Origin of the sequence: Burkholderia sp. Bp9012, from assembly GCF_003853825.1 — a bacterium.
Taxonomy (GTDB): Bacteria; Pseudomonadota; Gammaproteobacteria; order Burkholderiales; family Burkholderiaceae; genus Burkholderia; species Burkholderia diffusa.
This window is the reverse complement of record NZ_QTQA01000030.1, coordinates 1-57671: the sequence shown is the minus strand read 5'-3', so window position 1 is coordinate 57671 and position 57671 is coordinate 1. Positions and strand designations below refer to the sequence as shown.

Below are 57671 nucleotides of genomic sequence, written 5' to 3'. Positions count from 1 at the left end.
GTGGGAGGCTTGACGTTTGACGCGCTCTCGCGTGAAAGCGGCATCAGCAAGGGGGGGTTGCTACATCAGTTCCGCACCAAGCAGGGCGTGCTCCAGGCGTTGCTCGAATTCCAGCAGCAGCAATTCGAGCAGTTCGGCCGCGACTACCTCGTGAAGGAAGGGGTGTCGAAGGTCGAGCCGACGCTCGCGGCCCAGATCGCGATTTTCCGGGAAGCCACCAATCAACCGAACTCGGTCGCACGCGCGGTACTGGCGGCAATCATCGAAAGCCCGGAACTGCTGGAGGGCCGGGACAACGCCGATGCCGACAAGTTGAAAACCATGGACAAGGAGTCCGGCGATTTCGAACTCTCGCTGCTGCGTTACTTCGCGGCGAGCGGCATTGCGTTCAACGTGCTGCTTGGCTTGACACCACTGACCGGCGCCATGCGAAATCGACTGTTCGCCCGCTTGCTGGATGAGGAAAGCTGGCAAGCTAGGACGGCCAAGCCGAAATCGAAATGAGCGGTTGATCTGTCGCCGCTAACGGGTCTGTTTACATTAAATGATTCGGACGACGGCGTACGATATACATGCGCTTCTCCAGATGGCGTCGCAAGGGAGCATGGGAGTGCGTAATGGCCCAACTGACGCACCAACAGAATGACCCTAGCCTCAGAGACCGACAAAAAATTGAAGCGAAGACGGTCTCAAAGAGGGGGCCATGCATGCAACAGGATTCGATTGGTTGATCGATCGCGCTCGCGATTTCCTTTGCATTGCGATTCTACTTTTCCGAATTCATCATTGCCGCTTCTTCTCGAGCTTCGTCAGAAGCATTATCGGAATTAAAGGACAGCGCAAACGCGTTAGCAAAATAAACGATCATCCGAACATGCAGACGTTGTTGAAACACAACGCCTCGAAAAGTGTTCGAAACCGCCTCTGTGGCTTATTGGATGAGACCAGAGGGAATTATTACATTATCGTGATGCATGGGCTCAATTAGCAGTTTTGAAGGACTTCGACACCTGCTCGTGCTGCGGCGGGTCAAGTGCTTCTTATTAACGCCGTAGTCCGATTCGTGCCGCTCTCAAAAAATGAGATAAATTGCGATTTAGCACACAATCGACAAGCGCCTCACTGGAGACGCTCGTTGCGCGGTCAGAACCGGTGAATGATCCCCACACCGAACCCGAACTGGTTCCCGGTCGACGACGGCGCTGAGTTAAACCCATCGCCCAGCGTCGCGGTTGCGTCGACGATGCTGCCCGCACCGCTCGTACCGAGCGTCTTGCCCTTCGCGTGCTGATACGCTTCGAGCAGATACAGCCCCGTGCGCTTCGACAGCGAGTAATACTGCGACAGGTTGAACTGGTGATACTGCGCGCCGTCGGTGATGCCGTTCGCGTCGGTCGCGCGCGTGTACGCATATCCTGCGCCGAAATCCCACACTGCCGACGGTTTCCAGTGCAGCACCGCGCCGACCGTGTTGAAGATCGCGGTGTTGACGAACTTCGACGCCGCGCCCGGGATGTATTCGGTATTGGTGTACGTGGCCGTCGCATCCCACGCGTCGCTGAACCGGTAGCCCAGGCCCACCGCGAACCGCTGCTGCGCCTTCGCAGTCTGGTAGCCGTTCGTGAGCGCCGACACGCCCACCTGCGAGCCGCCGTTCGACGTCGTCGAATTCGCGCCCCACGTGCCGCCGGCCGTATTCGAATTGTTCACGCGCTCGAAAGCAATGCCGACGCCGAGCGGGCCGGCCGCGTACTGGATGCCGGTCGCCCACGTCGAGCCGGCATTGGTGCTGCCGGCCACGCCGCCGAACGAATACGAGCCGCTCAGCGTCAGCCCGTACCATTTCGGCGACGTGTATTCGAGCGTGTTGTTCGCGCGATAGATCGTGTCGAGCCCGTCGACGTCGCCCGGGTGCGCGCCGTAGTAGCCGGTGATCCACGTCGTCGGGCTGAACGCGGACATCGTCTGGTAATACGACGCGTATTGCCGCCCCGCGGTCAGTGTGCCGTAGGTCGCATTGGTCAACCCGACCCACGCCTGCCGCCCGAACATCGCATCGGTGTACTGCGTCGCGCCGGTGCCCGAGTTGAAGCCCGATTCGAGCGTGAAGACCGCCTTCGTGCCGCCGCCGAGATCCTCGGCCCCCTTCAAGCCAAAACGGCTGCCGGCCCACACGCCCTGGTTCATCCTGACCACCGATTTGCCGCCGATCGTCGAGCCTAGCGTCGTCGCGTTGCTCTGGTAGCCGATCCCGTTGTCGACGATCCCGTACAGCGTGACGCTGCTCTGCGCGAACGCCGGTGCGGCCGCCGCCATCGCGATGGCGGTCAGCGCGACCTGTGATGCCTGCTTCTTCATCGATCTGTCTCCTTCCTTGCCTTGTTGAATGCGTGAGTTGTTGTGGTCGTGGCACGCCGTCCTCAGGTCACGGACGATACGCATGCCAGCCGTTACCGCCCTTGCAGACGAGTTGCGAACCCTCGACCTGGCATTGCGCCTCGTAACCCGGCGAGTACAGCCATTCGCCGGCCCAGTGCAGGTCGACGAACGGGTCAGCCCTCGGCGCATCGGCGACGAAGTTCGCCGCATCGTCGGTGCTGCCGCTGCCCGTGTAGCGCGCGGTGGCCGGATACGGGAACACCGGACGCGTGCGGGTCGTGTTGCCGTTCGCGTCAACGATCGATGCGACGATCCTGCCCGGCGTCGCGCCCGTCTCGGTCCATGCCATCAGCGGCGACAGGATGTCGAACACGTTCGGCCCCTGCCCGCCGCCGCAGTGCGCGACGCCTGGGAACAGGTAGAAGCGCGCGAAGCGGTCGACTCGCGCGTCGCCCATGTAGCGCTTCATCGCTTCGTAGTACTCGATGCTCGAACGCGGCGAGATATGCTGGTCTTCCAGCCCGTGCCACAGCAGCAGCTTGCCGCCGTGCCCGGCAAAGCGGCTCAGGTCAGGATCGGTCGCGGCAAGGTAGTTCGATACCGGCACCGTCTTCGCGAAGCCGTCGAGCGTGAACTTCAGGTCGCCGATCGCCGCGGACGGATACGACGCGTTGTAGTAGTCGAGATAGCGCAGGAACGGCAGCACGAAGCCGATCGTGCCGCTCTGTGCGGTCGCGGTCGCCGGGACGAACAGGGTCCAGTTCAGTTCCGAGCCCCATTCGCGCGAGACGAGCGGCTCGAGCCGCGTGCCGTCCGGGGTCGTCGCACCGTCGTGAATCCGGCGGACGACGTCGGCTTCCTGCGGCATCAGGCAGGTCGCAGTGGATTGGCCTTGCGCGCAGACGATCGTCGCGGGATCGAAGTGACACGCGCGCGGGTTGTCGATCACGCCGTCCAGCCCGTCGCACGCCTTCAGCACGGCCGCGTGCAGCATCGGCAGCTTGCCTGCGAGCAGGATCGCGTTGCCCGTCTTCGGGTCGGTGTTCACCGCGTTCGGCCATGCATGGTGGAACGTGTTCTGCACGATCAGATCGTTTGCGGGCGCACCGGCGGCGATGCCGTCGAAGTCGTCGGGGAAGCGCTGCGCCTCCATCAGCGCTTCGCGTCCGCCGTCCGAGCAGCCGTCGAAGTACGCGTAGCGCGCGGGCCGTGCATAGAACTTGCCAATGATCGCCTTCGCGACCTGAGCCGTTGCGTGTTCGGCGCGATACGCGAAATCGAGCTTCGCCTTCGGGTCGAGCGCCCACGAACCGTCGTTTCCACCTTCGTGGCCCATGTCGGTCGCGGCCATCGCGATCGTGCCGTTCGTCACCGGCACGCACGTCGATGCCATCGGCGCATTGACGGACAGGTTGCCGCACAGGCCGCCACAGCCCGTTTGCAGGTAACGCTGCGTCCAGCCCTGCGTAGGCAGCTGCAGTTCGAACAGCGACGCGCCCGGACCGATCGTGCCCTTCACGTCACACACGGGCGCCGGCAGCGTGTTGTTACCGACCACCGTGCCGGCCGGCAGCAGCACCGCCGACGTGATCGTGACGGTACCGTCGGTCACGCCGCTCAGGTCGAGCGCCGCGACCGACGGGCACGACATCGCGGGCATCACCGCGGGAAGATTCGCGAGTCCGGCGGTGCTCGCCGCGTTCGCCGCATTGGGCCAGCCCGTCAGCGCCGCACACAGCCACACGATGCCGATTGCCAGCACCCTGGTCAGCGCATCGCGCCTCACGCGTGCCGCGCGATACCATGCGCGCACCGTCCACCCTGCCCCGCAGTTCATCTGCATGCCTGTCTCCTGTCTTTCTTCTGGATATGCCGCTCGCCCGAAACGGACGAAGCGGCGACGTTGTATCGATTCTTCGATGAATCGCGCAATCCGGATCGCCGCTCACCACTTCATCAGTATGACTAATCTCATCTCGGGAACCCGTTGCGAAGAACGGTGAATCCCATCCGATTCGTTTATCGATCCGGTCGCATCAGCTCTATGCGGGCTCCATCCCGTGTTCGCGCTTGATGTGCGCGACTTGCGGCGACGCAAGATACGCGAGGAACCGCGCCGCGGCCACGCGATCGTGCGCGACGGCAGAGACCGCGGCGGCGAACACCGTCACGGCCTGCACGGCGTCGGGCAACGCGCCGACGATTGCGACGCCCGGCACGTCCATCAGCTCGCTCAACTGCTGAAAGCCCAGCTCTACGTCGCCGGATGCGATCAACGCGCCGACCGGCACGCCGGGCGGGGTCTGTACGATACGCGCCGCGATCGCGTCGGCGATGCCCCAGCGGGCGAACAGGCGAGTCAGGTGCGTGCCGCTCGGCCCCGTCGAATAGCCGATCCGGCCGGCGCCCAGGATCGCATCGCGCAACGCCGTCTCGGTACCGATCTCCGGCCGCCGCGCGCCAGTCGCCACCGCGACCGCGATGCCAGAGCGCGCGACATCCACGCGGCTGCCCGGCTCGACGTGACCGTCCGCCGCGAGCCGCTCGATCGCATCGGACGCGAGCACGACGACATCAAATGGCTCGCCGTCGCGCACGCGCCGCGCAGCGTCGACGCCGCCGACCGACGTGATCGCGACGCGCGTGCCCGTGTCGCGCTCGTAAGCGGCGGCAAGCCGCGCGAGCAATGGCCGCGTCGCCATCGACGAAATGCCCGTGACCGTCACCGCTGCTTCCGGCGTCTGCATCATCGCGTCCACCTGCATCAGTCGATATAGCGCAAGCCGGCCTGACGCAGCGGCTCGCGCATGTCGTACATGTCGAGGCCAAGCACGCCGGACGCGAGCTTCGCGCGCTTCGCCGCTTCGTTCGCTTCTCGCGCCGCCGCCGTCTCGAGCACTTGCGCCGCGCGCGCGGCCGGCACCACGGCCACGCCGTCGTCGTCCGCGACGATCACGTCGCCGGGATGGACGAGCGCGCCTGCACACACGACCGGCACGTTGACCGAACCGAGCGTTGCCTTGATCGTGCCTTTCGCCGAAATCGCCTTGCTCCAGACCGGGAACTGCATCGCCTCGAGCACCGCGACATCGCGCACGCCGGCATCGATGATCAACGCATTCGCGCCGCGCGCCCTGAAGCTGGTCGCGAGCAGGTCGCCGAAATAGCCGTCGGTACAATCCGCGGTGATCGCCGCAACGACCACATCGCCCGGCCGGATCTGTTCGGCCGCCACATGCATCATCCAGTTGTCGCCCGGATGCAGCAGCACCGTGACGGCGGTGCCGGACGCCTGCGCACGCGGGTAGATCGGCCGCATGTACGGCTTCAGCAGCCCCGTGCGGCCCATTGCCTCGTGCACCGTCGCCGAGCCGAGCGCGCCGAGCCGCGCCGCCACATCCTTGTCCGCACGCTGGATCGTGCGGTACACCACACCGAGTTCAGTCATGATCAAAGCCCCTTCGCTTTCAGTTGCGCATCGAGGCGCGGATACACGCGCCGCGCATTGCCCTCGTAGATCTTATGACGCGCTTGCGCATCGAGCGACGATGCGTCGATGTAGCGCTTCGTGTCGTCGTAGTAGTGACCGGTTTCCGGGTCGATGCCGCGCACCGCGCCGATCATCTCGCTAGCGAACAGGATGTTGTCGACCGGAATCACGCCGGTCAGCAGATCGATGCCGGGCTGGTGATACACGCACGTATCGAAGAACACGTTGTTCAGCAGATGGTCCTTCAACAGCGGTTTCTTCAGCTCCTGCGCGAGCCCGCGGAACCGCCCCCAGTGATACGGCACCGCGCCGCCGCCGTGCGGGATCACGAAACGCAGCGTCGGGAAATCGCGGAAGAGGTCAGAGGTCAGGCACTGCATGAACGCGGTGGTGTCGGCGTTCAGGTAGTGCGCGCCCGTCGTGTGGAAGCACGCGTTGCAGCTCGTGCTCACGTGGATCATCGCGGGAACGTCGTACTCGACCATCTTCTCGTAGATCGGGTACCAGTAGCGGTCCGACAGCGGCGGGCTCGTCCAGTGGCCGCCAGACGGATCCGGATTCAGGTTGATCGCGACGTTGCCGTATTCCTCGACGCAGCGCACGAACTCCGGAATGCAGGTCGCGACATCGACGCCCGGGCTTTGCGGCAGCATCGCGGCAGGCACGAAGTGATCGGGAAACAGTCGATGGATGCGATGGCACAGCTCGTTGCACACGGCCGCCCACGTGCTCGACACCGCGAAGTCGCCGATGTGATGCGCCATGAAGCTCGCGCGCGGGCTGAAGATCGTCAGGTCGAGGCCGCGCTCGCGCATCAGCCGCAACTGGTTGTGTTCGATCGATTCGCGAAGTTCGTCGTCGCGGATGTTCAGCTCGGCCGCCTTCGGTTGCTCCGACGGACTGCCGAGCGCTGCGATCTGGCGATTGCGCCACGCTTCCAGCGCCTTCGGCGCGGTGGTGTAGTGGCCGTGAATATCGATGATCATTGATGCTCCTGCATTTGATGAGGTGTCCGGCACCATGCACCGGCCGCGCCGGACGGCGGTGTGCGACGTGCGTCAGTGCGCCGGATTTTCGAGTTCATGCGGTCCGGACACGGCCGCACGCTGCGTCGTCATGATCGCGATGGCCGCCAGCGTGGCCGGCACCGCGAGCATCGACAGGATCGCGTCGAACTTCCAGCCGAAGCCGAGCAGCGCACCGCCGATCGCCGAGCCGAAGATGCTGCCGAAGCGGCCCATCCCGAGCATCCAGCTCACGCCGGTTGCGCGTGCCACGGTCGGATAGCGGCCCGGCGCATACGCATTCAGCCCGGTCTGCGCGCCGCTCATGCAGAAGCCGGCCGCGAACACCAGCAGCGCGAGCGACGACGACAACGCACCAGCCCAGGCGAGCACGGCCACGCACAGCCCGCCGCCGAGATACGCGGCGCCGATCACCGGCGCCGGGCGCACGCGATCCATCAGCCAGCCCACGCCGATCGCGCCGATCGTGCCGCCGATCTGGAACATCGCGGTCACGTTCGCGGCCGTGCTGACGGACAACCCGGCATCCTTGATCAGCGTCGGCAGCCAGCCGGTCAGCAGGTAGATCACCAGCAGCCCCATGAAGTACGTGATCCACAGCGACAGCGTCACGCGGCCATAGCCTTGCGAGAACAGAACGCCGATCGGCTTGCGCGTCGGCAGCGGCGGCTCGTTCGACACGAACGTCTCGTTGCCGGTGAACCGGGCACCGCACACGCGGTTCAGCAGCGCGCCGACGCGTTGCGACGGCGCACCGCGCACGGCCAGGAGCCGCGCCGACTCGGGCAACAGCCACAGCTGCAGCGGAATCAGCAGCAGCGGCAGCGCGCCGCCGAACAGCAGCACCGCTCGCCAGCCGTGCAGCGGAATCAGCCAGCCGGCGACGAAGCCGATCAGCGCCGAGCCGAGGTTGAAGCCTGTAAACATCACGGTGATCATCAGCGCCCGCATCCGCTGCGGCGCGTACTCGGACAGCAGCGTCGTCGTGTTCGGCATCGCCGCGCCCAGGCCGATGCCCGTGAGCAGCCGCAGCACCGCCATCTCGAACGGCGAGTGCGCGTGCGCGGTCACGATGGTGAACACGCCGAACAGGAACACCGACGCGATCAGCACACGCTTGCGCCCGAACCGGTCGGCGCTCGGGCCGGCCAGCAGCGCGCCGATCACGAGCCCGATCGGCGCCGCGCTCATCACGAGCCCGAATTCGGGACGCGAGATCGCCCAGTCGCGAATCACCGACGGTGCGACGAACCCCATGATCGCGACGTCCATCCCATCGGCGATCACGACAAGGCAGCACAGCACGACCAGCAGCCACTGGTAGCGCGACACCGGCTGCTTGTCGATGAACGACTTGATGTCGATTGTCTTTCCACTTGTCATCATGACTCTCCTGTCTCCTTTGCGACGATCGACTTATCGATTCGTCATCCTATTTATATGAACTGTTTCACTTCCAGCGCTCCAGTCGAGCAGGTGCCGCGATCCCGCGTGCGCCTTCGTCTTCGTTACGTGTTGCCCGGCTGGTCCGCGCCGTCCCAGCCGAGCGGCCCGGCGCTCTTTCCGGCTACCGAGTACAGCGCGCCCGGCGCGTTGCGCGTGCGCTGGAAGTCCTCCAGCGATTCGCCTCGCATCGCCGCATAGATATGCAGGTTCGATACGCCCGTCACCGCGCCGAGCTTTTCCAGCAGGAAGAAGATCACGCCGTAGCGCAGCAGGCCGAGCCAGTCGCGCCGGCGGATCAGGTCGCGCTCCTCCGTGCTGAGGTCCGCGGCCGCGAAGCTCGCTTCGGGATCGCTCAGGAACTGCGCGCGATGGGCGGGCTCGATCATCCGGTGCAGATAGTCGTTGATCCGGTACGCGCGGACGGCCCGCTCGATCGTGAACGGATAGGTGCCCGGCAGTTGCTCGACGCCGGCGAGTTCGGCCGCGATCCGTTGCCGGTGACGCTCTGCCGCCGCCTCGTCGACTTCAGTGTCCGCCGGCTCGTAGACGGCCGTCGCGATCCCCGTCATCGACGGCAGGTAGTAACTACGGTGGCGGCACACGACGCCCGCCGGCAACGCGCCGCGCATCGTGAGCCACATCACGACCTCGGCGCCTTCGAAGCCGCCGAGCGTCGCATATTCGCCGAGCGGCATGCCGGCCAGGCGCTCCGGGTCGCGCTCGAGCAGATCGAGAAAACGTGCGTCCCATTCGGGATTGTTGAAGCCCGAACGTTCGCCATGCACCTGATGCGACAGTCCGCCGGTCGCGACGATCGCGACGCGCAGGTCCTCCGGATAGCTTTCGATCGCGCGGCGCAGCGCCTGGCCAAGCCGGTAGAAGCGGCGCGCGGACGGCACCGGCAGCTGCAGCACGCCCATCTGCAGCGGCACCAGTTGCACCGGCCAGTCGGGCCGGTGCGGACACAGCACCGACAGCGGCGAGAAGCAGCCATGGTCGAGCGGCTTGTTCTGGAAGAACGACATGTCGAACTCGTCGGCCATCAGCGACTGGCCGATATGCGCGGCGAGCGCCGGGTGGCCGGCGACCGGCGGCAGGTCGCGCGCGCCGCCGCCTTCGTCCGCTGGATGCCACTGCGGCCCGACGCCGAGCGAGAACGCCGAATAGTGATCGAAGAAGAACGACGTCACATGGTCGTTGTAGATGAACAGCAGCACGTCGGGACGCTTGTCGGCGAGCCACGCGGCCAGCGGCGCGAAGTTTTCGAAGATCGGCGCCCAGACGGGATCGTCGTGCTTGTTCTTGTCGAACGCGAACCCGATCGTGGGCGTGTGGGAGGCCGCAATGCCTCCGATAATCCGTGCCATGCCAATGCTCCTTCGTATGCTCCGACGCGGTCAGGCCGCGCCGTTCGTTACTGATTGAATGCGTGCGCGTTCGCTCGCTGCGCGCCGGTCCGGCTACGGCGCAAGGCTGCGCTTCACGACCAGCGCGAGCGGAACGGCGAACACGAAATGCGACATGAACCCGCCGATGATCACGTTCGGGTCGAAATAGTTCGGATGATTGCTCGACGCGATCATGATCAGCGCGTGCATCACGATCCACGCGACGATCGCGAAGAACAGCGCGACGAACGTCGCCTCGAAGCCGCGCCGGCGAAACCACGGCCAGATCGCCGCGAACACGATGCCCCACGACAGCGCGAAGGCGAAATGGATCGCGGTGCCAATGAAGTACGCGCCAATGCCGAGCGCGTCCTGTGCGGCCTTGCCGAACACGAGCCCCGTCGCGTTGCGCGGGATACCGGCGAGCGGCATCAGATGCTGCGCGCCGACCCACACGAGCGCCTCGTAGACCCAGATCAGCACCGCGCCCGCGAAGCCGCCGCGAATGCCCGCGCGTACCGTATCGGAAAGCGGCGTGCTGCCCGCCGATGCGTCCGTCGATCCGCCTGCTCCGATGATGTGCTGTCGTCCCATTGCGCTGCCTCGCTCGTGGTTGCAGGTGCCGCGCCGCGCGCAAGCCCCTTTCGTGATCGGATCGGGCGAACAAAGAATCAGATGGCGGCCCGATGCGCCGGCAACCGTGTGCTTGCGGTCCCCGGGATCGAAATTACTCAGTCGCCGGCCAGGCAAGACAGTCAGGGTAAACCCTGATTTTTTGGCGAATCTGCATATCTGGCAGGCTTTCAACCGGGATGCGAAGCACCTCGCCGACGGCCTGGAAGCCCGCCGGATATGGCGCTAGCGCGTCGGCGTTCGGCGGCCCGCGAGCCACAACCTGTCACTAGGCGATTCATGGCCGATAAATAAAACAGATGGGTCGATAAGCACGACGCAAGCTCTGCCGCCACCGTTCCGGTAAAGTCGTTCAACCAGCTGCGCCGCCGGCGCAGGCCGCCCGGATACAAGCATGTCGTGCGCGCGGCTGCCGCCGCGACGCACACCGCCCGAACGCCCATGGACAACACCGAACTTCCGAACCTCGCTTGCTTGTACGCGGTGCAGCGCGTTGCCGAAACGGGCAGCGTAAGCCGGGCCGCCGCGACGCTGTTTCGCGCGCAGTCGGCCGTCACGCGCGCGGTGCAGGAACTCGAAACAGTGGTCGGCGAAGCGCTGTTCGATCGCAAGCCGTCCGGAATGCTCACGACTCCGGTCGGGCGTGCGGTGCTCAAGCGCGGCGAGCGCGTGATCGCCGAACTCGGTGCGCTCGCGAACTGGTGTGCGCTGCGCCAGTCGCGCCGCCGCGCGTCGGCCGACGGCGGCCTGCCCGCGTACCTGCTCAACACGCGGCGGCTCCAGCTGTTCTCGACGCTCGCGCGGCACCGGCACATGCCGAGCGCTGCGCGTGCGCTCGGCGTCACGCAACCGGCCGTCAGCAGCGCGATCCGGATTCTCGAGAGCGGCGCGGGCTTCGCGCTGTTCCATCGACATCCGCGCGGCCTGCTGCTGACGGCCGACGGCGAGACGTTCCTGCTGCACGTGCGGCGCGCGCTGAACGAACTGCGGCACATCGCCGACGACGTCGCCGCGCTGCACGGCAGCATCCAGGGTGCCGTGACCGTCGGTGCGCTGCCGCTCGGCCGCACCCTGATGCTGCCCGAAGCGGTCGCGCGCGTCGTCACGCGATTTCCGAAGGTGCGTGTGATCACCGACGAAAGCGCATACGAGGCGCTCGTCGCCGGCGTGCGCGCGGGCGACATCGACTTCATCCTCGGCGCGCTGCGCGCGAGCGATCCGGCGAGCGACCTCGACAGCGAACGGCTGATGTCCGAGAACCTTGTCGTCCTTGCGCGCCACGATCACCCGCTCGCCGGCGTGCGCAACCTCGCGCTTGCGAGCCTCGCCGGTGCGCAATGGATCCTGCCGCGCAGCCATTCGCCCGCGCGCGGCCTGTTCGAATCGCTGTTCCGGCGCATGAAGCTCAAGCCGCCGATGGCGACGGTCGAGAGCGCCGACCTCGCGGTGATTCGCGGCCTGCTGCGACACACCGACATGCTCGCGGTGCTGTCCGCGCAGCAGCTGCACTATGAATGCGAAGCGGGACTACTTGCCGTGCTCGACGTGCCGATGCACGGAACCACCCGCGACATCGGCCTGATGACGCGCGCCGGCAGCCCGCCGACACCGGCTGCGCGTGCAGTGATTGACGCGCTTCGAGTGGTGGCGACCGAGGTTGCACGCACGCCGCACGCGACGGCCGCTGAGCGATAACGAAAGCGCATGGCTGTCGCGTCGGATTCGAATCGCGCCCGGCGCGAGCGTTGCCGCGCAATCCGGTCGATATACGGTGCGGCTGCTGGCCGAAGCGCGACGCGCACTGGAAAGTGTCAACTTCCCTGCGGCGCCATCGCCGGGCCGGCAGTCGCGCTCACGCGTTGCGCGGAACCCGAGTTTCAACAGGCAATCACGCTGTGACGACAAGGCTCCCTAGCTTGCTGGCGCGCTCGTCCCGACGACAGGATCGGCACGCGACAGCGAATTGCGGTTGGGGCGAAGCGAACGACGCTGAACGACTGCGGCACGCAACCTGGCTATCGCCGTCGAGCATTACAACGAGAAGCCTCCCCATAGCGCGTTGAAATATCGTTCGCCACGAGCGTTCCGACGTGCGATGGATTCAGCAACCTTGGTGTGATGCTGTGTCCGGGATTACAGGGTCAGCTCCAAGACCGATGCAACGGGCTATTCTCGGATCGTCAGCATTCGCCATGGACTGACCAACCCACTGCAGATGAAAGCGGCATCGCCCCCGGGGCCATTCAAACGCACCAAAGAGAATCGCCGATTTGCTCGTTCCGATCAGATATCTCGCGCTCACGAGAATCAAACTCCTCTGCAGATCAAGCGCCGTGCGTCCAGGCCTTCGCCGCCACTGACCGCTCTTCTGGCCCAACTCATTGCAACAGGGTGCGACGCGCGGTCTGGAGCCAAGTCTGTCGCATTTCTTTCCGCAAACGACCAAAATGATCGATTCGATCATATAAGGGTTTTCATTGACTGAATCGATCACGTTATCCGCTAGAATGCACACATCAAGCAAATTTTTGATCGAACCGCGCAAGTCCATCGAAGAACATGACGGACAACGCGTTCCCTCATACGAATTGCATCGGATGGCGTGCTCAGCGACGCGGTCTCTGCCGCCGGCGCTCGGCCCCACTGATTCCGGCATAACCCCGGAGACGGCGATTCCACCGGCCGTCCCGTCCTCGATGGAGCAAGCATGTCAATGTCGTTCAAGGGGATCGTTCCCGCGCTGATCACGCCGATGACGGCAGACGAGAACGTCGATGAAGAGGGCCTGCGCGCGCTGGTCGAACGACTGATCGAGTCGGGCGTGCACGGGCTCTTCGTCCTCGGTACCAACGGCGAATTCATCGCACTGAGCGAAGCAGAGAAGCTGCGCATCGCGAGCATCACGGTCAGCCAGGCCCGTTCGCGCGTGCCCGTCATCGCCGGCACCGGCGCCTACGCGACGCGTGACGTGATCGACCTGAACCGGAAGATGACCGAGGTCGGCGTGGATGCCGTATCGGTGATCACGCCGTATTTCAACGGCGCGACGCAGCCCGAGCTCTACGCGCACTACAAGAAGATCGCAGAAGCAACGCAGCTGCCGGTCATGCTCTACACGATCCCCGCGAAAGCGGGCATCACGCTGACGGTCGATACCGTGCGCCGCCTGTCGGAGATTTCGAACATCCGCGGCATCAAGGACAGCGGCGGCGACTTCGATCGCTTGCTGCAGCTGATCAACCTGCGGCGCGACGACTTCGCGGTCTTCACCGGCACCGACTCGATGATTCTCTGGACGCTGATCGCGGGTGGCGACGGTGCGGTCGCCGCGACGACCAATGCCGTCCCGCACGTGGTCATGTCGATCTGGAACAAGTTCCAGGCCGGCGACATCGCCGGCGCGCGCGCCGCCCAGGAATCGCTGCGCGCGCTACGCGACGCGTTCGCGCTGGGCACGATGCCCGTCGTGCTTAAAACCGCCGCGCAGATGCTCGGGATGCCCGCGGGGCCCGCGCGGTCTCCCGCGCAACCGCTTGACGACAGTGCGCGCGAGCGACTGGCGCAAGCGCTCTCCATTTACCACGACGCCGCACGCGGCCACTGAAACAGGTCATCAGCATGACGACTTATCACTTCCAGACTGTCAAGCACATCGTCCACGGCGCCGGCAGCCTCGCCACGCTCCCAGACAAGCTGTCGTTGCTCGATACGCCGGTCGAGCGCATCGCGCTGATCACGCAGCCCGCAATGGAAGCGCTGGGTGTCGCCGATCGCGTGATCGAATCGCTCAAAGCGAAAGACGTCGACGTGCGCATCATTCGCGGCGTCGAGCCGGAGCCGACCATCGGCAACGTCGAGACAGTGTACAAGGAGCAGATCGAGCCTTTTGCGCCGCAGGCGATTCTCTCGATCGGCGGCGGCAGCGTGCTCGATGCGGCGAAGCTGTTCGCGGTCCGCCTGACCAACGACGAACCGCTGCACAACTGGCTCGGCATCGACCTCGTCAAGCACCCCGGCGTGCCGATGATCCTGGTGCCGACGACCGCCGGCACCGGCTCCGAAGTCACGCCCAACGCAATCGTTACGCTGCCGGACGAATCGTTGAAGGTGGGGATCGTCAGTCGTCACCTGCTGCCGAAAATCGTGATTCTCGATGCGGAACTGACGCTCGGCCTGCCGAAGCCGATCACGGCCGCGACCGGCATGGACGCGTTCGTGCATGCGCTCGAATCGTACATCTCGACGAAGGCGAACCCGATCAGCGACATGTACGCGATGGAGTCGATGCGCCTGATCGGCGCGAACATCGTCGAGGCGTACGAAAACGGTCAATCGCTGAAGGCACGCGAAGCGATGATGCTCGGGTCGATGTACGGCGGCCTCGCACTCACCGCCGCCGGCACGGCCGCCGTGCATGCGCTGGCCTACCCGCTCGGCGGGATGTTCAACGTCACGCACGGCGTCGCGAACGCGATGCTGCTGCCGCACGTGATGGCCTTCAACCTCGATGCGATCGAAGGCCGGCTGTCGAACGTTGCGCGCGCACTCGACCTGGCGCCGACAACGGATTCGGACCCGGTCGCAGCACGCAAGCTGATCGACAAGATGGTGGAATGGACGGCGGCCGTCGACATTCCGCAGGACCTGCGCAAATTCGGCGTATCGGAAGAACATCTCGACGCGCTGGCGGTTGCGGCATCGAAGGTCAAGCGCCTGCTCGGCAACAATCCGAAGGCGCTGACGCTCGACGACATGAAGTCGATCTACCGTCGCCTGCTGCCATGAACACGGTCACACAGGACGCACCGCGGCTGCTGATCGTCGCCGACGACCTGTCGGGCGCGGCCGATTGCGCGGTGGCCGGCTTGCGTCACGGATTGACGGCGATGGTCGTGCTCGACACGCAGCATGCGCCGGCGCCGATGAGCGGCATCGACATCCTGTCGGTCGACGTGGACTCGCGCCGCGCATCGAAGGACGTGGCCGGCCGACGCAACGTCGCCGCCGTCGAGTCGCTGTCGCGTGCAGGCACGCGCGTCTACAAGAAGGTGGATTCCACGCTGCGAGGCAATGTCGCAGCCGAAGTCGCCGCACTGGCGTCAGTCCTCGGCATGGCGATCGTCTGCCCCGCCTACCCGGCATCCGGACGCACGACGCGAGACGGCCGCCAATGGGTTCGCGGCGTGCCGGTCGAAGCGAGCGAATACTGGCGCAACGAAAACATCCCTGGCAAGGCCGACCTGGTTGCGCTGCTTTCAACCGAGGATCTGCGCGTCGCATACGCGACAATCGGCGCGGTGCGCGACGAACCGGACACGCTCGCGGCATACCTGCGCCAGTGGCAAACCGACGGCGCGCAAGCCGTCGTGTGCGATGCGGAGTCCGACGATGATCTGCAACGCATCGCCCGCGCATCGGCCATGCTCGACGACGTATTCTGGGTGGGCTCGGCAGGTCTGGCGCCCGCCGTCATCGAGGCGCTGGCGCCAATCCGAAGCACGACCGGCCCGGCGGCCGATCGCGAGGATCCGCAAGGCCCCGTGCTCACGGTCGTCGGCAGCATGTCGAGCATCTCGCATGCGCAGCTGGAGTGCCTCAAGGTCAACGCCGGCGCCAGCCTCGTAGCGCTCGAGGTCGCTGTCGCAGCGCTGGATGACCCGCGCAACGACGTGACGACTGTCGTATGCGACGCCCTGCGTCGCGGCCAGCATGTGGTGGTCTCGTTGAGCCAGACGCAGCGCGGTGATGTGCAGGACGGCCTGCTGTTCTGCAACCGTCTTGCCGCGTTGCTGGCGCCCGCCGTGCGCCACGCAGGCGGGATCATCGCGACGGGCGGCGAAACAGCGCGCGCGCTGCTCACCGCAGCCGGCGCGAGCGCCTTGCGGGTCGTCGACGAAATCGAGGACGGCATGCCGCTCCTCGAATGCCGACTGCAAGGAAAGACACTCCCCGTCGTGACCAAGGCGGGCGGCTTCGGCCAGCCCGCGTCGATCCATCACGCGTGGCACCGGCTTGCGAATGAAGGCAAGACGACCAATACAGCTCAAACCAATTTGTGAAGGAAACTGCCATGGACAACCGTCCCATCATCGGTATCACCATGGGCGACGCAGCCGGCGTCGGACCGGAAATCATCATGAAGAGCCTTGCGCACGCCTCCGTGTATGAGCAATGCCGCCCCGTGGTCATCGGCGACGCCGCACGCCTGCGGGACGCCGGCCGCCGGACGGGCGTCGACCTCGAGGTGTGTGCCGTCAGCCGTCCGTCCGAAGGCGCGTTCCGCGTGGGCGTGGTCGATTGTATCGACATGGCGCTGATTCCGGCCGACCTGCCCTATGGCAAGCTTTCTGCGATCGCCGGAGACGCCGCGTATCAATACATCGCGCGCACCGTGGAGCTGACGTCGAACGGCGAGCTCGATGCGATCTGCACGGCACCGCTCAACAAGGAAGCATTGCATGCGGGCGGCCATATTTTCCCGGGTCACACCGAAATGCTGGCGCACCTGACGGGCATCGACGAAGTGTCGATGATGCTGGTCGCGCCCAATCTCCGCGTGATTCACGTGACGACGCACATCGGCCTGCTCGACGCGATTCGCAAGATCGAGCCGGGCCTCGTGCAACGCACGATCGAGCGTGCACACGACACGCTGGTTCGTGCCGGTATCGCGAATCCCCGCATCGGCGTATGCGGCATCAATCCTCACGCCGGCGAGAACGGCCTGTTCGGTTATGGCGAGGAGGAAGAGAAGATCGTGCCCGCGGTTCAGGTCCTGCAGGCACGCGGCTGGGACGTAGAAGGCCCACTGCCGGCGGATACGCTGTTCTTCCGCGCGGGCCGCGGTGATTTCGACGTGGTCGTCGCGATGTATCACGACCAGGGTCACGGGCCGGTGAAGGTGATGGGCCTCGAAGCCGGCGTGAACGTGACGGTCGGCCTGCCGGTCATCCGCACGTCGGTCGACCACGGCACCGCCTTCGACATCGCCGGCAAGGGCATCGCCGACGAACGCAGCCTGCTGGAAGCCTTCCGCCAGGCCGTGGACCTCGCGACGCGACGCAACGAGCCGTCGCCCGTCGCAAGCGCCGCGTAAGCAGCGCCCGCAACGACGCGCATCGGCCAACGGGCGATACCGGCAGGAACATGCCGGATCGCCCGACACACCCGAACACACATCAACCGAAGGTAACGTGGAGACAAGAGATGGCCACCTTCAGTTATTGGGACACAGCCACCATCATCGGCATGGTGGTCGTCTACATCGTGATTACGAGCGTGATCAGCATTCGCCTGCGCAGCCGTAATTCCGAACAGTTCATGGTGGCCGGGCGCTCGATGCCCGCGCTGGTGGTCGCCATCCTGCTGATGTCGGAATTCATCGGCGCCAAATCGACCGTCGGGACTTCGCAGGAAGCCTTCTCGGCCGGCTTCGCCGCCTCGTGGTCGGTCCTGGCGGCAGCCATCGGCTTTCTGTTCTTCGGCCTGTTCATGGCCAAGCGCCTGTATGCGTCCGGCGAGTTCACCATTTCCGGATTCATCGCCCAGCGGTACGGCCATGGCGCGAAGCTAGCCGTCTCCGCGATCATGATCTATGCGCTATTCGTGGTGAACGTGGGCAACTACGTGAGCGGGGCGGCGGCGATCTCGACAGTCATGCGCATCGACCTGCCGACGGCCGCCTTCATCACTGCCATCGTCAGCACCATCTATTTCGTCTGGGGCGGCCTCAAGAGCATCGCATATCTGACCGTCGTTCACAGCGCCGTGAAGCTGCTCGGCATCGCCATCCTGGTCGGCGTCGCATGGAAGCTGTCGGGCGGCATCAAGCCGATGGCTCAACACATGCCCGCACACTATTTCACGTGGACGGGGGCGCTGTCCGGCGGCACGATCGGCGCATGGATCATCGGCACGGCCGGCGCGATCTTCTCGACACAATTCATCATCCAGGCCATCTCGTCGACCCGTAGCCCCGAGGGCGCGCGTGCGTCTGCGCTGATCGCCGCGTTCCTGTGCGTGCCGATCGCCCTCGCGCTCGGCTTCATCGGCGTGACCGCCAAGTACCTGTATCCGGACATCAAGAGCCTGTACGCGCTGCCGGTGTTCCTGCAGCACATGAACCCCATCCTTGCCGGCGTCGTCACGATTTCGCTCGTGGCATCCATCTTCGTCAGCGTATGCACCGTCGCGCTGGCGATCGCTTCGCTGATCGTCAAGGACTTCTATGTGCCGCGCTTCAAGCCGACGCCCGATATCGAGCTGAGAATGACGCGCTGGATCTCGCTGATCGTAGGCTTCCTCCCGCTGCTCTTCGTGCTGTTCGTCCCGCAGATTCTCGCGCTGTCGTTCTTCAGCCGCGCGCTGCGCCTGTCCGTGTCGATCATTGCGCTGATCGGGATCTACCTGCCGTTCTTCAGCGGCAAGCGCGGCGCCGTCTCGGCGCTCATCTTCGCGACGATCGCCACAACGGTCTGGTACCTGCTCGGCAATCCGTTCGGCATCGACAACATGTACGTCGCACTCGTCACCCCCGCGATCGTGCTGGTCGTCGCCAAGCTGTTGTTTCATGGCGAAGGCTCGAACCTTCGCGACAAGCAGCTCACGCATCGCGAATCGCACTAACCTCGCAACTCGAGAAACATTTCATGAGCACGAACCTGCTTGACGCGGCAAGCGCCGCTTCGGATCATTGCGTTCGCACGGCGTATGCCGACGCGCAACGGCAAGAAGCGTTTCTGCCGACCGCCTGCGTGCAGAACCACGCGGCCAATCTGCACTGCCTCGACAACGGCGACCTTCTGTGCGTCTGGTTCGGCGGTACCCAGGAAGGCATTCCCGACGTCTCCATCTACATGTCGCGTCTCGCGGCCGGGACGAACGCGTGGTCGTCGCCCCACAAGCTGTCGGACGACCCGACACGCTCGGAACAGAACCCGGTGCTGTTCACCGCGCCGGACGGCCGCCTGTGGCTGATCTACACCGCGCAATTGTCAGGGCATCAGAACACCGCGATCGTGCGCCGCCGCGTGTCGACGGACGGCGGCATCACCTGGGGCCCCGTCGAAACCCTGTTCGATCGCCCGGGGACGTTCGTCCGCCAGCCGATCATCACCCTGGATAGCGGCACGTGGATTTGCCCCGTATTTCTGTGCCGCACGGAGCCCGGCGAGCGCTGGGTCGGCAACGACGACGTCAGCGCGGTCATGGTTTCCGACGACCAGGGCGCGTCGTGGACCCTGCATGAAGTGCCCAACAGCGTCGGGTGCGTGCACATGAACGTTCACGTGCTGCACGACGGCTCGCTGCTGGCACTCTATCGCAGCCGCTGGGCGGACTTCGTCTACGCGAGCCGCTCGACGGACGGCCGCACATGGAGCGCGCCCGAGCCGACCGAGGTGCCGAACAACAATTCGTCCATCCAGTTCACGGTGCTGCAGAACGGTCACCTCGCGCTCGTGTTCAACGAAAGCGATGCGTCGCACAGCACGGAGCGCCGCGCATCGCTGTACGACGACATCGAAGACTCCGAGGACAACGGCGAGTTGCGCGAACAGAAGGCGTCCGCGCGTGGTACCGCGTTCTGGGGCGCGCCACGCGCGCCGATGTCGCTGGCCATCTCCGAAGACGGCGGCAAGACGTGGCGGCGCCGCCGCAACATGGAAATCGGTGACGGCTACTGCATGACGAACAACTCGGCAGACCAGCGCAACCGGGAATACTCGTATCCGTCGATCGTACAGTCGCAAGATGGCGCGCTGCACATCGCATTCACCTGGTTCCGCCAGAAGATCAAGTACGTGCGCGTCGACGAGGCGTGGATTCGCGGCCGATGACACCCTCCGGTGCAACCAGCCGGTCACTGCGGCAATTGGATAAACTTGTCGGTCTCGAGGCGCAGACCAGCGCGCCCATTGGATCAGACCAGGAATTCACGCACATGAAAGTGACCAGGCGCCGGGAGGCGATGCTGCAGGCCGTGCTCGGGGGCATGACGGACGTTGCGACGTTGTGCGAGCACTTCGGGATGTCGGAAGCCACGGTTCGCCGGGATCTGCGTGCGCTCGCGAGCGACCGCCGCATTCTGCGCACTTACGGCGGCGCCGCCGCGGTCGGCGGCCATGAGCCCGAGCCCTCGCTCGAGGAGCGGCGCGTCAGTTCGCAGGAACAGAAGGAAGCGATCGCGCATGCGGCGAGCGCGTATGTCGAGGACGGCGACACCGTGTTCCTCGACGGCGGCACCACGACTGCGGCGCTGGCGCGCCTGCTTGCCGGCCGGACAGCCGTTCACGTCGTCACCAACAACCTGCTGGTCGTGAGCCCGCTCGTCGCGTCGGGCGTTCAGGTGACGGTGATCGGCGGCGACGTCCGGTCGTCCAGCATGAGCACGCTCGGGCCGCTCGCGCAGATCGCGCTGAGTCGCCTGAGCGTCGACAAGGCGTTCCTCGGCGCGGACGGCGTGGTCGCCGAACTGGGCTTGTGCGAGGCGAGCAGTGAGCAGTCGTACCTGAAGGAGTGCGTGATGCGACAGGCAGCGGAGGTCTTCGTGCTCGTCACCGCCGACAAGCTCGGACGCGCAAGCCAGCAGCACTGGACGCCGCTCGAGCGCGACTGGACGCTCGTGACGGACGACGCAGCGCTGCCCGAGCAGCTCGATCCGTTCCATTCGCAAGCGCGGATCACGGTGCATGCGGTCAGCACAAAGACAGCGCCGACATCCGCCGGTTCATCGTAGTTCAAACGCAGCAGGAGCGATCGTGGGTCAATTGGAGCAGTCGGGTTCGGGTTCGCGCCATGCAGTCGTCACGGGCGCGTCGTCGGGAATCGGACAGGCGATCGTCGAGCGTCTGCTGTCGGACGGCTGGCGCGTCACCGGCCTGTGCCGCTCACACATTGAAACGCCCCGTGATTCGCTGAAAATCGTGCCGGTCGACGTCACCGACTTCGCCGCACTCGGGCCCGTGTGCGATGAACTGGGTACGGCGGACGCGCTGGTGCATGCGGCCGGTTTCATGCGTACCGCGCCGCTCGGCCAGCTTTCGCACGACGACGGAGCGGCAATGTGGCGCCTGCACGTCGAGTCTGTGAGCTTTCTGGCCAATCGCCTGGTGCCCCGGATGCCCCCCGGCGGACGCATCGTGCTGCTGGGCAGCCGCACCGCCAACGGCGCGGCCACGCGCAGCCAGTATGCGGCGACCAAATCCGCGCTGGTGGGCCTCGCGCGGTCCTGGGCGGCGGAACTCGCGCCGAAGGGCATCACCGTCAACGTCGTCGCGCCCGGCGCCACGGACACGCCGTTCCTGCGGGATCCGGCACGCGCGGCAACGCCTCCCCGCCTGCCGCCGATCGGGCGGTTCATCACGCCCGGGGAAGTCGCCGCGCTCACCGGCTTTCTGCTGAGCGCGGACGCGAGCGCCATCACCGGGCAGCAGATCGTCATGTGCGGCGGTGCGTCGCTTTAAAGCAGCGCGGTGCCGCTCACCGTCAGGGCGGTCAATTGGCGCGCGAGTTGCACGAGAATGGACCCGACACCGTCACCCGCGCCGATCACCAACATGCACTGCCCGACGCCGCAGCGCTCGGCAATCTTCAGCCGGTCGAACAGTAGTTCCCACGCGGTAATGGCAGTCAAAGGTAGTGCGGCGGCCTTGGGAGCGCCCAGTGCCGTCGGCCGGCTGCTCGCAATCCGCTTGTACGAGGCGCGCGCGCACCTGCGGAAACCTGCGCCACTGCACAAGCCCGCCGTGGGCGTCGATCATGGGTAAGCGGTAAACTCAGCATACCGAATGGAGAATCATTGCAACTGGCGGGCGAGCATAGCCGCATCGCGACGGTCGGGATCGACCGGCGATGTCCGTGTCAGGGTTCCGGTAGTGCGGGCCAACGCGATGATCGTGGCGCGCTCGCTGCGTTAGTTCACGCGACATTGTCAACTTAACGACCATCGAGCATGAAAATGCAACGGACGACAATGTCAGTTTGTCGGAGACGGATTCCGGGCCACGCTGGTGAACTCGCGCTAGGCGTCGAAGCGCGCAGCGAGTTGTTTGCGATGGAGCGCCGCGCGCAATAGGTGCCTCTTCAGCGCGAAATGTTGGCGGATCGGACCAAAGCACGACAGGAAGTGTTGCGTGCGTCGCGGGTCGCGAAGCCCTCGCATACGACGCTCGCGTCCCCGAGTCGGTTGGTGGCTGTTCTCGGCGCGATTGTTCACGGGGGCGGCTGCCCTGACGAACACATGTCGGACAGCAGCTCACTGATCCAGCATATCAAGGCACGCACTCCCAAGCTGATGCCCGAACTCGGTTCAGGCTCAGGCTCTTTATGTTCGGCCGCCGTCGATCGATGGCGTGACGCGCAACTGATCACGGTCGACGTTGATCACCACGCTCCGAAGCGACTGCCTGCAGGGCAGATTGGCCTTGATGCGAAGCATAGCGTGACGACACTGTCGAACGTGACACCGCGGCGACATTGTCCGAAGGAGCGGATGCACCCACCCAGCATTTCACTCGGAAGTTCATCCGACATCTGGCGGACTCGATGACTTCACCTTTTCGACGGCAAATCACAGCCCGAGGTCGAGAAATCGACCTCGGGCCATGGATTTGTCGCAAGCACCGGGTATCACGCGCATTGCCGGCACGTCCGAACGTTCAACGCGTTACGACCGACATCAGAACTGATAACCCGCGCCCACCACCGCGCCGAAGTCCGAGCGGGCGTTGCCCGTCACCGACGCCTTGACGACCCAGCGGTTGCTTTCCGTCACATACGAGTAACCGGCGGCAAACCCTTGCTGGCCGTGATAGTTCGCGGTCGCTGCCGATACCATCGAGCGGCCCGCGCCCGTCGGTTGCGGCAAGCCGGCCACCGCCATCGCCGACGCGACGCCGCCGTACATGTCCTTCTTCAGGTCGTTGAACGAGTTGTACACCTGCCCGATGCGCTGGTCGGTGTAGCTCTTCGCCTGCGTCGAAGCGGTCGAGAGGTTGTCGTTCAGTTGCTGCACGTTCACCGCGTCGGTCGGCGCCGTCCCGGCCGCGACGTTCGTGATCTGGCGCTCGCTGCCCTGCGCGCCGACCGAGAACGAATTGTCGCGATCGGCGACGGAACCCTGGCCCACCGCCACCGCGTTCTTGCCGGTTGCGGTCGCCGTTGACCCGATCGATCCCGCATCGGCGCGCGCGATCCACGTCGTGTTCGCATCGGTTGCCGCCGTGCGGATCTTGTCGTTGGCCGCCACGTTCTGCAGCGCGGCGTTGAACTGGCCGACGTTGACCGCATCGTTCGCGTTCACGCCCGCCGCGACGCCGGTCAGCACGCGGTCGCCCGCCGTGCCCGAGAAGTTCACGCTGGTGCCGCCCGTGTCCTTCCCGACCGTGATCGCGCCGTTCGGATCCTGTTGCTGCACGAGGCCGGCCTTGCCGTTCGCGATGTTGGTCACGCTGCCCTGCAGGTTCGAGATGTCGGTCGTGTTCTTCGACACCTGCTGGTTGGTCGCGTAGAGCTGCGAGCCGTTTACCGCGTCCGTGCTGGTTGCGCCGAGCGTGCCGGCCTGCACATTCGTGATGCGCGTGCCGCCGGCGCCGCCGAGCGTGATCGTGCTCTTCGAGCTGTCGTCGTACTGCACCGCGAGTGCGCCGAGCTGGTTGAGATTCGACTGCACGTCCTTCAGTTGCTTCACGTTCACCGCGTCGGTATCGTTGGTGCCCGCCGCGACGTTCTTCAGCACGACCGCCGAATTGGCGTCGCCGCCGACGAGCGAGACCGAATTCAGCCGGTTGCCGTTCGTATCGACATCGTATTTGACGACGTTCTTCACGGCCTCGCCGGTCTGATTGGACACCTGCGTGATCTGCTGTTCGAGATCGGATTTCACGCCCGACAGCTGTCCACCGTTCACCGCGTCGGTACTGCCCGCGGCGACGTTGCCGTCGGCCACGTTCGTCAGCTTGGTCGGAGCACCGCCGCGCGCCGCGCTATACGCTCCGAGTTTCGGGTCGAACTGCAGCGCGTCCTGCTGCAGCCCGGCGATCGCGGCGGTATTGCCGGCGATGTTCGTTTCGGCGTTGCCGAGGCGCGTTTCTTGATTCTCGAGCGTCGTCGTGTTGCTGCCGACGCGGCCGTCGAGGTTCGTGAGTGCGTCGCCGACATTGTTGAACGAGCCGCCGCCAACCTTGTAGGCCGGCGCGGTGATCGAGCCGTCCGGGTTCGCCGTGGCGCCGCCGCCGAGCGCAGCCGCGGTGCCGTCGGTCGCGCGGCGCAGTTGCGCGCCGTTCACCGCGTCGGTGCTGCCGGACGCCACGTTGCCTTCCGCGACATTGGTCACACGCACCGGGCTCCCGCCATTGCCCGCCCCGAGCGAAACCTGCCGCTTGCTCGCATCGTCGTACTTCACGGCCAGCGCATCGAGCTGGCTTGTGCCGCTTTGAATCGCCGCGTTCAACTGGTCGACGTTGACCGCGTCGGTTCCATTCTTACCGGCCGCGACGTTGCTGATCAGTTGCGGGCCGTTGCCGCCGTGGCTTGCATCGTACGCGCCGAGACTCGCGTTCCACTGGAGCGCATCCTGCTGCAGCGCGGCGATGTTGCCCGTATTCGTCGTCACCTGGTTGCCGACTGTCGTGATCGACTGATTGAGGGTGTCGGTCACATTGCCGAGCTGGCCGACGTTCACCGCATCGCCCGCGGCTACGCCGTCCGCGACATTGTGCAGGCCGACGGGTGCCTGCGCGCCCTTGCCGCCGAGCGTGACGCCGCCGTGCGCACCGTCGTCGTACTGCACCGCGTTCTTCGTCGCGTTGCCGATCTGGCTGGTGATCGACGTGCTCAGGTTGCCGAGCGTCGTGCTGAGGTTGTTCGTCACGCTCGTGCTGAGCGATGCGAGGCCGCCGTTCAGTTGGCCGACGTTGACCGCGTCGTGCACGTCCTTGCCGTCCGCGATGTTGTGCAGGGTCGTGCCGTTCGTGCCGGCGAACGTCACCGAATCGAACCCGCTCGCGCCGTCGTACTTCACGTTGCGCGCATCGGCCGCCTGCAGGTTGCCGATGTTCGACGCCGCCGTGCTCAGCGACGTGTTGATGCCGGAGACGCTGTTCTGCAGGTTCGTGATGTTCGAAGCCGCCGTCGAAATGGACGTTTGCAGCGGCGCGACGCTGCCCCTCAACTGGCCGACGTTCACCGCATCGGTGTCTGCAACGCCGGCCGCGACGCCACTGATCGTGGTGCCGTTGCTGCCGTCAAGCGTGATCGCCGCATGCGAATCGTCGGTGTATTTCACCACGTTCTGCGTTGCCGACACGATGCTCGTGCTGAGGCTGTTGCCGACGCTGGTCACGCGCTGGTCGACGTTCGTGATCGAAGTCGACAGCGAATCGCCGACCGACGTCACGCGCGCGTCGACGTTGCCGATGCCCGTGCTGAGCGCGCTGTTCACGTTCTTCAGCTGCTGTACGTTGACGGCATCCGTATCGGCCGCGCCGGCCGCGACGTTCTTGAGCTGGCGTTCGCTGCCGAGCGCACCGAACGACACCGCGCCGCCAACCGGTGCGGCCGTGCCGCCGAACACCGGCGTGCCGCCGTTGTTCGCGCCGACGCTGCCCGAGCCGATCGCCACCTGATTGTTGTCGTTTGTCTGCGCGCCCGCACCGATCGCCACCGATTGCGTGCCGCCGGCGCGCGTCTGCGTCGCTGCGTCGTACGCGGCGCCGTTCGATACGCCGTCGCTCGACGTCGGGTTCGCGCCGCCGATCGCGATCGAGCGATCGCCGCTGGCCAACGCAGAGTGGCCGAGCGCGATCGAGCTCGTGCCGTGCGCATCGGCGACGTTGCCGAGCGCCATCGAGAAATCGCCGATTGCAGCCGACTGGCGACCGATCGCGAGCGCCGTATTGCCTTGCGCGACCGCCACCGTACCGATCGCCGTTGCCGAGTTCGCCAATGCCTGCGAGCCGACCCCGATCGCAATCGCACCGCCGCTGCTGCTGCCGCCCTTGCTGCTCGCATTCGACTGGTCGCCGATCGCGATACCGCTGGAACCGGCCTTCGCATTCGTGCCCTGCGTAACGTTCGTGGTACTCACCGCGACGAAACTCCCGCTTTTCGTCGCCACGCAAAGCGGGTTGGTCCCGTCGATGCATTGGCCGTTCAGCGCGTTGTCCGGGTTGCCACGGTCGACGAAATTGTCCGCGTGCGCGACCCCCGCGATCAGCACACCTGCACCCGTGAACATGGCGGCGGCAAGCGCCGAAATCTGGTTCCTCTTCATGCTGTTCTGCTCCGTTTTGTAGCGTCTGGTTTGAATACGGACTACTTAATTTTCTTGACAGCTTCGACTTCGACTGCGATTACAAATACGACTTCGGTGCGGAACCTGGCCACGATGCCCAGCCTCGTCATGGCGAGCGCGACATGCATCGACACCGAGCAAATCGCCAGGGCATTCGATGGCACAGGCACGCCGTCTCTTTACGACCCATTCCGTTAAATCGCCACATCATCAGGAATGCGTATCGTTATTTATGGACGAGCTCATCCCCGTTGAATCGCGAGATTCAACCCGTCTTTATAAACACACCGAATCTGATGACGCGCCGAGCGCGACCAACCCCGTTTCTTTTATTTCATCTCCGGCAAACGGATTTCTGTTCGCATGCGCAGGACATTCTCCCACGCATGCATCAACTGATGCCTCGGACTCCAATTGCGCAACATCCGCCGCTGTTCGCCTCGTCTCCCGGTGTCCGGCGCCATCCGTCGCTCAAAGTTCGGACGAATTATGAGACACGATCGATAATTATTAAAGGCGACATTGTTTATAGATTGTAAAATTCAATATATTCAATGAGTTACCTATAATTCAATCATCTCGCAAACGATTGCGATCTACCGTATTCAATCGGAATGTTTTTAGAAGCGGATAAATACTTTGCTCGAGCGCATTCAAATAAAACGGCATCGGACAACTCTCTGCCGGAGAGCCGGAAAATTGCACGATTGCATCCCGGACACACATGGAATCCGCGGGTTTTTGACGAATATCGACGCCCGGCACTGCAGGCACGAACCGCCGCATAATTGAAAATATGTAAAACGCCATGACTCGATTATCGACAGACCATCTGGCGGGAATCGAAATATGCTCCTACAATTCCGCTCGCATCGATACCGGCAGCCGCGATCACTCACGACGCCACCACCGCAATCGTCCGTGTCATTACCGGTTCAGTGATCAAAACAACGAACGCCCGGTATTGCGCCGGCCGGTTGCCGGCCGCGCAGTCCGGCGCAATCCGAATATCGATACGAGCGTGCGACGCATTTGCGCGTCGTCATAGAGCGGCGTCCGACGATTCCCCACACCGGGCAGGCCGCCCGCGGGATCTCGGCCAGCCGCCTTTCCAGAACAGGTGCACGATGCCCCCATCGATCTCCGCATTGAGCGACGCCCATGTCCTGATCGTCGACGATCAGCCCGACCAGCTGCGTTTGCTGATCGACATACTGCGCGGTACGGGCTGCCGGATCAGCATCGCATCCGACGGGGTGCAGGCGTGCCAGCGCGCGCAGGCGCTCATGCCCGATGTGATCCTGATGGATGTCCGCATGCCGCGCATGGACGGTTTCACCGCGTGCCGGCGGCTTGCCGCCGATCCGCTGACGAGCGCGATTCCGGTCATCTTCCTGACCGTGGCCGGCGAATTGCACGAACGCCTCGAGGGGCTGGAAATCGGCGGCGTCGACTATGTGGTGAAGCCGTTCGAACCGGTCGAGGTGCTCGCGCGGATTCGCGTGCAGCTCGCGCGGGCGAAGCGCGACCGGCCGTCGGACACGGCAAGCCCGTTCGCGGCCGGCATGGACGACGACATCATCGTGCGCGCGGCCATTCGCCACCTGTCGCGGACGCTGAACGATCCGCCGACGGTCGAGCAACTGGCGCGTGCGGTCGGCACGCATGAAAAGCGGTTGTCGCGCGCGTTTCGCGACAATCTCGGCCAGACCGTGTTCGAGTATCTGCGGCACGAGCGGCTGCGGATCGCGCAGGATCTCCTGGATTCGACGTCGCTCAGCATCGCCAGCATCGCGAAGGAAATCGGCTTTTCCACGCCGGCGAACTTCGCGACCGCCTTCCGCGAACGTTTCGGCATCACGCCGACCGAGTGGCGGCGCCAGCGCCACGCGAGCCGGCGCGCCGCGACCCGTGAACCGCAACGCGGCGCGTAGGCCGCGTTCGGCGTGCCCGCGACGCTGCGCTACCAGTTGTATCTCGCGCTGGCCAGCACCGTCCGCTCGTTGCCAAACACGCACACGGCGTACGACTGGCAGCCGCTGACGTAACGCCGGTCGAACAGGTTCGCGACGTTGAACGCGAACCGCCAGTGGCGCATCTCGTAGTGCATCGCCAGGTCGTACAGCGTAAAGCTGGATACCGTCAGCGAATTGTCGGGCGCGCCGGCCGACGCGCTCTGATAGCGCACGCCGGCGCCGATCCCGAGGCCCGACAGCGCGCCCGCATGCCAGGTCCAGTCGGCCCACATCGACGCCATCTGCCGCGGCAGCGGCACGGACACCGGCCAGTTGTTCAGCGACGCGTCGTTCGCCTGCACGTTCTTGACGTCCTGATACATATACGACGCGACGATCGACAGCTCGCGGGTCACCTTGCCGAGCGCGCTCAGCTCGATGCCGCGCGAGCGCACCTTGCCGGTCTGCACGGACGTCGTGCCGGTGGGGTCGAGATTCGCCGGCGCCGGCGTCACGACGTTGGTCTGGTCGATCCGATAAACGGCCGCGCTCAGCATCAGATTCTTGCCCGGCGGTTGCCAGCGCAGCCCGGCTTCCGTCTGCGTGCCGCGCGTCGGCTTCGGCAGGCCGCCACCATAAATCCGCACGCCGATGACCGGATCGAACGACGTCGAATAACTCACATACGGCGACAGCCCCGCATCGCCCTGATAGGCGAGCCCGACGCGCCCGGAAAACGCGCTGTCGTCCTGCCGCGAATGCGTACCGACCGTCCGGCCGTCGAACCGTGCATTCACACGATCCTCGCGGCCGCTGAGCGTCATCGTCCAGCGCTGCCAGCGGATCTGGTCCTGCGCGTACACGCCGACCGCGTTCATCGCCGTGTACTGGTCGACATGGCCGAGCGACGTCGGGCCGGTAAAGATCGCGGCCGTGACCGGCCGATAGACGGGGTGGTACAAGTTCAGCGACGGCGCCAGCGCGAGCCATACGCTGTTGGTCGTCGTCTGCCGGTCGAACTGCACGCCGAGCAGCAGCGTGTGTTCGAGCGGCCCCGTGCCGAAGCGCGCCTGCGCGTGGTTGTCGATATCGAGCCGGCTGTAGTTGAGCTGGAACAGCCCCGCGAAACGCATCATGTTCGTCGTGCTGCGGGGCACCAGGCCTGTGCCGAACACCGTCGCGTCGTCGAGCGACAGATGCGACCAGCGTACGTCCTGGTGCAGCGTCCATATCGCATCCACGCGGTGCTCCAGCGCGTAGCCGAGCGACCATTGCTTCTTCCGGTAGTCGTTGAACGACGGGTCGCCCATGTAGATGTCCTGCGACAGGCGGCCGTTCGGGTTCGGCAGCACCGTCCCGGACGCGGGCAGGAAGTTCGACGAGATGTCGCCGCTGTCCTGCAGGAACGACGCGGAGAATGTCAGCGACGTGTCGGCGGTCGGCCGCCAGCGAAACGACGGCGCGAGCGCGACGCGCCGGTCGGCATTCGGGCCGGTCCATGCGTTGCCGTCGCGTGCGATGCCGACGAAGCGATACGCATACCGGCCGTCCGGGTCGAGCTGGTCGCCGACATCGACCATGAATTGCTTGCGCGCATGGTTGCCGATCTGCACGCCGGCTTCGCGCACGCGCTCGCCGTCGGCGAGTTTCGTGTGCGCGTCGACGATCGCGCCGGGCTCGCCCGCGCCGTACAGCACCGACGTCGGCCCGCGCAGCACCGCGATCGAGTCGATCGTGTATGGGTCGACACGCCAGTTCGCGATGACGGCCGTATTCGGCGCCGGCACGCCGTCGACGTACAGCGTCGGCGTGAAGCCGCGCAGCGCCGCATACCAGTCGGTCCGGCTGTCGGCGCCGAACGTCGCGAAGCCCGGCACATAACGCAGCGCCTGGTTCAGGTCGGCCGCGCCGGTCATCTCGATCTGCTGCGCGGTCACGATGTTGGTCGTCTGCGGAATCTCGGCCACCGGCGTGTCGGTCTTCGTGCCGGCGGCGGTGCGCAGCCCGACGAGCCCGACCGACGATCCGCCGGCGTTGCCGGTCACGTCGATGGGCGGCAGCACGGCCGTCGTCGCGCCGGCGTTCGGCGCCTGCGCATGCGCGCCGCCTGCGGCCGCCATGCACAATGTTCCCCCGGCAGCGATCGCCCACGCGCGTCGCGCCGCACCTGTCTCCATCAACATCGTTTCAATACTCCGTCGTGCTGTCCTGGCCCGTTCGGCCCGATCGAGGCCCGGTGAGTCGCCGGCGTCCGTCCTGCGCTGCCGCGAGTGCCGTGCCGGTGACGTCGGTCACGCACGCGTCGGCATGCACTGGCCGATTGCGTCGTTCGCGAGCGCAGCGATCACACCGGCCGAACGTCGCGCGGTGGTTGTTCATCCGTCGGACGACGCCGGCATAGCCGCGCCTGGATAGGGTTGTACCGGCCCGCGAGCCGACATACGGTGTGTAGAACCACATAATGTTATCGGTTGTATGACCACACGGAAAAAACGATCCGATATCGGTCGACACACATGAAGCGTGTCCTTCGCGCAGGCCGGCGACGATAATATCTCGCAAGCACATCAATCACCATTTATTTCAATTTCAATAGCATGTTAATCAATCGATTCGTGACAATCGCTATCGGATCGACAAGTTGTTTCGTGACAACTTTTTATTTCGTCGCGGTGATGCTTCCGTTACACTTCGCGCCGTCATGCGATGACTGATTTCAATGGTGCTCAAGATTGCACCCGGCGAGGCGTCGCCCCGCTCGCCCGCAGTGCCCGCGAGCGGGTCTCGCCAACGAACGACGCAACCATGAACGACAGGCAATTTCGGCCCGGATCCGGTGCAACACCTATACGGGCGGCACGCAGGTCGGTGGCGGCACGCTCGCCGCCGCGTCCCCGACGGCGTTCGGCAACGGCGACGTGTACGTCGGCTCCGGCGGCGGCATCCGGATCGCGGCCAGCGCGCCCGTGACGATCGCCACCCGCTATACGCAGCTCGACAACACGACGCTCGAACTCGACATCGACATCGACATCGACGGCAACGGCGGCGGACGCCTGCGCGTGGGCGGCTCGTTCACCGTCGCGGGCGGCACGCTGCACGTGAAGTTCGTGAACGGCTACACGCCCAAAGCCGGCGACACCATCGCACTGATCGACGGCGCGGCCGGATCCGCGCAGTTCTCGACGGTGACGGTCGACGGGTTCGAGGCAACGCCCGTCTACACGGCGACGGACGCGTCGATCACGCTGTCGGCGGCGTGTCGCGGCGGATGTCCGCCTTCGCCGCGTAGCGCATCAGGTCGTCCTGGCACTCCTTCCAGGCGGGCGTCTGCATCGGCTTGATCGCGCCGCCGCGCAGTGTCTTGTGCGCGTCGGGGATCACGAGGCCGAGATCGACACCGATCACACGGCCGAGGCCACGGCAGGTCTCGCATGCGCTGTAGGCCGAGTTGAACGAGAACAGTGCCGCCTGCGGCTCCGCGTAGCGCAGGTCGCTGTCCGGGTCGTGCAGCCCGGTGGAGAAACGCCACACCTGCGGCTCGGCGAGCGCGTTTTCCGCTTCCGGCGTGTCGAACAGGAGGCCCGACTTGCCGGAGCCCGACGGGCCGGTGACGACCGTCATTTCGCCGGTGCGCAGGTCGAGATCGAGGTTCTTGAGGTTGTATTGACGTGCTCCGCGAATGCGAATCAGATTGCTGGATGACAATTTGCCTGCCCGTCTGGATGAGTTAGCCGGAATTCACGGTGCCGAAACGCTGCGGCGGATGCCCGCACGCGCGGCGCACGTGCCGCACGGGTCATGCCCGGGCGGCTCCGGTTCGACGGATACTCTGCTGCATATTCATACAGTTTTCCATGACGGGATCGCCACCCCGCCACCGGGCAGGCCGGCAACGCGCGGAGCGACACGCGGGCCGTCCGGTTTCGACGGCCGCGCGTGTAATCGCCATGTCGCCCCTGCTACTTCTGCAGCAGGATTTCCACGCGGCGGTTGCGCGCCCGCCCTTCCGCGGTATCGTTTGACGCCGCCGGATCGGCTTCTCCTCGCCCGGTCGCCGCAAACGAATCCGCCTTCAGCCCATGTTCGCGCAAATACGATGCGACGGCCTCGGCGCGACGCCGCGACAGCGACAGATTGTGTGTATCCGAGCCGGTCGAGTCGGTATAGCCGGTCACGTCCACTCGCGAGAATTGCTTGTCGCCCTGACGATTCAGCAACGTGTCGAGCGCGGCCTGCGCGGTGGGCGTCAGCGTGGCGGAGTCGGTCGCGAAGTACGCATCGCCCGTCAGGCTGACTTTCTCGGCGGCCACGGGCGCGGCCGGTGCGGCTGCCGGGGCCGGCGCGGCGGGAGCGCCGCACTGGAACACGAGCGAGCGCGGGTCCGCGCCTTCGCGGAACGGCGCCGTGGAATCGATCGTGCGCACTGCGTCGCTGCCGCACATGCGCGTCGCGACTTTCATGCAGGTCTTCTCGCTCGACAGGATGCCGTGGCAGTCGACGCGGAAGGTCCTAACGCCGTCGCGCGGCTGCAGTTCGTATGCGTTGTACGTCGGCCCCGATGCGCTCGAACACGCGGCCAGGGAAACGACGGATGCCAGCAATGCAAGATGGTGTTTTTTCACTTGATAACTCCGAAAATGCGATGGGCGCAGCGAATGCGATGCGCTCGGCGCAGCCGCATTCGCATGCGTTCCGTGTGATTCGCTCCGGCAGCGCGTGCCGGAGCGAACCGATGCGCGCTCGATCACTTCCACTGATACAACATGCCGGCGCCGACGACGCGCTGGCTGCCGGCGAAACCGCCGTTCAGCGTCGCCTTCAGGTTCTCCGTGATGCGCGCCTGCATGCCGACCGCCATGGCCTTCTGGCCCTGGAACGTCGCCGTGCCGACCCCCATCGCGAAGTTCGAATCGCGGTCCATGTGCGGGATCGACGCCATCGCGGCCGTTGCGGCGATCCCCTCGCGCGCCATCGAGTCGGTCTGCTGGATCTGCTGCTGCATCTGTGTGAGTTGGTTGTTGACCGTGTTCAGCGACTGCGTGAACTGGTTCGACACGGCATTCAGCTGATTGACGTTCACCGCGTCGGTGCCCTGCGTGCCCGCCGCGACGTTGGCGACCTGCCGCGGCGAATCCGCCGAGCCGACCGCGACCACGTTCGACCGGCCGCCGTCATTGCTGCCGGCGCCGATCGCGGCCGAGTTGTTGCCCGACGAGGTCGCGCCGACACCGAGCGCGGTCGAGCCGTTGCCGGACGCCGTCGACGCGTTGCCGACCGCCGTGCTGTTCGAGCCCGATGCCACCGAGCCCGAGCCGCCCGCCGACGAATTCGAGCCGACCGTCACCGGATCGATCTTCGTGCCGGTCGGATTCGTCGAATACGAGCCGTTCGCCGTGCGCTGGTCGATCAGCGTCGTCAGCTGATTCGCGACCGAGTCGAGCTGCGACACGTTCACCGCGTCCGTGCCGTTCTTGCCTGCCGCAAGGCCGGTGATCTGCCGGTTGCCGACGTTCACTTCGCCTGCCGACGATTGCGGGCTGGTCAGGCCGTACGCGATGTAGTTCGTCAGTGCGCCGACCGTCGTCAGCGAACCCGCGCCGAGCGCGACGCTGTTCGCGAACGTCGACGACGCGCCGGCCCCGAGCGCGAGCGCATCGGTCGCGGTGCTGCGCGCGCCGGAACCGAGCGCGACGCTGCCCACGCTGACCGCGACCGCATTGGCGCCCTGCGCGACGGACTGTGCGCCGGTCGCCGTCGCGCCGCTGCCGAGCGCGATCGCGTCGGCTTGCGCGGAACTCGCGGCCTGCCCGATCGCGATGCCACCGGGAGCCGTCTGGTCGACGATCGCGCCGTTGCCGATGCCCACGCCGTTATCGCCGTTCACGACCGTCGTCGGCCCCACCGCGACCGATTCCGCGCCGACCGCGAGCGAATCCGCCGCAGTCGAATTCGCGTGGAAGTACTTCTGGGGCGTGACCGCGAACGACTGCAACGCGCCGGTCAGTTGCCGCACCGTTACTGCATCGTGTTGCCCCGTGCCGTCCGCGACATTGGTGATCTGGCGATAGGACTTGCCCGTCGCATCGCCGAGCGACACCGCGCCGAGCAGCTTCTCGTCGGTCGTATCGAACGGAATCGACGCGCTGCCGTTGCGCAGGAACCCGGACGACTGCACGATCGGACGATCGGACACCGAACCCGAGCCGAGCGCGATGCCGCCGTCCACCCGCGAGATCGCATTCGGCCCGATCGCCACGCTGTCGACGCCGAGCGCCTGGCTGTCCGGTGCGGTCGAGTTCGCGTGGAAATACTTGATGCCGTTCGCGTTGATGTTGTCGATCGCCGAGCCGACGTTGTTGTTGACCGTCGTCGAGCCGTCACTGTTGTAGGTCACGTAGGAAGGCGCCGAGATCGTGCCGGTCGTGGGGTTGTAGGTCGCGCCGCCGCCGAGCGCGCCAGCCGTGCTGTTGCCGAGGTTGCCGTTGTTCGATGCGATCGAACTGAGGCCGGTCGACAGCGAACTGATGCCCGTCGACGTCGCGGTCGACAGCGACGTCAGGTTGCTGTTGGTGCTGGACAGGCCGGTCGACAGCGAGCCGACGGCGGTCGACGCGGACGTCGACAACGACGTGATCGTGCTGTTCGTCGAGCTCAGGCCGGTAGACAGCGAACTGATGCCGGTCGAGGTGGACGTCGACAGCGACATGACCGTGCTGTTCGTCGAACTCAAGCCGGTCGACAACGAGCTGATGCCCGTCGACGTTGAGGTTGACAGCGACGTCACCGTGCTGTTCGTCGAGCTGAGGCCGGTCGACAACGAGCTGATGCCCGTCGACGTCGACGTCGACAGCGACGTCACCGTGCTGTTCGTCGAACTCAGGCCCGTCGACAACGAGCTGATCCCCGTCGACGTCGACGTCGACAGCGACGTCACCGTGCTGTTCGTCGAACTCAGGCCGGTGGACAACGAGCTGATCCCCGTCGACGTCGACGTCGACAGCGACGTGATCGCGCTATTAGCCGACGACAGGCCGGTAGAGGTGGACGTCGACAACGACGTCACGGCGCTGTTAGTCGAGCTCAAGCCCGTAGACAACGAGCTGATCCCTGTCGACGTCGACGTGGACAACGACGTGATCGCGCTATTGGCCGATGACAGGCCGGTGGACGTGGACGTCGACAACGACGTCACCGAGCTGTTGGTCGAGCTCAGGCCCGTAGACAGCGAACTGATCCCCGTCGAAGTGGACGTGGACAGCGACGTGATCGAACTGTTCGCCGACGACAGCCCCGTCGACAGCGACGACACCCCGGTCGACAACGACGTGATGCTGGACAGCGTCGACGTCGACAGCGACGTCACCGCCTCGTTCGTCGCGGCGAGCTGCGAGCCGTTGATCGCGTCGGTGCTCGTCGAACTGATCCGCCCCGCGGCGACGTTGGTGATCTGGCGCTCGCTGCCCACCGCGCCGACGCTGACCACGCTGGTCGGATTGACGCCGTTGAAGGTATACGTGACGCCGCCGATGGTGCCGGTCGAGGTGGGATTCGGCGCGGCCGTCACCGACCCGGAGCCGAGCGCGACGTCGTTCGTATTGTTCGCCACCGCCGACGCGCCGAACGCCACCGCGCCCGCTGCCGCCGCGGTCGACGTATTGCCGAGCGCGATCGAGCCGGTGCCCTGCGCATTGTTCGTATTGCCGATCGCCACCGCGCCGTCGCCGTTCGCGGTGTTGTTCGACCCCATCGTGACCGCGCCGGTGCCGATCGCGGAGCTCGGATCGCCGATTGCCACCGCGCCGTTGCCGCTCACGGTCTGGCCCAACCCGAGTGCCACCGCACCGATACCGCCCAGCACCTTCGAGTTGTTCCCGCCGGCGATCGAGCCCGCACCCGCCGCGGCGGCAACCGAATTGCTGTCGCCCAGGGCCAGGGTGGAACCCGCCGCCGCGACACTGTTGATGCCGATCGCCGTCGCATTGACGGCCGATGCCGTCGCGCCGGGGCCCAGCGCCGTCGCCGATATGCCGGTTGCGAGCGCGAGATTGCCCAGCGCCACGCCGAACTGCTGCGTCGCGCTCGACTGAACGCCCATCGCGACCGAACTGAGGCCCGACGCATTGGCGCTCAGGCCGAACGCAATCGCGTTGTCGGCGCCGGCCGTCGTTTTCGAGCCCATTGCGATCGAACTGGTGCCGAGCGACTGCGTGCCCGAGCCGGGCACGCCGGCGGTGCCGCCCCATCCGATCGCGATCGACGAGCCGCCCTTCGCTCCGCTGTTGACGCCCATCGCCACGGCCGAATTTCCGGAAGCCAGCGCGCCGCTGCCCACCGCAACACCGGCCGCGCCCGAACTCGTCGACTGATTGCCGAGCGCAACCGAGCCCGTATTGGTTGCATTCGACGCGTAACCGAGCGAGACACTTTGCGCCCCCGCCGCGCTCGCCCCGAGACCGAGCGCGGCCGCATACTGGCCGGACGCCAGCGCATTGTTGCCGAGCCCGACCGCCGACACGCCGGTCGCGGCCGCGCCGCTGCCGATCGCCACCCCGCCGCTTTGGGTCGCGCTCGAGAGATTACCGATCGCGACCGAATAGTCGCCGGATCCGATCGCCTGCACGCCCATCGACGCGCTGTTGACGCCGGTTGCCTGCGCATTGATGCCGATGGCCGTCGATCCGCTGCCCATCGCGTGTGCGCCCGGCCCTATCGCTGTGGACGACACGCCCGCCGCCGTCGACAGGTTGCCGTATGCGGTCGAATTCACCTGCGACGCGACCGAGCCGTTACCGATCGCGATCGAACTGGCACCGCCGGTCGCGGAGCCGCCGCCCGCCGAATACTGCGCATGCGCACCGGTCTGGAACAGCCCGAGATACGCGGCCGCCATCATCACGACGAGCCGCCTGGGCGAGAACACCGGCTTCGTCGCGATGCCCGCGACGGTGCCAGCGTCCGCCGCATGCGTGCACGCGCTTCTCGACGACGCAACCCGCTTGCCGCGCGCGCGGTCGAGCTCCGACGCCGCGACCCAGGCGCCCAGTGCTTCGTTCCAGATCGACTTGAACGACTTGTTCATCTTGTTTTCCCTCGGTTCACATGTGCTGGATGACGCAACAGCGAACGCGGCCGGGCGAAGACTGTCTCCGTCTCCGTTTTCACCCGCCTCGCGACGCGCCGCAACCTACTTCGGACTTCTAACTTCAATGCCGGATGGCTCTGCACGACACACGCGACGCACGTCGCGAGCACGCGACCGTACGCGGCCCGTGTCCGGACGACACGAGGCACGACAACGCTCGCGGTTTATCGAATCATGGAAACCGGGCCACCGGACCGGGGCGGCGCGCGGCGCGCCACACCGCGAAAGAACGCGTGCGCACGCCGTCGCGCCGAACCTCAGGCGACCTCGAATCTCATGAGAGGGCGTCGTTCAGACGCCGGATGGACGGATGCCGCGCCGAACCGGAGCGCGGCCCGCGCAGTGTCATTCGGGGGGAGGATGCCCCCACGTGGCCCCCGGAGTAGATGCATGCGCCGCCGGCCCGCGGCCGCTGACAGCCGACAACGGTTCGCGAGAACCGGTGCTTTGATCTGCCATGCTTTTGATGTTCATGTTTTTTCGTGCCCGCCTGATTCGAGAGTGGGTTTCGCGCAACCGCCTCTGGAGGATCGAACCGCCCGGCGATCGACGCGAACCCACTCACTCTTTCCATCCTGGCGCGCATCTTCGATTCCGGATTTCCGGAATTGAAGATGACTGCCGGATGACCCCTGCACTGAATTAACTTACTGACTTTCTTTGACGATTTTTTGTCGCCTGATGTGCCAAACTCGCATCTGCTTCATGATTCATCGATCATTTTTCATATAGGTGCATTCGATGAACGATGAAGCCCGCATTACCCTCGTGCCGACCTTCGTTGCACTGCCGTTGTCCCGAAAATTGGGATTGCCAGCATTCAATGTCACATTGAATGCAGCACTCCCGGAAAAACGGCTGTGGCAGAAAATTTTGCGCGAAACCGGGTCATGCCGAAGAACCGATTCCAGCCGCGTCCCGCCAAGTGTGCAGGGCTTCCTTGGATCAAACCTTTTCCGCAGCGGACAAATTGTTTTCTGGAGCGGACGTTATTTACATTCATACGATCCGATGCAGCCAAACGGATATATGTGAAAGTATTTTTAATCAACCACAAATAAAACCTTAATCACGGAGACAGTGAATTGATGAACTCGATCCACCACCGTTCCGGCCATCTTCTCGACAGAAAGAGCACCAATTCATCTACTGGGCCAATTCGATGTTCATGCCATTCAATCGGTAATAAAATCCATTATTTAATATCGAAATCGGAATTTTTTTCCATCCGATTTTCCGCCCCCCGGCTGCGGCGATCACGACAGACCGTCGCGCTGTCAAACATGCCCACACGCGGTGGACGGAATCCCCACCGCCGGCATCTTTGTCGGCATATAATTTTTCGCAACAATCGCGCACACAGATGCAGCGAGTCCGCCCCGGCCTACCCCTAAGCTTTAGCAACCATGTCATCCCGCTCGTCCAGTTCGGCGTCGCCCCGCGCCACGCCGGATCTCGTTGGCGCACACATTCTCGTCGTAGACGACCGCCCGAACGACCTGCGGCTCCTGACGGAAATCCTGCGCGCCGCGCGGTGCCGGATCAGCGTCGCATTCGACGGCCTGCAGGCCTATCACCGCGCGCAGGCCATCGCACCCGACCTGATCCTGATGGATGTGCGGATGCCGCGCATGGACGGTTTCGCCGCATGCCGGCTGCTGGGGTCCACGCCATCGACGCAGAACATTCCCGTCATCATCCTGACCGCCGCGGGCGATCTCGAGGATCGGATCGCCGGGCTCGAAACCGGCGCGCTCGACTACATCGTGAAACCGTTCGAACCGGCCGAGGTGATCGCCCGAATCCGCAATCACCTGAAGCGCACGCGGCGCAGCCAGCCGTTTGTGCACCTGCCCGAACTGCCCGATCACCCCGACGCCGCGCTGGTGCGCGCGGCGAGCGAGATCCTGCTGCGCGAACTGCGCAATCCGCCGGCGCTCGACGAACTCGCTCGGCAGGTCGGCACGCACGAAAAGCGCCTGTCTCGCGTGTTCCGCGATCACCTTGGCCAGACCGTGTTCGAATATCTGCGCGATACGCGACTGCGCGCGGCGAAGCACTTTCTCGCGGAGACGTCGATGGGGATCGGCGACATCGCCGAGGAGATCGGCTTTTCGACACCAGGCAATTTCGCCACGGCGTTTCGCGAACGCTTCGGCATCACGCCGTCCGACTGGCGGCGCCAGCGACCGACGGTCGACGCGCCGCCGCCGTCGCATGAACACCAGCGCGATGCATAGGCGCCGCGCGTCCGGCTGGCTCGCCGTCCTGCCGCTCCTGGTGGCGCTGGTGGCCGCGTGCGCGGCGCCCCGCGCCGACGCGACAGAACCATCCGGCCAGACCGCGCGCGTGGAAGCGGTGTCGATCGTCGAGGATCCGGGTGCGGCGATGTCCGTCGGCGAGGTGGCCGCGCGGCTCGAAGGTTCGGCACGCGGCGCGCCCGCGGCAGCGCAACCGTCTTTCAACATCGAGTTTTCCCGCTCGGCGTGGTGGGTAGGCGCAACGCTGGCCAATCGCGACAGCGTCGAGCGCGCGCTGGTGCTCGCGATTCGCGACGCACGCGTCGACCAAGCAGACTTTTATGTCGATCGCAGCGGCGCGTGGACGCTCGCCGCACGATTCCCGGCGGATAACGGCAACGCGAACCGCGCGGCTTCCCGATATCCGGTGCTCGACATGACGCTGCGCGCGGGCGAACGGCTGCCCGTGCTGATCCGCGTCACGTCGCGCAAGGAAATGCGGCTCGTGCCGGCCGCGTTCACCCGCGATGCGTGGAGCGCGCAGGAACTTCACGCCGCAATGTGGAACTTCGGCTTCTTCGGCGGGCTGCTCGCACTCGTATGGTGTGCACTGCTGATCGGTTTCTTTTCGCGCAGCGGCATGTTTGTCGTGCTGGCGGTGCTGGCCCTGGGCACGACGCTGTTCGAAGCGACGTACCGCGGCTATACCGCGATGTATCTGTGGCCCGGCGCCTACGCGTGGTCGGCGCGGGGCGAGGTGATCTTCGCGTATCTGTCGGTCGCGTGCTTCATCGTCTTCATCCTGATGGTCGCGCACCGCGAGAAGGCCGGCATGCCGATGCGCGCGGTCTACGTTGCGTTCCTCGCGCTCGAATGCGTCGGCATGGCCGGCGCGGCGTTCGGCGACCTGCTGACGTTCACGTGGTTCTGCCTGCGGCTGAACACGGCGATGGGGATCGTGAACATCAGCCTCGCGCTGATGCTCGTGATCCGCCGCACGCCGACGAGCCGCGTGATGCTGATCGCCGTCACGTTCGCCACCTTCAACATCCTGCTCCGGATGCTCGACGGCATGAACACGATGCCGGCCTGGCTGTTCTGGCTGAAATCCGACCTCTATCCGAACCCCGTCATCGCGATCATCGGACTCGCCACGCATCTGCTGGTGCTGGCCGCATGGATCGACCACGTGGGCCGCCAGCGCACCGACGCGCGCAAGCGGCTCGAGCACTGGCAACTCACCGAACAGGATCGCCTGCGCGATGAAGTGGCGAAACGCACGGTCGCGCTCAACGACGCGCTGCAGCAGGCGAGAACGCACATGCAGCAGAAGATCGAGACGCTCGGCTATGTCAGTCACGACCTGCGCGCGCCACTGTCCACGATCAACGGCTACGCGAAGCTGTTGCTGCAAAGCGCGACGCGCAGCCAGGCGCGGCTGATCCGGTCGATCGACCGCAGCATCCGCTACCAGCTCGCGCTGATCGACGAATTGCTCACGTTCACGAAGGCCGAACTGCAGCCGCTCGGCATTTCCCCCGACGTGACCGACCTGCCCGGCCTGCTGAACGATATCGGCGACTATGCGGTCGCGCTGTGTTCGCAACAGGGCAACCGGTTCGACTATCGGCCGCTGACGCCGCTGCCGCGCAAGCTGTCGATCGACGGCATCCGGCTGCAGCAGGTGCTGCTCAACCTGCTGTCCAACGCATCGAAGTTCACGCGCGACGGCACGGTCACGCTGTCGGTTCGCGCGTCGCGGGAAGGCGCTGCATGGCGCCTCGTGTTCGAGGTCGCCGATACGGGGATCGGAATCGACATCGCCGGGACGCGCGACATCTTCCGCGCGTACCAGCAGGTGCAGGCCGTGAACGGCGGCACGGGGCTCGGGTTGTTCATCGCACAGCGTATCGTCGGCGCGATGGGCGGCGAGCTGGCCGTTACCAGCCAGCCCGGCGTCGGCACGTCGTTCTCGTTCCCGGTCGTCGCGCCGGCCGTCGGGCACGCGCTCGTGCCGGTGTCGTGGCTCGTCCGGCGGTTTCGGCCGGCGAGCGATGCCGGACCCGAGACCGCCGCCCCCGTCCCGCGCGGCCCGTCCGACGATGCGCTCGACGAACTGATCCGGCTCGCCGGCGAGGGCCGGCTCACCGATATCGAGGAATGGCTCGGCCGGTTTGCGGACGAGCCGGACCATGCGGCCTTCGCGCAGGCGACGCGCGAGCACCTCGACGCACTCGATCTGCATGCGATCGAGAAGCTCGCCGGCTCGCTGAAACGCGCGCGTATCGCGGAGGCATCGTTCGACGCCGAGACGGATACGGCCGGGCCGACCCGGTAGCGCGGCAATGCGCCCGCTCCGGGTCCGGCGGGGCCGTCGTTCGACCGCCGTTCGACGCCGCCGACGATCGGCCCGAACCGCGCGTGCCCGAATTGGCCCGGCATCGCCGGCCAGTCGAGCTCGCGCCACGGATTCGACGCGGCGGCGCCATGACCTGAGGCGGAATTTTGTGACCAATCAGGCAGTGAGTCTCGCGTCGATATGACCGAAATCCAGCCAGGCTCGACGGACCGTGGCGGGCGGTTGGTAGCGATGCGCACTATGCGGCCGGCGCTCGTTGTAGAACTGTCGCCAGCGTTCGACGAGCACCTTTACATCGGCACGGCTGCGTCAGGATGACATCCTGCGACCTCAGGCTGGCACCGACTTCGATCGCCAGGCACTCGCGGGTATATTCATCGATCTCGCAAAGCATCTTCAACGCTCGCCCATCGACCAGTTGATCGTGCACGAAGTCGTAGCTCCATACCGAATTCGGTTGTGTCGCACCGGGCAAGCGAATGTCGTTGCCACAACGCCGACGGCGAGGCCGCCGCCGCGGAATGTTGAGCTGCAAGGCTCGCCACATTCGCCGCACGCGCGATTCGCCCAGCGCCAGCCAGGCGGACATGCGCCGGTAGCCGAAGCGCGGCACTTCCTGCGCGGCCGCCATCAATTGCTCGCCAAGGCTCCGATCCTTCTCCGGTTGCTTGAGCGTATAGGTGCCCACCTGGCGGCTCCACCCCAGATAACCACATGCCTTGCGTTGCGAGAGACCCCGCCGAGTCAGGACTTCCAGCGCTTCGCGCCGGCCGTTGGGATACTCATTTTTTTCGGCTGAATTCCTTCAGGCCGCCGATGACCAGCAATCGCTCGGCAATCGGGCGCTTGAGCCGCTCGTTCTCCGATTCCAGATCCTTGAGCCGACGGGCGTCGGCCACATCCATGCCGCCGAACTTGTTGCGCCAACAATAGAACATCTGTTCCCAGATGTTGTGGCGCTTGCACAGATCCTTCACCGGCTCGTCCCGGTTCTCGGCCTCGCCCAAGATTCGGATGATCTGCTCGTCGGTAAATCGCTTCTTCATCGAGTTCTCCTTGCCTCTACGATAAAAGAGAACTCACTTGCTGATGGCTACGAGAAACGGCTCAGGTCATGCCGAAGAAAATTTATAGAAACAATCGGATAGTGTCGCCAGAAGAGGCATTGAGGTGTGCAGCGCAGTCACCTGTCCAACTCCTCCACCACGCGCATGTGTGCAACGATATTCGACCGCGGCGATGACCGGAGTTGATTCAGTGTTTCTCGATGAACTTGCGGGAAGCGAACAATTCGGCATCGTTGCGGATACCGAGTTTGCGATATGCGGATTGCTTTTGCGCGCTGATCGTCTTGGGACTTCGGAAGAATTTCGACGCGATCTCCGACACGGACATACCAGCAAGAAAGCACCGCAATACTTCATGCTCGCGCGGGCTCAGCAGCAAGTCCGCCGCCGAACAAGAATCGGGCGACGGTTTATCGTCACCGCTAGCGTCCCTCGGTTCGGCCCCACGCGAATCTGTCGTCATGCCCCACCTGATCCGGTTCGAGAGTTCGGCGCTGATAAATGAATGACCACTTGCCACGACGCGGATCGCGCGTGCGAGCTCACCGAGATCCTCGCTCTTGCCGAAAAAACCGAGCGCACCTGCGCGCATCGTCATGTTGACGGTTGCCGACGTGTCGTTGCTCGACATCATCAGCATCCGACAATCGGGGAATCGCGTATTGATGAGCTTGACGAGATCGAGGCCGTCGATCTCGTCGGGACCAAGCGTGTAGTCGAGTAGCACCACATCGGCGCGGTTCGCTTCGAGCCAGCGAATCAGGTCGCGCGACTTGCCGAAGCTCGCTACCAGTTTGATGGAGCTCTTCTCGGTCAAGTAATTTGCAATCCCGAGTTGGACGATGGCATGGTCGTCCAGAATCACGACGCGGATCGGCTGGTGCCCAGGCCTCATAGTTACCCCTATCGTTGTTGTATACGGCGCGAAACGGCTAGCCCCGATATTGTCGCGGGATGCCATCCATGATTATTTCGAGTAGCTTACCGGCTTTTGGGGCAATTTTTAACCCTGGTGACTCAATGTGCAGGTCCTGCGATCGCAGTGCCGCATTGCGTTTCCGCAACACGCGACCTATGATGTCGGTCTCGTTTTTCGGTTTTACCTGCGGCGATCTCGGCGTCCGATACTCGTCTGAGGACCGTCCACGGCAGACCGGCCAACAATCTGGTTGAACAACGTGAGCAAGCTGAGTTTGAAACGATGTGCCGTGCTAATGAGCGCAATCGTCTGGCTGACGCCCACGTTCGGATGGGCAAACAATTCGCCGCAATTCACAGCTGAAGAGAAGGCGTGGATTGCCGCGCATCCGGTGGTGCGCACCACAATCGATCCACACTGGCGCCCGTTCGAATTTCGCGACCACGGGAAAGTAGTTGGCATCGTGCCGTCGTACCTCGATGCGATTTCGCGCGTGAGCGGATTGCGCTTTGAGTACGTCGACGGCCTGTCATGGGCGGACTCGCATGACGCCCTGATCTCCGGAAAGATCGATGTGGTGCCCGACGTATCGAAAAGCGCAGATGTGTCGATGTATCGCGCCGGCGTCACTGTCAGCCAACCGTACTTCGTCGGCACGATGTTCGTGGTTGCGCCGGAACACCTGAACCTGTTCGTCGATTCCCGCAATCTGGCCGGCAAACGAATCGCGATCAAGGGCAACGGCGGGCTGGAATATGCGATTCGCCAGAGCGGCCTGCCCGTGACGCTGCTGACCTATGACGACGAACAGGATGCGCTCACTGCCGTCGTCGACGGAAATGCGGATGTCGCCCTCGGCACGGACATATCAATCATGCCGCTGCTACGCCGACAGTTCCTGGGTCGGTTGTTCCTGGCGGGCGGCCTGCCGGACCGGCCATATGCGCTGGCCCTGGCAACCCGCAGCGACATGCCCCTGCTCGCATCCATTCTCGATAAATCGTTGGCTGCGATTCCCGCTCGCACGGGCGAGGAGATTTCACGCCAATGGATGGAGTCGACTGACTACGGCGAGCCGACTCTGCGCTCAATCCTTTACTACCGACGCTGGCAGGTTACAGCAGCCGGCGCCACCGTGTTCGCGCTAGCAGCAATCGCGTTCCTTTCGTGGCGCGCACGCGCCGCTGCAGTTCGCAGCGAGCGCGAAAAGGCAATGTTCCTCGCGTTCGTGAGCCACGAGATCCGCACGCCGATGCACACGATCCTTTCGTCGCTCGAGCTGCTGCAGCAGTCGCAACTCACGCCGAAACAGGCAGGTCGAGCGGATGCAGCCGTTGCCGCCTCGGAATCGCTGCTGACGCTGCTCGATGACGTGCTCGAATACTCGCGACTCGAATCGCACAACGTCACACTCGCGCCCGAACCAACGCAAATTGAGGCGTGGTTGCGCCGCAGCGCCGACATGGTGCGCTGGAGGGTCGACGAGAAAGGGCTGGACCTTGCGCTCGAACTCGCCTGCCCAGCCGATTTGACCCTGCTGATCGATCCGGTCCGCACGCGGCAGATCGTGTTGAATCTGCTCGTCAATGCAATCAAGTTTACGTCGGAGGGATCAGTCTCGCTGCGTGTCGACTATCTGGAAGGTAAGCCGAACACAGCCGGTTCACTTGTGATCGAAGTCCGAGATACCGGGATCGGCATTCCGCCCGCGCGTCAGAGCCACATCTTCGAGCCCTATCAGCGCGTCGAGGAGCCGGGCAGCCGTCGCGTGAACGGCAGCGGCCTGGGCCTGTCGATCTGCCGCGAACTGGTTGAGCTCATGAACGGAGTGATTACCGTCAGCAGTAGCCCCGACAAAGGCACGATCTTCACCGTGATCCTGCCTGCGCAACGTACCCGATGGGTAGCCGGCCGGAATACGGTCGTGCCGGAGGCGCCTTCACGTGAACCCGACGCGACCGATACGCCGGCTTCCCAGCGAGTCGACGAAGGTCCGATGATCCTCATCGTCGACGATCACGAAGCGGTTCAACATGCGATCCAGCATCAACTTGATGCGCTCGCGTGCCGTTCGGCCATCGCCGGCAACGGCGCGCAAGCGCTCGATCGGTTCGAGCGCACTCGGTACGACATGGTGCTGCTCGATTGCGACCTGCCGGACGTCGACGGCTACACGATCGCACAGCGCATGCGCGCCAGCGAGCAGCAACGCGGACAGGCGCGCACACCGATTATCGCAATCTCGGCGTCGACGGAAGATGCGCATCGTGAGCGCTGCTTCGACAGCGGAATGGATGGGGTGCTCGGCAAGCCGCTGCGGCTCGAAGCGTTGCGGCAGATGATCGATCTTTGGTGCCCGGCAAGCAAGCGTGACAGGCACCAGCCGCCTGTCGAACCAACCCCAATAGCAGGTCGGGAATTCTCAGAGATCTACCGTCAAAGTATCGACGCGGATCTGGCGGCTCTGAGCACCGCGCTCTCGGCCGGCGATGCTGACAAGGCGCGCTATATGGCGCATAGAATCAAAGGGGCAGCCGCGATTGCCGGGCATGCGGGGACGAGTAACCTGGCAGCCGAACTCGAGCGCATGCTGGAGGCCGTGTCCGACGCGATTCCTGGCAATGTCGGCCCGCTTCATGATGATTTGTTACGCCAGCATCGCATCGAGACGGTTACGCCGGATTCAGGCCAATCCAGGCCCTGCAGCACGCGCACATAAGCCTATGTGGCTGCCGCCTGATCCGGTGCAACACCCGCATACGCGGGGCACCACATCGCGATCATCTGCCGCAACGCTTCGAGTCGCAGCGGCTTGCCGAGCACCCCATCCATGCCGCTCTCGAAGCAACGCACCTTGTGCGCGTCGCCGGTATTTGCCGATATGACGATGATCGGAACGTATCGCCCCTTTCTTGCAGACTCGCGTTGACGGATCGCGCGTACGAGCGCGCAGCCATCTACGTCTGGGAGATTGCAATCCAGCAGCACCATGTCGACATGCGTGCGTGCGAGCTGCTGCAACGCGGCCTCCCCCGAGTCAGCGATGATGCCGACGCAGCCCAGCGCCTCGCATTGCTCCTGCAGCGAGTCCCGTACGGCTTCGTTATCATCGACGATCAGGATGCACGGTACTTTTCGGCATGATTGGGCGGCGGATGCTGGTGGGCTCACCGGCGCCCACGCGGTTGACTGTGCCGACGACGCGTTATCCGTGACTGCAACCGGCAGCTTGACCGAGAAGACGGTCTCGACACGCGGTGTACTGCTGACCGTAATCGTTCCACGCATTAACTCGACGAGCTTACGGCAGATCGCGAGGCCGAGCCCGCTGCCGACTCCGCCGGAACGTGAAGCACGATCATCTTGCCAATACGCATCGAACAGATGCTTGAATTGATCCGCAGCAATGCCAACTCCCGTGTGGCCGACTTCCAGAAGCAGCGTCCTGTTTCGCCGTCGGCGGGTCGCGGAAATGCGAACACGCAACGTAACGGTGCCGTCATCCGTGAAGTTGATTGCATTGACCAGTAGGTTCAGCACGATCTGGCGCACGCGAACCGGATCGATCTCGACATGCAGCGCCGGAGGGATCTCGCTGTCTAGCGTCATCGAGATTCCCTTGGATTCGGCACGCCAGCGCACCATATCGACGGTTTCTCGGGCCCAGGACTCGAGCTCCACTGCCTGCGCGGCAAACGTCACCTTGCTCGACTCGAGGCGGGTGTATTCCAGGATGTCGTCCAGCAGCGCCAAGAGCGTTTCTGACGCGGACACGGCAGCATCCGCGCGATCGGCCTGTCGTGGCGGCAAATGCGAGCGCCGCAGAAAATCGAGCGACGACAGAACAGTCTGCATCGGCGTGCGGATCTCGTGGCTCACGAACGCGAGGACCATCGCCTTGTCCAGCTTGCTGCGAATCGCCGCCGCGCGGGATTTCCAGTAGAAATAGGCGAACAACGCGAATATCAGCAACGTCGCAGCAATCGCGACCACCTGCGGCGCGCGATCATGCAGGATTGAGCGTAGTGTCGGCTTGCCGTTGTCGCCGAGTTCAACCCAGTCCTGCGTGATCGCAGCGGTTTTGCTCACCGGAATCGCTGCAAGCGACTTGTCGATGATCGACGCCAGAATCGGCAGATCGGCGCGCGTGAGCATGGCCAACGACACGGGGCGATCCGCCAGCATGCCGGACATGTAAAGCTGCCCCGGGAATTGCCGGCGAACGATTGGCAGGATCGTGAAGTCGATGCCAAGCGCGGCGTCGGCTTCGCCGTTGGCCACCGCAGCAAGTGCGAGTTCCTCGGTGTCGAACGTCAGCACGTCGAGCGCGACGCCGCTATGACGGGTGAAGTATTCGACTGCGCCTCGCCCCTTGATCGCGACGCGCCGGCCTTCGAGCCGCTTCAGACTGAAAACCATCGCGGAATTGTCACGTGTCACGGCGGTCAGCCGCCCGACCAGATAAGGTGTACTGACTAGTGCGTCGCTGCCGACACGGTCAGATACCAACTCTCGCCACACACCCGGCAGCAAATCCACCTTGCCGGTAGCGAGCGCGTCGTACGCACGGCCCCATTCCGTCCCAGGCACCGTGTCGAACGTGAGTCCGGTCATTTTCGAAACCGCGTTCAGGTAACCGGCGACAAGACCAGCATGCTGTCCGTTGCGTACATATTCGATTGGACTCCAGTTCGCCTCGACTGCTATATGAACGATCGGGTGTGCGTCGATCCATCGCTGCTCTTCATCGGTGAAGATCGGTTTCTGCCAAAGCGTTGAAGCCACCGCGCCAGGCAGCAAGACCACGCAGACAACCGGAAGCAATGCACGACAGAGCGAACACCATTGGGTCCAGCGCGAAGCGCGTATGTTTTTCATGATTGATGCAGCTTAGATATGTGACGATGCCGATGGAATGAATCGCGAGGAGCCGCCGCACCGCGAGCGGGACCTTGACTCAGGCGACGCATCACCCATAGCCCGACAATTTTCTTCTCGTTCAGGTGTCGCCGTCAGAATCCCGCAGGATGCACGTCGGATCACCACGCTGCTGCCGGCTCAGGTGTTACGTATGGGAGACCCTGAGAATGCAACACCCACATATAGAAGGCTTGAAGAAGGTTTGAAAGGTACATCGCGCGCGAACTTGTCACCGGTCGTGCGCGTTGTTGCGCGCATTGTTTGGTGGGGATTCTGTCGTACAACGTGACGCCGCAACATAAGAATTGTCCTAAAAAAAGGCGCCGTCATCCGTGATCCAGGTTGCCCGCACTGGCGCAACTGCTCACGCTCTCATTCGATTAACTGATGGGGCAACCCGTGAACCGCCGCGACAGCAAGCGCGGACCGATGTCGCGACTGCAACAGCGGATCGCCGCCATCGAGCAGTTACCCAAGGCCAAGCAGCAATTTGTTTCGCAGATGCTACCGTGCTTGCTCGAGCTCGGTAAGACAGGAAGGGGAAGCAGGCCGCAAACGAAGCGCGGACCGTGAGTGCTGCCAACACTTACAGCCCGCTGACCACCACCAACTCACCTCAGGAGTTGTTCATAGCTGAGGCCTAGACGCGATTCTCAGCCCATTCCTATCTCGATACAACATCAGCCCCCCGGGTTTGACGGCGCCCGCAGGGCGACGGCAAACCCGGCGGAACAGGGCCGTTGCGCACCACGGCTCCACATAGAAACACTCGCCCGCGCTCGCCAGCACGTTCACCTTCAGTATCGCTGCCGCAACTCGATGCAGTCGTGCGCATCGCGCAAGTGCTGCAAACCAGCGTGGACTCCCTCGTCGGACTCGAGCCGCCCACCGAGCCGCGTATTCACAACCCGCGGCTGCATGCACTGTATGAACAGATGGATTTACTTTCGGACGAGGATCAGCAAGCGCTGATCGTCCTGATGGACAGCCTTGTCAAACGCTCCCAGATGTCGAAGCTCATGGCGAGGTAACACCGCTGTAAAAGAGCGCGGGCCGCTGGCTGATACACGATGCCGGCTTCCACGCCGGCCAGAAGCTTCACGTTCACGTTGAACACGGCAAGCTCACCATTACCGCCGCGCAAATCACCCCCGATTGCGGCTAACCACGCTAACTACAAGGGCCGCAACTGCGGCCCTTCGGTCATTTAGCTGGAACCACCAAGCAACTTCACTTTGTCTTGATTGATCGCGATCACGTCAACGTGATTCTCATACGAGAAGTTCGACATCGAATCTTGCAAATGCACGTGCTCAGCATCATTGGAATCCATTTCGTAAGCCGCATTAATCAGGAATACACCAAGATCCCTAATAACCTCCGGCTTGGCAAGGATAGAAATCTCATCCAGCTTTAACGACCTATCGTCGCCTTCCAGCGTTCCAAAAATCTTCACTTCACCAAGATCGGTCATAGATCGAAACCCTTTTCACGCAAATAGTCTTTCTCTGCTCGCGTCAGCCCAGAGACGCCCCCACGCGATCCGTGGCTCTGCGTGCCATCCTTATTCACAACAACCTCTTGCTTTCTGGACTTGCATTGACAGTGAGCATGAACTTGTTGGTTCGTATTCTCCACATGTGGTGGATCAATTCTGACCCGACCGTTCCCGACAGTAACCCACTGACCAGATCGGGCCAAGCCCAACGGATCGACCCACTGGACTGGGTTCGGCGCGTATTGATATGAATTCAGCCCACCGGCCAGCCCGATCGGGTCCTTCGAGATGAACCGTCCCGAGCGAGGATCGTAGTACCGGTGCCGGTTATAACAGAGCCCCGTCTCGACATCCTGAGGCTGGTCCTGATCTATTCACTTGGACGCAAACGCCCCGCGCACAGGCCGCAATCCCTTGTCCCGCAAGCCTTCGCGTCATCCTACCCCAGCACGTCGGCATTTTTTCGCCAGGACGCGATTCCTTGCAATCCCTGACACTTCGCACCAGACCTCACTGGCGCATTGAATGAAGGCCAGATGAACATCGATCAGCGCGCCAGAAACGACAAACCTAGCGCTCGGCCGGCCCTTCGTTACTTACTCGGCAGCGTCATCAACGCATGACAAGTAGTAGATGTACTGGCTCGTATCGAAATCAGACGCGACGAACCTTCGCAGCTTCTGCAGCTTTTCGTCGTCCAACTCGACCTCCTCATACATCAGATCATCCCTCTCAAATCCGCATATGTCTTGCAGTTCCTCCAAGGACGGGCCGACAACAAACGGAATCTCGACATACGAGAATTCATTGTCCTTCTCAAATCGCGAGATAAAGCGCTGAACGGGATGTTGGGTCATGGCTCCACCCTCCGGCTTGGCACGGGGCCTTTTCCTGAAATCTGCTCCCCCGAATTTGGATCAAATGCTCCCATGTGGTTACCGCGCTTATCGTATCGCTCTACCTCTCCGTGCTGATAGTCCCACTCACAGATACAGCCCTTGGGTTCTTTCCATCGAGCCCGCTTTTTCCCTGGAACTCCTAGAACAGGTGTTTTCGGCGGAACCCGTACCGCATCGGGAAAGCCGGGCAAGTTCTTGGGCGCAGGAATGTAGTTGCTCAGGCCGAGCGGATCAATCCAGCTTACCGGATTGGGCGCGTATTGATAGACGTTGATGCCGCCGGCCAGCCCGATCGGATCCTTGCTGACGAACCGCCCACTCCCCGGATCGTAATACCGATGCCGGTTATAGTGCAGACCCGTCTCATGGTCATGATACTGCCCCTGGAAGCGGATGGGATTGGCGATTGGTGTTTTGCCGGATGCTTTGCGGATGGCTTCCTTCGCTAGTCCCCACGCGCGATACTCTCCGCTCCAGGCAACCTCGCTGTGCTCGTCCGTCAGTTCCTGCGGCGTGCCGAGGTGATCACACTGGTACCACGCCAGGCTATTGATGGCTGGTGCGGGCGGCGGCGGCAACCACAGCGGGTCTTCATCCTGCCGGTAGTAATCGCCGTACTCGGGCTGGTCGAGCAATTCGATGGCGTCGTCGCGCACCGCCTGCGCCACCGGCACGAAGCTGCCCGGCTCGTAGACGTAGTGCGTGGTGCGTGCGCCGAAGCCGTCCTCGTCGGCGATCTTGCTCTCCCAGGCCAGCGTGTCGCCGTCCCAGCCGTACAGCGTGAAGCCACATTGCAGCTCGCGGTTGCGTTTCACACGCTCGGCGCGGTTCCAGTGTGGCCCCGCTTCCCTTCTTTCCTCGTAGTGCGCCTGGCTGTGCTTGGACAAGCGCCGCCCAAGCGCGTCGTAGGTGTAGTCGACCTTCAGGCGCTCGTCTTCGTAGTGGGTCAGGCGGTCGAACAAATCCCACGTAAAACGGCCTTCCTTGCCGTTGTGCCAGCGTTGTGTGAGGTTGCCGCGCGCGTCGTACTGGTAGTGGGTGCCGGCGTATTGCTTGATCTCGGGCTGGTTGCGCTACGGCAGGCCCCGATACGAGGGGCCGAGTCGCGGCCATGTCGAACACTTCGCGCCGCGTCAACACGAATTGGTCAATCAGGCCCTGCACCTGCGCTTCACGCCGCTCCGTAGAGCGCAGCGCCTCAATACGTTCGTCGACCACGGCAAGCTCGTGCCGCAGCCTTTGAACCTCGCTTGTTGCCGCACATCTCGGACACAGTCCGTCACTCACAGTTTGCTCCATCGACCTCGCCAGATTATCCCCGCACTCACTGGCGAATCATGCCATATTCGTAATCAAGCCAATTAGCCTGCACGTATTTATCAAGTAAGACAAGCACATTATCGAGATCCACATCCCCCGGGACGTTGAAAGAATAGAACCGCTCTCCCATTCCCTCCCATGTACAGCCCACCTCCACAAGAGCCTCTAGAATCTTCTGAATCTGATTTACTCCATCATCAAAAACTACGATTCTGAACGTACTATTTTCACCAGGAACCACAACTTCCTTAAATATCAACTCTCCATCCACCCCAACTTCTGCCGAAACAGCATCACCAAGACTCGCATCTTTCGTATAAAACGGAATATTTCCAATCCTAAACAACCCAGAATCCAGCCTCTCCGACCACACACTCTCCATGGATACCGGCGGATAGTCATCCACGACATTTAATTTAAAAAAAATCTTTTCCATCCTATCACTCCACGTACGAGTCGCTCTTATCAAGATTACACACCCGGCAAAGAACCTGCCCATTCTCTGGAGTCCCCGACCCGTTCTTCGCCTTGGGTTTTTTGTGATCGATATGCGCCTCATTATCCGGAGGCGTAACGCCCTTTTGATGTTGGACGGCGTTTATCACATCAGTGTTGCATTTTTCACATGTCAACGAACCGTGATTCCTAATGTTCTCCGCTTTTACAGCCTCCTTTCCGGCTCGAGTAAAATCTTTCCCCTTTCTACTTCCAGGAAGGCTAAGTCTTGCTAAACCAAGAGGATCGATCCACTCGATTGGATTAGGCACGTACTGAAAAACATTCAGACCACCCGCATACCCAATCGGATCCTTGCTAACAAACCTCCCCACCTCCGGATCGTAGTACCGATACCGGTTGTAGTGCAGCCCCGACTCATGGTCATGGTACTGCCCCTGGAAGCGGATGGGATTGGCGATCAGCGCCTTTCCCGAGGCCTTGCGGATCGCCTCCTGCGCAACACCCCACGCACGGTACTCCGCGCTCCACGCAATCTCGCTGTGCTCATCAGTCAGCTCCTGCGGCGTGCCAAGGTGATCGCACTGGTACCACGCCAGGCTATTGATGGCTGGTGCGGGCGGCGGCGGCAACCACAGCGGGTCTTCGTCCTGCCGGTAGTAATCGCCGTACTCGGGCTGGTCGAGCAGTTCGATGGCTTCCTCGCGCACCGCCTGCGCCACCGGTACGAAGCTGCCTGGCTCGTACACATAGTGCGTGGTACGTGCACCGAAGCCGTCCTCGTCGGCGATCTTGCTCTCCCACGCCAGCGTATCGCCATCCCAGCCGTACAGCGTGAAGCCACACTGCAGCTCGCGGTTGCGCTTGACCCGCTCGGCGCGGTTCCAGTGTGGCCCCGCTTCGCTTCTTTCCTCGTAGTGCGCCTGGCTGTGCTTGGACAGGCGCCGGCCGAGGGCGTCGTAGGTGTAGTCGACCTTCAGACGCTCGTCTTCGTAGTGCGTCAGGCGGTCAAACAGGTCCCAGGTGAAGCGGCCTTCCTTGCCGTTGTGCCAGCGCTGCGTGAGGTTGCCGCGCGCGTCGTACTGGTAATGGGTGCCCGCGTATTGCTTGAGCAGGTTATCCAGCGCCTTGATGCGCGGCATGCGCTGGCGCTCGGCTTCACGCAGGGTTTCCGGGTCGATCAGGTTGCTGGCCGGGTCGAAGTCAAACGTCTCGTGGCCGAGCCGGCTTTGCGCTTCGAGCAAGCGGCCCACCGGATCGTAGCGGTAGGCGAGCTGCCCGCGCCGCGTGTCGTTGATGTCGGTGAGCTGGCCGCTGGCGTCGTACCGGTAGCGGCGCACCAGCAGGCGGTTGCCGCCTGCGGTGTGTGTGGGCGCAGGCGTGTCGCGCGCCAGCACCTGCTCGCTCAAGCGCCCCATGGCGTCCCACTGCTGCGTTTGCAGCAGGCGGTTGCCTTGCAGCCGTGCGACCTCGCGGTGCAGGTCGTCGCGCTCGTAGCTGACCAGCTCGCGCTCGTCGAGCTGCAGCGCCAGCAGGTGGCCGCTGCCGTAGGTGAGCCAGCTGACGCGGTGACCATCCGGGCGCACGGTGGCGATGCGCTGGTTGAGCGCGTCGTATTCGTGCAGCCACACACCCACCAGCGGCTGGCCCAGGCGGGTGTAGTGCTGGTGCTCACGCACCAGATTGCCGGCCGGGTCGTGGAACCATTGCAGGCGACTGTCGGCATTGCTGGCCAGTGCCAGGTTGCCGTTGAGGTCGTACGCGAAGGTCTCGACCTGCCAGTCTTGCTGGCGCGGGCTCGCGTCGCCGGTTTGCAGCGCAGCGCGCCGCTCGGTGAGGCGACCCATCGGGTCGAAGGTATAGGCGGTGATGCGCTGCCCGTCGATGGCACGCGCCAGTTTGCCGGTCTCCTCCTCGTACTCGTAGCGCGTGATGGCGCCGTCGAAGCCGGTTTCCGCCAGCAGACGGCCCACCGGGTCGTAGTGGAACTCGGCATCGCGCCCGTTCTCGTTGCGCAGCGCGGTGAGCTGGCCGAGCTTGTCCCACTGATAGCGCAGGGACTGGCCGGCGGCGTCCACCCGCTTGGCCAGCAGCCCGGCCTCGGTGTAGTCCCATTCGGTGCGCCGGCCCAGCGCATCGATGTGGGTTAGCAGCCGGCCCTCTGCGTCGCGCTCGAAGTGCTCTTCGGTATCGTCCGGGTAGCGGATGGCGGCGAGCTGGCCGGCCTCGTGGCGGTAGCGGGTGACCTGGCCGGCCGCGTCGGTGAAATGCACAAGCTGGCCGCGCGCGTCGTAGGCCCATTAGCTGGCCTTGGCCGAGCAGTCCACGTAGCGGGTGAGCTGGCCGCTGCTGTTGTACTCGAGCTGCCTGGTCTTGCCGCTGGCATCGGTGATGCCGATCGGCAGGCCCATACTCGGATCTTGGGGAATGACTTCCTTAACGCCACCAAGACCGCCAAGGTTGCGTGCAATCGGGTGCCCGACATCATCGCTCGCACACCCAGAGGCTCGCGCCGCAGCGCGTGAACTTGCATTGGTCGCGGTACCCGTGCCCAGGTCCTTTGGACAGATTTTTGCGGTTGTGCTCTTGAGTGTACCATTTATTCATACATTGTTGCAGCAACTACAATATCCGCGAGAACCCTCCAATTCATCGTATCAAGCTTCATCTCACTAGCTATACCCATATTTTCGTAATAGCCGTCCATATCTTCAACCCAGGAAGCCATTGCCTCAAGATACGAATCAACAGTATTGTTCTCGATCGACTGCCCATTTCTTATTGATTTCACAAAATCAGAAATAAAATCAACAAAATCTTCCCTTGTCTTTATTTCCGACACTCTCTTTCTGTCAATCGTCATCTCACTCAACGGTCATTGACTGACCATTCTCCATCTTCAAGCGGATAGATGTCCCACCATTCTTGGTACTCATCTTCCACATCTGGTTATCAATCTCGTCTTTTGACGCCATTTGGTATGGCATGCACTTGCGTGCCAATTTGAATGCCGCGAGCCGCCTGTGATCGAGCGTCCACAGCTTCCCAGCACCATCCTTCCAAATCTTGGTCTTCAATATATTAGGATCGAGTGTTCCATCCTGCAAAGCTTGTGCGTTCGCGAGAACCGTATAGTCACCTGTAACATTCTTTGCGCTGCTTTGCATAAAATGCACCTGAGAGGGATCTATTGTTCCCGCCGGGCAATCACAGGGGCAACGCTTCGACAAACCTAACGGGTCGCTCCACTCAATCGGGTTTGGTGCATACTGCCATAGGTTATGCCCCCCCGCATACCCAATCGGATCCTTGCTAACGAACCGCCCCACCTCCGGATCGTAATACCGATAGCGGTTGTAGTGCAGCCCCGACTCATGGTCATGGTACTGCCCCTGGAAGCGGATGGGATTGGCGATCGGTGTTTTGCTGGATGCTTTGCGGATGGCTTCCTTCGCTAGTCCCCACGCGCGGTACTCCGCGCTCCACGCAATCTCGCTGTGCTCGTCGGTCAGCTCCTGCGGCGTGCCGAGGTGGTCGCACTGGTACCACGCCAGGCTGTTGATGGCTGGTGCGGGCGGCGGCGGCAGCCATAGCGGGTCTTCATCCTGCCGGTAGTAGTCGCCGTACTCGGGCTGGTCGAGCAGTTCGATGGCGTCCTCGCGCACTGCCTGCGCCACCGGCACGAAGCTGCCCGGCTCGTACACGTAGTGCGTGGTGCGCGCACCAAAGCCATCCTCGTCGGCGATCTTGCTCTCCCACGCCAGCGTGTCACCATCCCAGCCGTACAGCGTGAAGCCGCATTGCAGCGCGCGGTTGCGTTTCACACGCTCAGCGCGGTTCCAGTGTGGCCCCGCTTCCCTTCTTTCCTCGTAGTGCGCCTGGCTGTGCTTGGACAAGCGCCGCCCAAGCGCGTCGTAGGTGTAGTCGACCTTCAGGCGCTCGTCTTCGTAGTGGGTCAGGCGGTCGAACAGGTCCCAGGTGAAGCGGCCTTCCTTGCCGTTGTGCCAGCGTTGCGTGAGGTTGCCGCGCGCGTCGTACTGGTAGTGGGTGCCGACGTATTGCTTGAGCAGGTTGTCCAGTGCCTTGATGCGCGGCATGCGCTGGCGCTCGGCTTCGCGCTGGGTTTCCGGGTCGATCAGGTTGCTGGCCGGGTCGAAGTCGAAGGTCTCGTGGCCGAGCCGGCTTTGCGCTTCGAGCAAGCGGCCCACCGGATCGTAGCGGTAGGCGAGCTGCCCGCGCCG

Annotated in this window: 39 protein-coding genes and 6 pseudogenes (1 of these 45 running past the window's edge); 18 read left to right on the top strand and 27 right to left on the bottom strand. The window is 63.9% G+C overall.

The features are described from left to right. Positions 1–504 carry the 3' portion of a TetR/AcrR family transcriptional regulator gene (locus tag DIE11_RS30685; RefSeq protein WP_124629191.1) on the top strand. The gene continues 78 nt to the left of window position 1, outside the view, so 504 of the gene's 582 nt are visible here — the last part of the coding sequence; its start codon lies off the left edge, out of view; the stop codon is at positions 502–504. 639 nt (positions 505–1143) lie between these two features. On the opposite strand, the gene DIE11_RS30680 is transcribed toward DIE11_RS30685, so the two are convergent. The 8 genes from DIE11_RS30680 to DIE11_RS30645 all read right to left on the bottom strand — a co-directional run bounded on the left by DIE11_RS30680 (position 1144) and on the right by DIE11_RS30645 (position 10322). Beyond that, positions 1144–2358 (bottom strand): porin, encoded by a 1215-nt coding sequence (locus tag DIE11_RS30680; RefSeq protein ID WP_124629189.1) that lies wholly within the window; start codon positions 2356–2358, stop codon positions 1144–1146. 67 nt (positions 2359–2425) lie between these two features. Next, positions 2426–4222 (bottom strand): tannase/feruloyl esterase family alpha/beta hydrolase, encoded by a 1797-nt coding sequence (locus tag DIE11_RS30675; protein WP_124629187.1) that lies wholly within the window; start codon positions 4220–4222, stop codon positions 2426–2428. Between the two features lie 199 nt (positions 4223–4421). Further along, the gene (locus tag DIE11_RS30670; protein ID WP_124629185.1) at positions 4422–5129 is read right to left on the bottom strand and encodes a substrate-binding domain-containing protein; all 708 of its coding nucleotides are present in this window, start codon (positions 5127–5129) and stop codon (positions 4422–4424) included. A gap of 14 nt (positions 5130–5143) precedes the next feature. After that, positions 5144–5827: a 4-carboxy-4-hydroxy-2-oxoadipate aldolase/oxaloacetate decarboxylase gene (ligK, locus tag DIE11_RS30665; protein ID WP_124629183.1), complete on the bottom strand. Its 684-nt coding sequence runs from the start codon at positions 5825–5827 to the stop codon at positions 5144–5146. A 2-nt stretch (positions 5828–5829) separates the two neighbouring features. After that, a complete protein-coding gene (locus DIE11_RS30660) occupies positions 5830–6855 on the bottom strand; it encodes an amidohydrolase family protein (RefSeq protein ID WP_124629181.1) in 1026 nt (341 codons plus the stop codon). Positions 6856–6927: 72 nt separating this feature from the next. Next, complete coding sequence (locus tag DIE11_RS30655) at positions 6928–8277, bottom strand: aromatic acid/H+ symport family MFS transporter (protein ID WP_124629222.1); 1350 nt, start codon at positions 8275–8277, stop codon at positions 6928–6930. 125 nt (positions 8278–8402) lie between these two features. Beyond that, positions 8403–9707, bottom strand: coding sequence for a gallate dioxygenase (locus tag DIE11_RS30650; RefSeq protein WP_124629179.1), 1305 nt, complete (start codon positions 9705–9707; stop codon positions 8403–8405). Positions 9708–9800: 93 nt separating this feature from the next. Beyond that, positions 9801–10322, bottom strand: coding sequence for a hypothetical protein (locus DIE11_RS30645; RefSeq protein WP_124629177.1), 522 nt, complete (start codon positions 10320–10322; stop codon positions 9801–9803). A gap of 480 nt (positions 10323–10802) precedes the next feature. On the opposite strand from DIE11_RS30645, the gene DIE11_RS30640 reads away from it, so the two are divergent. From DIE11_RS30640 to DIE11_RS30600, 9 genes are all read left to right on the top strand, one after another. After that, positions 10803–12056: a LysR family transcriptional regulator gene (locus DIE11_RS30640; protein ID WP_124629175.1), complete on the top strand. Its 1254-nt coding sequence runs from the start codon at positions 10803–10805 to the stop codon at positions 12054–12056. Positions 12057–13068: 1012 nt separating this feature from the next. After that, positions 13069–13965 carry a 4-hydroxy-tetrahydrodipicolinate synthase gene (gene dapA, locus DIE11_RS30635; RefSeq protein ID WP_124629173.1) on the top strand — a complete coding sequence of 299 codons (897 nt, stop codon included), beginning with the start codon at positions 13069–13071 and terminating at the stop codon, positions 13963–13965. A gap of 14 nt (positions 13966–13979) precedes the next feature. After that, entirely contained in the window at positions 13980–15146 is a 1167-nt protein-coding gene (locus tag DIE11_RS30630) for an iron-containing alcohol dehydrogenase (RefSeq protein WP_124629171.1), read from the top strand. Next, positions 15143–16420, top strand: coding sequence for a four-carbon acid sugar kinase family protein (locus DIE11_RS30625; RefSeq protein ID WP_124629169.1), 1278 nt, complete (start codon positions 15143–15145; stop codon positions 16418–16420). Before DIE11_RS30630 ends, DIE11_RS30625 begins: the two co-directional genes overlap by 4 nt. 11 nt (positions 16421–16431) lie before the next feature. Then, entirely contained in the window at positions 16432–17457 is a 1026-nt protein-coding gene (pdxA, locus tag DIE11_RS30620; protein WP_124629167.1) for a 4-hydroxythreonine-4-phosphate dehydrogenase PdxA, read from the top strand. A 110-nt stretch (positions 17458–17567) separates the two neighbouring features. Continuing rightward, positions 17568–18986 carry a sodium:solute symporter family protein gene (locus tag DIE11_RS30615; RefSeq protein WP_124629165.1) on the top strand — a complete coding sequence of 473 codons (1419 nt, stop codon included), beginning with the start codon at positions 17568–17570 and terminating at the stop codon, positions 18984–18986. 23 nt (positions 18987–19009) lie between these two features. Next, complete coding sequence (locus DIE11_RS30610) at positions 19010–20197, top strand: exo-alpha-sialidase (protein ID WP_124629164.1); 1188 nt, start codon at positions 19010–19012, stop codon at positions 20195–20197. Between the two features lie 104 nt (positions 20198–20301). Further along, on the top strand, positions 20302–21096 hold the full coding sequence (locus tag DIE11_RS30605; RefSeq protein WP_124629162.1) for a DeoR/GlpR family DNA-binding transcription regulator: 795 nt from the start codon (positions 20302–20304) through the stop codon (positions 21094–21096). A 22-nt stretch (positions 21097–21118) separates the two neighbouring features. Further along, complete coding sequence (locus DIE11_RS30600) at positions 21119–21823, top strand: SDR family NAD(P)-dependent oxidoreductase (protein WP_124629160.1); 705 nt, start codon at positions 21119–21121, stop codon at positions 21821–21823. A gap of 5 nt (positions 21824–21828) precedes the next feature. Here DIE11_RS30600 and DIE11_RS30595 read toward each other — a convergent pair. The 4 genes and pseudogenes from DIE11_RS30595 to DIE11_RS30580 form a co-directional block, all read right to left on the bottom strand. Then, positions 21829–22053: pseudogene (locus DIE11_RS30595) on the bottom strand (zinc-binding alcohol dehydrogenase family protein); the annotation flags it as partial. A gap of 327 nt (positions 22054–22380) precedes the next feature. Then, a pseudogene (locus tag DIE11_RS37220) lies at positions 22381–22614 on the bottom strand (IS6 family transposase); the annotation flags it as partial. A 423-nt stretch (positions 22615–23037) separates the two neighbouring features. Next, positions 23038–26631, bottom strand: coding sequence for a YadA family autotransporter adhesin (locus DIE11_RS30585; RefSeq protein WP_124629158.1), 3594 nt, complete (start codon positions 26629–26631; stop codon positions 23038–23040). Positions 26632–27222: 591 nt separating this feature from the next. Next, positions 27223–27462 carry a hypothetical protein gene (locus DIE11_RS30580; RefSeq protein ID WP_124629156.1) on the bottom strand — a complete coding sequence of 80 codons (240 nt, stop codon included), beginning with the start codon at positions 27460–27462 and terminating at the stop codon, positions 27223–27225. Positions 27463–27779: 317 nt separating this feature from the next. Here DIE11_RS30580 and DIE11_RS30575 point away from each other — a divergent pair, with 317 nt between their 5' ends. Beyond that, on the top strand, positions 27780–28586 hold the full coding sequence (locus DIE11_RS30575; protein ID WP_124629154.1) for a response regulator: 807 nt from the start codon (positions 27780–27782) through the stop codon (positions 28584–28586). A gap of 29 nt (positions 28587–28615) precedes the next feature. Here the strand turns inward: DIE11_RS30575 and DIE11_RS30570 are convergent, their stop codons facing one another. Further along, the gene (locus DIE11_RS30570; RefSeq protein ID WP_124629152.1) at positions 28616–30790 is read right to left on the bottom strand and encodes a TonB-dependent siderophore receptor; all 2175 of its coding nucleotides are present in this window, start codon (positions 30788–30790) and stop codon (positions 28616–28618) included. 657 nt (positions 30791–31447) lie between these two features. Between DIE11_RS30570 and DIE11_RS30565 the strand changes: the two are divergent. Then, a pseudogene (locus DIE11_RS30565) lies at positions 31448–31867 on the top strand (hypothetical protein); the annotation flags it as partial. On the opposite strand, the pseudogene DIE11_RS30560 reads toward DIE11_RS30565, so the two are convergent. The 3 genes and pseudogenes from DIE11_RS30560 to DIE11_RS30550 all read right to left on the bottom strand — a co-directional run. Next, positions 31863–32315 (bottom strand): annotated as a pseudogene (locus tag DIE11_RS30560) (hypothetical protein); the annotation flags it as partial. The pseudogenes DIE11_RS30565 and DIE11_RS30560 sit on opposite strands and share 5 nt — an antisense overlap. Before the next feature lie 254 nt (positions 32316–32569). Then, positions 32570–33232 (bottom strand): OmpA family protein, encoded by a 663-nt coding sequence (locus DIE11_RS30555; RefSeq protein WP_124629150.1) that lies wholly within the window; start codon positions 33230–33232, stop codon positions 32570–32572. Positions 33233–33354: 122 nt separating this feature from the next. Continuing rightward, positions 33355–37689, bottom strand: coding sequence for a YadA-like family protein (locus tag DIE11_RS30550; RefSeq protein WP_124629148.1), 4335 nt, complete (start codon positions 37687–37689; stop codon positions 33355–33357). 804 nt (positions 37690–38493) lie between these two features. Between DIE11_RS30550 and DIE11_RS30545 the strand changes: the two genes are divergently transcribed. The 3 genes from DIE11_RS30545 (at position 38494) to DIE11_RS30535 (ending at position 42330) form a co-directional block, all read left to right on the top strand. Then, positions 38494–38787 carry a hypothetical protein gene (locus tag DIE11_RS30545; RefSeq protein WP_124629146.1) on the top strand — a complete coding sequence of 98 codons (294 nt, stop codon included), beginning with the start codon at positions 38494–38496 and terminating at the stop codon, positions 38785–38787. Between the two features lie 371 nt (positions 38788–39158). Beyond that, on the top strand, positions 39159–39992 hold the full coding sequence (locus DIE11_RS30540; protein WP_124629144.1) for a response regulator: 834 nt from the start codon (positions 39159–39161) through the stop codon (positions 39990–39992). Beyond that, positions 39985–42330 (top strand): hybrid sensor histidine kinase/response regulator, encoded by a 2346-nt coding sequence (locus tag DIE11_RS30535; protein ID WP_124629142.1) that lies wholly within the window; start codon positions 39985–39987, stop codon positions 42328–42330. The genes DIE11_RS30540 and DIE11_RS30535 overlap by 8 nt, the downstream gene beginning before the upstream one ends. Before the next feature lie 177 nt (positions 42331–42507). Here DIE11_RS30535 and DIE11_RS30530 read toward each other — a convergent pair. Together DIE11_RS30530 and DIE11_RS30525 are read right to left on the bottom strand one after the other, a co-directional pair. Then, a pseudogene (locus tag DIE11_RS30530) lies at positions 42508–43397 on the bottom strand (transposase). A 208-nt stretch (positions 43398–43605) separates the two neighbouring features. Then, complete coding sequence (locus DIE11_RS30525; protein WP_311767601.1) at positions 43606–44283, bottom strand: response regulator transcription factor; 678 nt, start codon at positions 44281–44283, stop codon at positions 43606–43608. A 349-nt stretch (positions 44284–44632) separates the two neighbouring features. Here DIE11_RS30525 and DIE11_RS30520 point away from each other — a divergent pair, with 349 nt between their 5' ends. Continuing rightward, positions 44633–47056: an ATP-binding protein gene (locus DIE11_RS30520; protein ID WP_124629140.1), complete on the top strand. Its 2424-nt coding sequence runs from the start codon at positions 44633–44635 to the stop codon at positions 47054–47056. A gap of 2 nt (positions 47057–47058) precedes the next feature. On the opposite strand, the gene DIE11_RS30515 is transcribed toward DIE11_RS30520, so the two are convergent. Continuing rightward, positions 47059–49215: an ATP-binding protein gene (locus tag DIE11_RS30515; RefSeq protein ID WP_124629139.1), complete on the bottom strand. Its 2157-nt coding sequence runs from the start codon at positions 49213–49215 to the stop codon at positions 47059–47061. 869 nt (positions 49216–50084) lie between these two features. On the opposite strand from DIE11_RS30515, the gene DIE11_RS30505 reads away from it, so the two are divergent. Together DIE11_RS30505 and DIE11_RS30500 are read left to right on the top strand one after the other, a co-directional pair. Beyond that, positions 50085–50288 carry a hypothetical protein gene (locus DIE11_RS30505; protein ID WP_185633848.1) on the top strand — a complete coding sequence of 68 codons (204 nt, stop codon included), beginning with the start codon at positions 50085–50087 and terminating at the stop codon, positions 50286–50288. 29 nt (positions 50289–50317) lie between these two features. Beyond that, a complete protein-coding gene (locus DIE11_RS30500) occupies positions 50318–50422 on the top strand; it encodes a type I addiction module toxin, SymE family (RefSeq protein WP_124629218.1) in 105 nt (34 codons plus the stop codon). A 42-nt stretch (positions 50423–50464) separates the two neighbouring features. Here DIE11_RS30500 and DIE11_RS30495 read toward each other — a convergent pair whose 3' ends face one another. From DIE11_RS30495 to DIE11_RS30460, 8 genes and pseudogenes are all read right to left on the bottom strand, one after another. Then, a complete protein-coding gene (locus DIE11_RS30495) occupies positions 50465–50731 on the bottom strand; it encodes a hypothetical protein (RefSeq protein ID WP_124629137.1) in 267 nt (88 codons plus the stop codon). Positions 50732–50952: 221 nt separating this feature from the next. Then, positions 50953–51123 (bottom strand): annotated as a pseudogene (locus tag DIE11_RS37570) (RHS repeat-associated core domain-containing protein); the annotation flags it as partial. Between the two features lie 228 nt (positions 51124–51351). Continuing rightward, the gene (locus tag DIE11_RS30485; RefSeq protein WP_059681180.1) at positions 51352–51612 is read right to left on the bottom strand and encodes a hypothetical protein; all 261 of its coding nucleotides are present in this window, start codon (positions 51610–51612) and stop codon (positions 51352–51354) included. Continuing rightward, positions 51609–52616 (bottom strand): RHS repeat-associated core domain-containing protein, encoded by a 1008-nt coding sequence (locus tag DIE11_RS30480; RefSeq protein ID WP_311767600.1) that lies wholly within the window; start codon positions 52614–52616, stop codon positions 51609–51611. Before DIE11_RS30480 ends, DIE11_RS30485 begins: the two co-directional genes overlap by 4 nt. Positions 52617–52978: 362 nt before the next feature. Continuing rightward, positions 52979–53410: a DUF4265 domain-containing protein gene (locus DIE11_RS30475; protein WP_124629135.1), complete on the bottom strand. Its 432-nt coding sequence runs from the start codon at positions 53408–53410 to the stop codon at positions 52979–52981. 4 nt (positions 53411–53414) lie between these two features. Continuing rightward, positions 53415–55703 carry an RHS repeat-associated core domain-containing protein gene (locus DIE11_RS37565; RefSeq protein WP_221622474.1) on the bottom strand — a complete coding sequence of 763 codons (2289 nt, stop codon included), beginning with the start codon at positions 55701–55703 and terminating at the stop codon, positions 53415–53417. A 326-nt stretch (positions 55704–56029) separates the two neighbouring features. Continuing rightward, entirely contained in the window at positions 56030–56293 is a 264-nt protein-coding gene (locus tag DIE11_RS30465; protein WP_124629133.1) for a hypothetical protein, read from the bottom strand. A gap of 1 nt (position 56294) precedes the next feature. Next, positions 56295–57671: RHS repeat domain-containing protein (locus DIE11_RS30460; RefSeq protein ID WP_148093059.1), on the bottom strand; the 1377-nt coding region annotated here is incomplete at its 5' end.

Excerpts from the sequence above, each read along its gene's own strand:
- DIE11_RS30550 (WP_124629148.1), bottom strand. The coding sequence starts at position 37,689 with ATGAACAAGTCGTTCAAGTCGATCTGGAACGAAGCACTGGGCGCCTGG.
- DIE11_RS30475 (WP_124629135.1), bottom strand. The coding sequence starts at position 53,410 with ATGGAAAAGATTTTTTTTAAATTAAATGTCGTGGATGACTATCCGCCG.
- DIE11_RS30640 (WP_124629175.1), top strand. The coding sequence starts at position 10,803 with ATGGACAACACCGAACTTCCGAACCTCGCTTGCTTGTACGCGGTGCAG.
- DIE11_RS30575 (WP_124629154.1), top strand. The coding sequence starts at position 27,780 with ATGCCCCCATCGATCTCCGCATTGAGCGACGCCCATGTCCTGATCGTC.
- DIE11_RS30650 (WP_124629179.1), bottom strand. The coding sequence starts at position 9,707 with ATGGCACGGATTATCGGAGGCATTGCGGCCTCCCACACGCCCACGATC.
- DIE11_RS30515 (WP_124629139.1), bottom strand. The coding sequence starts at position 49,215 with ATGAAAAACATACGCGCTTCGCGCTGGACCCAATGGTGTTCGCTCTGT.
- DIE11_RS30645 (WP_124629177.1), bottom strand. The coding sequence starts at position 10,322 with ATGGGACGACAGCACATCATCGGAGCAGGCGGATCGACGGACGCATCG.
- DIE11_RS30605 (WP_124629162.1), top strand. The coding sequence starts at position 20,302 with ATGAAAGTGACCAGGCGCCGGGAGGCGATGCTGCAGGCCGTGCTCGGG.
- DIE11_RS30670 (WP_124629185.1), bottom strand. The coding sequence starts at position 5,129 with ATGATGCAGACGCCGGAAGCAGCGGTGACGGTCACGGGCATTTCGTCG.
- DIE11_RS30520 (WP_124629140.1), top strand. The coding sequence starts at position 44,633 with ATGAGCGCAATCGTCTGGCTGACGCCCACGTTCGGATGGGCAAACAAT.
- DIE11_RS30585 (WP_124629158.1), bottom strand. The coding sequence starts at position 26,631 with ATGAAGAGGAACCAGATTTCGGCGCTTGCCGCCGCCATGTTCACGGGT.
- DIE11_RS30545 (WP_124629146.1), top strand. The coding sequence starts at position 38,494 with ATGAACGATGAAGCCCGCATTACCCTCGTGCCGACCTTCGTTGCACTG.
- DIE11_RS30570 (WP_124629152.1), bottom strand. The coding sequence starts at position 30,790 with ATGTTGATGGAGACAGGTGCGGCGCGACGCGCGTGGGCGATCGCTGCC.
- DIE11_RS30610 (WP_124629164.1), top strand. The coding sequence starts at position 19,010 with ATGAGCACGAACCTGCTTGACGCGGCAAGCGCCGCTTCGGATCATTGC.
- DIE11_RS30535 (WP_124629142.1), top strand. The coding sequence starts at position 39,985 with ATGCATAGGCGCCGCGCGTCCGGCTGGCTCGCCGTCCTGCCGCTCCTG.
- pdxA (WP_124629167.1), top strand. The coding sequence starts at position 16,432 with ATGGACAACCGTCCCATCATCGGTATCACCATGGGCGACGCAGCCGGC.
- DIE11_RS30625 (WP_124629169.1), top strand. The coding sequence starts at position 15,143 with ATGAACACGGTCACACAGGACGCACCGCGGCTGCTGATCGTCGCCGAC.
- DIE11_RS30540 (WP_124629144.1), top strand. The coding sequence starts at position 39,159 with ATGTCATCCCGCTCGTCCAGTTCGGCGTCGCCCCGCGCCACGCCGGAT.
- DIE11_RS30655 (WP_124629222.1), bottom strand. The coding sequence starts at position 8,277 with ATGACAAGTGGAAAGACAATCGACATCAAGTCGTTCATCGACAAGCAG.
- DIE11_RS30630 (WP_124629171.1), top strand. The coding sequence starts at position 13,980 with ATGACGACTTATCACTTCCAGACTGTCAAGCACATCGTCCACGGCGCC.
- DIE11_RS30680 (WP_124629189.1), bottom strand. The coding sequence starts at position 2,358 with ATGAAGAAGCAGGCATCACAGGTCGCGCTGACCGCCATCGCGATGGCG.
- DIE11_RS30495 (WP_124629137.1), bottom strand. The coding sequence starts at position 50,731 with ATGACCGATCTTGGTGAAGTGAAGATTTTTGGAACGCTGGAAGGCGAC.
- DIE11_RS30465 (WP_124629133.1), bottom strand. The coding sequence starts at position 56,293 with ATGACGATTGACAGAAAGAGAGTGTCGGAAATAAAGACAAGGGAAGAT.
- dapA (WP_124629173.1), top strand. The coding sequence starts at position 13,069 with ATGTCAATGTCGTTCAAGGGGATCGTTCCCGCGCTGATCACGCCGATG.
- ligK (WP_124629183.1), bottom strand. The coding sequence starts at position 5,827 with ATGACTGAACTCGGTGTGGTGTACCGCACGATCCAGCGTGCGGACAAG.
- DIE11_RS30615 (WP_124629165.1), top strand. The coding sequence starts at position 17,568 with ATGGCCACCTTCAGTTATTGGGACACAGCCACCATCATCGGCATGGTG.
- DIE11_RS30580 (WP_124629156.1), bottom strand. The coding sequence starts at position 27,462 with ATGGCGTTTTACATATTTTCAATTATGCGGCGGTTCGTGCCTGCAGTG.
- DIE11_RS30660 (WP_124629181.1), bottom strand. The coding sequence starts at position 6,855 with ATGATCATCGATATTCACGGCCACTACACCACCGCGCCGAAGGCGCTG.
- DIE11_RS30485 (WP_059681180.1), bottom strand. The coding sequence starts at position 51,612 with ATGACCCAACATCCCGTTCAGCGCTTTATCTCGCGATTTGAGAAGGAC.
- DIE11_RS30675 (WP_124629187.1), bottom strand. The coding sequence starts at position 4,222 with ATGCAGATGAACTGCGGGGCAGGGTGGACGGTGCGCGCATGGTATCGC.